This window comes from Bifidobacterium sp. ESL0775 (genome assembly GCF_029395475.1).
Lineage (GTDB): Bacteria > Actinomycetota > Actinomycetes > Actinomycetales > Bifidobacteriaceae > Bifidobacterium.
The window spans coordinates 865,071-922,741 of the sequence record NZ_CP113917.1; the positions used below are offsets into that span (position 1 = coordinate 865,071).

A 57,671-nucleotide genomic window follows, 5' to 3' on the forward strand; every position below is an offset into this window, starting at 1 on the left:
ATAACCATGGATGGCGGCGTCCGTTGGGAATCGTTCTCGGTATATGTATGACATTATCGGCTTTGCCCGCGCTCGCTTCCTGCACGCCGAACAACGCGGCCGTCGGTGACACGAAGTCGGTTTCTGGGCATGTGGGCCACGACAGCGTCGACAAATCCGACATGCTGATCGGCGTGGTCGCCGCCGGTGACGAGGACCTTGACCGGACGATGCTCGACGCCTTCAAAAAGGTGGGCATCAAAGCCATCTACGCTTCCGTTCCGGAAGGTGGGACGCCGCTACCCGGCCAATCCTTCAAGGACATGGCACGGCGGCCCGTCACCGCGTTCGTGGTCGATGGCCTCGATATGAAAAGCGGCCAAACCAATGGTTGGAACCAAGCCTTGCAAACGGCCCGTGACGCCGGGATCCCGGTGATACTGATCAATGCTGTGCAAGGGCCGAAGGATGCCGATCTTTATGCCGAATTATTGCGCATCGTCCCAACGGGCAACGGCAAGGGAAGCACAGGGGATGGCAAAGGGCCGGTGCCGTTCGACCAGGCTGTGCAAGCCGCGATCAACGACAATCCACATGCCAAGACGATGAGCGTGACATTGCCGTGAATGTGCTCACGCGCCCACCGCGAACGTGGGGATACGGTAGAGTGGCACCGCATATACTTTTAACGGTAATGAGCCGTCCAAGAATCCAAGCGCCGGCGGCAGATGAGACATACGAAACGCAGTGAGAAACCGTGCGTCCGCAGGACGGATGCACGGGTAAGGGGCAACCAATGAGCGCAACCGGGATGTTCGGGCAGAACGACGGCGAGACCGCGGCTGGGAAGGCACGTGGCGACGCCGGCAACGGCGGCAACGGCGGGCAGCAAAGCGCTTCCGCGATCCGCCTTCCCCAAATCGCCGAAGTGGGGCTGACCTCCGCCGAGGTCGCCGAGCAGGTCCAGCAAGGCAACGTCAACAAGATCGACACCGAATCATCGCGCTCGATGGGCCAGATCATCCGCGAGAACGTCTTCACGCTCTTCAACGCCATCATTTTCGTGGCCATGGTCCTGGTGCTTCTGACCGGCCAATGGAAGGACGCCGTTTTCGGACTGGTCATCATCATCAATTCCGGTATCGGCGTCTTCACCGAGATCCGGGCGAAGCACACGCTCGACAAACTCTCCATCCTGGTCGCCTCGAAATCCCTGGTGCGGCGCGACGGACGGGACGTCGAGATCGAGCATGAGGACATCGTACTCGGCGATCTGCTTTGGCTCCGTAGCGGCGAGCAGGTGCCGGCCGACGCCACCATCGTGCACACATGGGGCTTGGAGCTCGACGAATCCATGCTCACCGGCGAATCCCGAACCGTCAAGAAAGGCGAGGGCGCCGAGGTCTATTCCGGTTCCAACGCGACTTCCGGTATGGCGCTGGTCCGAGTCGACGCGGTGGGCGAGCACGGCTACGCGGCCAAGCTGACGGCCAAAGCCAAGGTCTACAAGAAGACCGTCTCCGACTTGAGCAAGGGCATCAACACCATCCTCAAGGTGATGACCATCGTCGTCATCCCGCTCTGCATTCTTTTGGTCGCCTCGCAGATTCGCACGGTGGGTGGCTGGCAGGTCGCCTTCACCACCGGCGCGTGGCGTTCGGCCATCGTCTCGGCCGTCGCCGGCGTGGTCGGCATGATCCCCGAGGGCCTGGTCCTCCTGACCTCGCTCAACTTCGCCATCGCCGCGATGCGTCTGGCGCATCAGCACACGCTGGTCCAGGAGCTGGAAAGCGTCGAGACGCTGGCCCGCGTGGATGCGCTCAACCTTGACAAGACCGGCACCATCACCGATGGCGGCATCGTCTTCAACCAGGTCGTCATGCTCGGCGAGGCCGACAACGCAAGCCCGATGGCCGACGCCGATATCGTGGTAGACGCCCCGTCTGGCGAGAACGCCGTGCATGCCAGCGTGACCGTCGGCACTACCGATGACGAGAAGACCGCGGCGGTCCAGGCGCTGTACGATCTCTCCAACGAGGAGAACCCCAACGGCACCGGGGCGGCGGTGCTCAAGGCCCTGAACGCCAAAGGTGTGCGGCCTCAGCCGGTCGACGCCCGTGTGCCGTTCTCCTCGGCCCGCAAATGGAGCGCCATCGTGCGCGGCGGGGACGCATGGTATATGGGTGCCCCGGAAATGCTGTTGAGCGGCTTTGAGGGGGACAGCACCGCGGCCAAGAACATGGTGGCCAAGTACGCCAATCAGGGCATGCGTGTGCTGTTATTGGCCCGTGCCTCGGGGGCGGGGAGCACTCCGGAGGCGGCCAACGCCTTCGCCAACAATCCCGTGCTGATTCCTTCCTCGCAACCGGTCGCGCTGGTGTTGTGCAGCGAGCATATCCGCGACGACGCCGAGGAGACGCTGGCCTGGTTCCGCGAGCAAGGCGTGCGCTGCCGCATCATCTCCGGCGACAGCCCTGCCACAGTCGGCGCCATCGCCAGAACTGTCCGCCTGACTGGCGACCGAGAGCCGGTGGCGATGGACGCGCGCGAGCTGCCCAGTGATGTCAAGAAACTTTCCACCGTGATGGAGAATGTTGATGTGCTAGGCCGCGTCCTGCCCGAGCAGAAGAAGGCCATCGTCGACGCGCTGCACGAAAGCAAGCACGTCGTGGCGATGACCGGCGACGGCGTCAACGACGCGTTGGCCCTCAAGGAAGCTGATCTGGGCATCGCGATGGGCAACGCCGCGCCCGCCACCAAGGCCGTGGCACAGGTCGTTCTGGTCGATTCCAAGTTCTCTCATCTGCCGAGTGTCGTCGCCCGCGGCCGTCAGGTGATGGCCAACATGGAGCGCGTCTCGTCGTTGTTCCTCGTCAAGACCGTCTATTCCGCGCTGATCTCGCTCGGTGTGGTCTGCACGTTCATTCCCTTCCCTTACCTGCCGCGCCACATCACCTACATTGGTGCGCTGACCATCGGCATTCCGGCGTTCATCCTCGCTCTCGCGCCGAACAACCGCCGCTATATTCCGGGCTTCCTGGGGCGCGTGGTGCGTTTCGCCTTGCCGGGCGGCATCGCCGTGGCGCTTTCCGTCCTGCTTACCGCCTGGACCTTGCCGGGCTTCATGAACTGGAACCTTTCCAAGCCGGGCGACCTCTTGAAACTGCGTGACATCTGCGCCATCATCGTCTTCGTTTTGGGCATCCTGGTGATGGCCCGCGTGGCTCAGCCGTTGAAATCCTGGCGTGGAGTTTTGGTCGCCGGATTCGCCGCGGCGGGTCTGATCGGCATGTTCATCCCGATCGTCTCGCACTTCTTCGAACTGACGTTCCCGACCGGCTGGACGCTGGTGGCCACGATCATCGTGCTGTTGCTTTCGGTAGTCGTCTTCGCTGGAATTCAGACCATCGCCGACCTGATCGGCCGCCTCTATTCGAGCATCGCCAACCGCAAGAAGAGCGAGTAGCTTTTAGGTCTCACATAGTGAATTGGGCTTTTCGTTGATTTTCCAAGCGTTTTATCGTGAAATCAAAGCGGAATCGACGTTGGGACGACATTGTTAACGTTTCTGACGTTCGGTTGACCGATAATGAAAAGGGAACATCGTCAAAACGTTCGGAGGATTTCAATGTCATTGCGGGACGAGCAGCTGGATACGTTGCGGGTCGGGGACAAGGATGTCGATTATTACCGGATTGCGGATCTGCCGGGCATCGAGCACCTGCCGTATTCGTTGAAGGTCTTGGTCGAAAACCTGCTGCGCCGCATTGATGGCGTCAACGTTACCGAAGACCAGGTCAATGAGCTGCTCAAATGGGACCCCAACGCCGAGCCCAGCCACGAGATTGAATTCGGGCCTTCGCGCGTGCTGATGCAGGATTTCACCGGCGTTCCCTGCATCGTCGACCTTGCCACCATGCGTGACGCGGTGGCAGATTTGGGCGGCAATCCCGAGGTCATCAACCCACAGGTCGAGGCCGACATGGTCATCGACCACTCCGTGCAGATTGACAACTACGCCGTCGCCGATGCGGTGGCACGCAACATGGACCGTGAATACCAGCGCAATGGCGAACGCTACCGCTTCCTGCGCTGGGGCCAGCAGGCGTTCAAGAACTTCCGCGTCGTTCCGCCGGGGACAGGCATCATCCATCAGGTCAACATCGAATATCTCGCCAAGGTCGTGATGAGCAAGCCAGGGGAGCGTGGACGCGACCTCGCCTATCTCGATTCCTGCGTCGGCACCGATTCCCACACCACCATGGTCGGCGGCTTGGGCGTGCTTGGCTGGGGGGTCGGCGGCATCGAGGCCGAGGCGGCCATGCTCGGCCAGCCCATCTCGATGCTGGTCCCGCGCGTCGTCGGCTTCAAGCTCACCGGTTCCATCCCCGAAGGCGTCACCGCCACCGACGTGGTGCTCACCATCACGCAGATGCTGCGTGAGCACGGCGTGGTCGGCAAGTTCGTGGAATTCTACGGTGACGGCGTGGCTTCCGTGCCGCTGGCCAACCGTGCCACCATCGGCAACATGAGCCCCGAATTCGGCTCGACCTGCGGCATCTTCCCGATCGATCAGGTCACGCTGGATTATCTGCGCCTGACCGGCCGTAGCGACGAGCAGATCGCGCTGGTCGAGGCCTACGCCAAGGCCAACCGCCTCTGGGGAGACACGAGCGACCCCGATTATGTCGAGCCGGAATATTCCGAATACATGGAACTCGACCTCGGCACGGTCGTTCCGTCCATCGCCGGTCCCAAGCGCCCGCAGGATCGCATTCGCTTGGACGAGGCCAAGGCGACCTTCGAAAAGACGCTGCCGGATTACGAGACGCCGAAGACCAATCAGAACCCGGTGCCGGTGCATACCGATTTCCGCGGCGATTTTGAGATCACGAACGGCGACGTCGCCATCGCCTCCATCACCAGCTGCACCAACACTTCCAACCCGTCGGTGATGATTGCCGCTGGACTGCTCGCTCGCGCCGCCCGCGAGCACGGCCTCAAGCCCAAACCGTGGGTCAAGACCTCGCTGGCCCCAGGTTCGCAGGTCGTGGCCGACTATTTGAAGAAGGCCGGCCTGCAGGAGGATCTGGACGCGTTGGGTTATGAGCTGGTCGGCTTCGGTTGCACCACCTGCATCGGCAACTCCGGCCCGCTGTTGCCAGAAATCTCCAAGGCCGTCAACGACAACGACCTGACGGTGGTCTCGGTGCTTTCCGGCAACCGCAATTTCGAAGGGCGCATCAGCCCCGACGTCAAGATGAACTATCTGGCCTCGCCGCCGCTCGTGATCGCCTACGCCATCGCCGGCACCCTCGATTTCGACTTCGAGACTCAGCCGCTCGGCACCGATGCCAAAACCGGACGTGACATCTTCCTGCGCGATATCTGGCCGAGCAACGAGGAAATCGATAAGGTCGTTTCGTCGTCCGTCAACCGCGAGATGTTCGTGCGCGACTATGCCGACGTCTTTGAAGGCGACGAACGCTGGAAGTCGCTCGACGTGCCGAAGGGCGAGCGTTTCGTTTGGGATCCGGATTCGACCTATGTGCGCAAGCAGATTTTCTTTGATGGTATGAGTGCCAAACCGCAACCGGTAGATGACGTTCGTGGCGCGCGCGTCTTGGCATTGCTGGGCGATTCGGTGACCACCGACCACATCTCGCCGGCTGGCGCGTTCCCCGCCTCGAGTCCCGCCGGCAAATACCTGCTGGAACACGGCATCCAGCCTAAGGACTTCAACTCATACGGTTCGCGTCGTGGCAATCACGAAGTGATGGTTCGCGGCACGTTCGGCAATATTCGCCTGCGCAACCAGCTGCTCGCCTCAATGGGCGAGGAGGTTCGCCCCGGCGGATTCACCTACGATTTTGTCACTGGCAAGCCCTCCACGATTTTCGACGCCTCGCTCGATTATCGCAAGGCCGGCACGCCGCTGGTCGTGTTGGCAGGTTCCGAATACGGCACCGGATCCTCGCGCGACTGGGCGGCCAAAGGCACGCTGATGCTCGGCGTCAAAGTCGTCATCGCGCGTAGCTTCGAGCGCATCCATCGTTCCAACCTCATCGGCATGGGCGTGCTGCCCCTGCAGTTCCCCGAAGGCCAATCCGCTGAATCGCTGGGTCTCGATGGCACGGAAACCTACGATTTCCAAGGCATCGAGGCGCTCAATAACGGAACGATCCCAGAGACGGTCCATGTTGTCGCCACCAAGCCCGCGGCCGACGGCAAGCCAGCCAAGACCACGCAATTCGACGCCACGGTCCGTATCGACACCCCCGGCGAGGCCGAGTACTACCGCAACGGCGGCATCCTCCAGTATGTCCTACGTAGGCTGATGAAGTAATACATGAAGTAGCGCATCTGAGTGATGAACGGCGACATATACCCAGTACCAGAAACGTCTGTATAACAAAAATCGGGAATGACGGAAGCAATCCGCCATTCCCGATTTTTATAAGGGAATCGTATTACCGATTTCGCAAGCTACACGTTCTCAATTATCGCTGCTGCCGAAGATCTGCAACAGGTAGAGGAACATGTTGATGAAGTCGAGGTAGAGGTTCAGCGCGCAGAGGATCGAGATGCGGTTGAACATCACGGTGTCGCCGGAGCGTTCGGCCGCGTCGAACATGGCGCGCGTCTGTTGGGCGTCATACATCGTCAGGCCCGCGAAGATGACCAGGCCAATCGCGCCGGTCACCATAAGCGTGGTGTGCGAGGGCGCGAGGAACATCATGATGACCTCGCCGACCAGCAGCACCAGAAGCGCGACCATCAGGATCGGGCCGGCTTTGAGCATGTCCTTCTTGGTCGTCAGGGAAAGCATCGTGAGCACGAAGAAGAACGCGACGCACAGCCCCAGCGCGATGCCGATGGACGGCAGGCTGTAGGCCTCGAAGATTGTGGCGAGCGTGAAGCCGGTCAGCGCCGCGTAAAGATAGAACATCACGCGTGCGGTGCCGACCTTCATCTTGTTGATGCGCCAGCCGAGCACAACGGCGATGGCCACCTGCACCACGGCCAGGCCGATCCAGCCGATCATGCCCGTCGTCATCAGGAAGCTGTCGAGGGCGCCGGTCATCTGCGTGAAGACTGCGACCACCGCGGTCAGCAGCAGACCCAGCGTCATCTCGCCGTAGGCTTTGGTGGTGGAGACGTGGCGCTCGCGTTCGAAGGAATAGGCGGCCTGCCCGTTCATCGTCATCGTCGGCGCGGCCGTCCCGGCACCTGCGCCCGCGTATGCCGGCTGCTGGTACTGCGATTGCTGATATTGCGGCTGTGCGTAAGGCTGACCATACGGCATGTTCTGCTGGCCGTAAGGCTGCCCTTGCGGCTGTCTGTACTGGTTGTATTGCTGTTGCCCGTTATTCTGTCCATACGGCGCCGGCTGCCCGTAAGGCTGCTGCGCGTTGTTGTTTTCCTCTGGTCTGTTCCCGAAAGCCATACCCGCTCCTTTATCGATTTGCGATTGACGTTCGTATATGTTCAAAGTCTATCGTCAGACACTGGCAATTGGCTGAATGCGAACATCGAAGGGGCTGGAAGCGTGGTATGGCGCGGATTGTAAACATCCATTTTCGCGAAGTCGAGCAACGTGACATTCTTCGATTACGATAGGAAACGAACATGAAGGCGTCAGCCTCGTAAGGCGAGGTGGCGCTATATGGCTACACAGCTGGAGGCACAATGATCGACAACAAGGTCCCGGATATCACATTGAACAATGGCATCACCATCCCGCAGCTGGGACTGGGCGTGTTCCAGACCCCGGAGGGCGAGACCACGGCCAACGCGGTCGACGTGGCGTTGCGTTCCGGCTATCGCCACATCGACACCGCGAAGGTCTACGGCAACGAGAAGTCGGTGGGCGAGGGCATGCGGCGTTCCGGCGTGCCGCGCCACGACATCTTCCTCACCACGAAGCTCTGGAACGAGGACATCCGCCAAGGCCGCACGCGCGAGGCCTTCTACGAAAGCCTTGACCGCCTCGGCACCGATTACGCCGACCTGTACCTGATCCACTGGCCGGCCGATGGCTGGCAGCAGGCGTGGAAGGACATGGTCGCGCTCTACAACGACCGCCGCATTCGCGCCATCGGCGTGTGCAACTTGCAGGAACACCATCTGAAGGAGCTGGAGGCGCTGGGGACCGGCGTCAAGCCCGCGGTCGACCAGATCGAGTCCTCGCCGCAGTTCCCGAATCAGGAGCTCGTCGATTTCGTCAAGTCGCAGGGCATCGCCGTTGAGGCCTACAGTCCGCTCGGTGGCACCGGCGGCTCGTTGCTTTCCTCGCCATTGCTCGCCCAGATCGGCGCGAAATATGGCAAGTCGCCGGCCCAGGTCGTCATTCGCTGGCATCTGCAGCGCGGCGTCATCGTCATTCCGAAGTCCACGCACGACGAGCGCATCCGTCAGAACATCGACGTCTTCGACTTCGAGCTGAACGCGGAGGAAATGAAACAGATCGCGGGCCTGGCCACCGGCGTGCGTACTGGCGGCGATCCCGACAACTTCGATTTCTAGATTCGTTGATTGACGGTAAACTCTGATAAAAAATCTTTCGCGGTTTTCTTTCAAATAGAGGAAACCGCGAAAGATTTTCCGATATTTACTTACTGCTAAGCCTTATTTCTTCGGGTCGAAGTTCACCGAGGTCGGTGCCTCCTCCTGCTGGGGCGCACCATTGATGTCGCGGTGGATGTTCTGCATCTGCGTCTCGATGTTCTGCAGGCTGCGCGCGCAATCGAGCAAGGTCTGCGAATGTTCGGTCAGCTTGGCGTCCGGCAGGTTGGACTTATAGCGCAAGGCGTGTTCGAGGCTCGCCCAGTAATCCATGGCGATGGTGCGGAACTGCACCTCGACCGGCGTGTAATGCTCGCCATTGGACAGGAAAACCGGCACGGCGTAGATGACGTGCAGGCTGCGATAGCCGTTCTGCTTCGGGTTCTTGATGTAGTCCTTGACGCGCAGCACCTGGATGTCGGACTGGCTGGAAAGGTAGTTGGCCACGGAGTAGACGTCGTCGCGGTAGTTGCAGATCACGCGGATGCCGGCCACGTCGAAGAGGTTGTCGCGGATCGATTTCGTGCACATCGGCAGGTCACGGCGCTGCAGCTTGCCAAGGATCGAGTTGACGGACTTCAAGCGGCGTTCCATGTGGTGGATGGGGTCGTGGGAGAAGTGGACGTGGAATTCGCTGTCGAGCACCTCGAGCTTGGTGCTGATCTCGTACATCGCGCCCTCATAGACCTGCATCATGTCGATGAATTCGGTGATCTCATCCGCCGGGAAAAGTTTCGGGTCCGGCTCTTCGGTGCCGGTTTGCGCCACCTTTTCAAGCCTTGCCTGAATCTCGGCGGTGTTAATGCGTTCGTGTCGATCAAGTATCACGGCCTCTATCATAACGAGTCCCATCTATCTAAACTGGACGTTTCCTGAGAAAACGACACGAATTCCGTAGGTTATCCCCGTCGTTAGAATCGCCAATGACAGGTTCATTGAAAGGTTTATGGAAGGCGGATATATGGAGACGAACAGCAATGCGGCTCGCGTCGTTTCCATCATCGGCCCCACCGCTTCCGGCAAGACCGGCTTGGGCATCGCGCTGGCGCAAGAACTTGCGAAACGTGGGCAGAAGGCTGAGATCGTCAACGCCGATGCCTACCAGATGTATCGCACCATGGATATCGGGACCGCCAAGGCGAGTGCGCAGGAGCAGGCCGCGGTGCCGCACCATCTGCTCGATATCATCGATCCCGACGAGACGATGACCGTCGCGAGGTTCCAGAAGCTGGCGCGTGAGGAGATCGGCAAGCTGCGGGGCAGGGGAGTGCGGCCGATTCTTGTCGGTGGTTCCGGTTTGTACGCGCGTGCCGCCATCGACGATATTTCCTTCCCTGGCACCGACCCGGAGGTACGCGCGCGACTTGAGCGGCGCGCTGAAACCGAGGGTGCCGGAGCATTGTATGACGAATTGAAGCGCAAGGACCCCGAGGCCGCCGAACGCATGGATCCGCACAACGCCCGTCGCACCATCCGCGCGCTGGAGGTCATCGAGATCACCGGACAGCCGTATTCCGCGAGTCTTCCGCGCTATCGTTACGTCATTCCCTCTGTCCAGATTGGGCTCGATCTGCCGCGAGAGGAGCTTGACCGTCGTATCGACATCCGTACTTCTCAGATGCGCGAGCAAAGTTTTGTCGACGAGGTGCGCCGCATCCGCCCGCGGCTTGGTGTCACGGCCTCCCGCGCCCTGGGCTATTCCCAGATCGAGGCGTATCTGGACGGAAAGATGAACGAGGACGAGGCGTTCGCCGACATCGCGCAGAAGACGAAGCGCCTGGCCCGCAAGCAGATGGGTTGGTTCGGCCGCGACCCGCGCATCCACTGGCTTGCCGCGCTCGATAAGGATCTGGTGGCGAAGGCGTTGGATGTCGTCACGCGGGCCGATGCCGGTGAATACGACGCGGCCGACGCCCGTGCCGACGAGCGCCATGTCACCCACCACTTGGGCGACATCGCAATCAGTGAGGAAAGCGCCAAAACTACTCGGGAATAGCTTTTTCTCACGGATTTCCAGCGCTCAGTGCGCCGGGCCTTGGTCCCAGCCGGAAATGAGGAAGACGCGTGTCGGGTTGGCCGGCCGGATGATGGCGTTGAACATGCGCTCCAACCTGGTGGTATCGGCATGCAACGCGCTCTCGGTCGCCTCCCGATAATTCCCCAACGTGACCGTTCCCCAGTTGAGGTCCCATCCCACCTCGTGCGTGAGTTCGGAGATGAAGATGCGCAGCACCATGCCGTTGCCGTAGGCGAAGGGGTGCAGCGTGTTGAGTTCGTCATACAATCCGGTCAACGCGTGGATGAAAGCCGCGCGGTCCAGATTGAAGAAATGATCCGCATCCTCAAGCTGCGAGAAGATATTGGCTGCGCCGGTTTCGATAAGCGAGGCCGGGAAATACAGGTTTGACAATGGTTTTTGCTTGGTCGGTAAGCCTTGCGTCAGGGAGGATTCGTTTTGCGATCCATGTCCGTCGTCGCGGAGCATCCCGGCATCCGGCATCGCCCCAACGAAAAGCGCGCGATGAATAATCTTGAGCTCTTCAAGCCCACCGACCGCAGGCCAATCGCAATCGATGAGGCGTACGGAACGGGCGAAAATCCGGTCGTCGCGTAGTCGCGTTTCGCCATGCTGTTTGGTGTCCTGCCGGTTCATGCGGTGAGCTTGGCGTTCTGGGGTCGCCACAAAATCCGCAAGCCCCAGCGTCCCGCGCTGGTATCCGTTCGCGGCCTCGACCATCGCATCGCTCGGGGTGATTCCCGAAAGCTCGCAGTTTTTGTATGAGAACGCGACGGCGCTCGCACGTTCCGCAGGGGTCATGACCATGCCTCCATCGTAAGGCTACCGGTGAAGCTGAATGTTTCTGTGTGCGCATTCGATGTTGGCGTGAACGGAGAATTGTGATGCATTGTTCTATTTGTATTGCAAATCATGGTTAAGGGTAATCGCATGAAAATCCCAATGCCATTTGAAAGGGTTGGGCAGGTTACCTGGCCAACGCGCCCAAGGGGCGGGCTTGAAGTAGAATCACTGGTGATATGGCACGTAAGAGACAGACGAACAGCAAGAGCGCAAAGACCCGTAGCGGCAAGGCGAACGGGTCTTCTTCGAGTAGCCAGACCGGAACCACCAAGGTCATGCCGCCCGCCGACGCCTCGTTCTTCGTCCGCCATTCCACGCTGTGCCGCATCGCCGGCTTCTTCGCGCTGGTGATCGTCGCCATCATGTTCTGCGCTTCCGAATGGTTCCACGTCGATGGGTTCCTGGGACACTGGTTGCACTTGGTTGCGGCTGGCCTGTTCGGTGTTATGAGCGTGGTTTTGCCCGTGTTTCTGCTGATTGTGGCCTACCAAGTGCTGCTCGACCCGACCAAACACAAGCGCAACTGGCGATTGATCATTGGTTGCGCGTTGCTGTTCTGGTCGATCTGCTCAATCATCGACGCCATCATCGCCTCGCCGTCGCGTGACTTCAACATGGATGTGCTGCGCGGCGCGGGCGGTCTGCTCGGCTTCGCGTTAGGCTCGCCTTTGGCCTGGGGGCTTTCCAGTGTCTTCGCCGTGGTCATTTTCGTCGTCGTGGCGATATTTTCGCTGTTGCTGATTGTCAAGCTCGACATCACCAAGATCCCCGAGCGGTTGCACGATTGGTCGCAACGGCGCAAGAATGGCGGCGAAGATGATGCCGTCGACCAAAATGCCGATGTGGACGCGCAAAACGAGCAGTTCCCGAATGAGGTTCGTGTCGGCGACGAGACGTTGCAGCTTGCTGAAGGTGTGCCGACGCATGATGGCACTGAGGATGGAAACGAATCCATCGAAGCGCCGCAACCCCGCAAACGTGGCATTGGCGCGTTCTTCTCCCGCTTTTTCGGACATTCCGATGATGATGGCGACGATGGCAAATTGGAACGTTACGCTGGCGATGAGGCCTTCGACAGGGCAGCTGACCTGAATGGCCAGACCGATGAGACCCAGTTGATTGAGGGACATTCGCAGGCCATGGTCAATCCCGTCACCGGTGAGATCCAAGGTGTCGCTGGTACTTCCGATGCCGTTCCGGCGGAAGTTTCTGGTTTCGGCGGCGAAAATAATGGAACCGCTGCGACCCAGTCTGTGCCGATGAATGGCCAGACGGGTGCTTTTGGCGCTCCTAAGGCGGCAAGCTCGACGGGACCATACGGGTCGAGCGTCGGCCCTGACGTTTCGGCAACCGGCCACGCGAGTGACCCGTGGGCCGCGGTTGGCAAGGACGGCAGCGCCACGGAACCCATGGTGCCGCAGGTCAAGGGCATCGCCGGGGGAGCGGCGAACCTGCCCGCTTCTGTCGCCAATCACGACGGCGACGATTCGGTGGCTCGTCACGAGGCCGAGAACGCCGCGGACGAGGAAGACAACAGGCCCTACCATCTGCCGAGCCTCGATATTCTAGTGAAAGGCAAGCCACATCTCGCACGCACGCAGGCCAACGACAACGTCATCAAGGCCCTGACCGCCACCTTCCACCAGTTCCATGTCGACGCCAAGGTCGTCGGTTTCCTGCGCGGCCCGTCGGTCACCCAGTACGAGGTTGAGTTGGGGCCGGGTGTCAAGGTCGAAAAGGTCACCAACCTGCAGCGCAACATCGCCTACGCCGTGGCCTCCACGGACGTGCGCATCCTTTCGCCGATTCCCGGCAAATCCGCCATCGGCATCGAGATTCCGAACATCGACCGCGAGATCGTCCACCTCGGTGATGTATTACGTAGCGACAAGGCCATGAACGACCCGAACCCGATGCTCGCCGGCGTCGGCAAGGACGTCGAGGGCCATTTCGTCACCGCCGACCTCACCAAGATGCCGCATCTTTTGGTCGCGGGCGCCACCGGATCCGGCAAGTCAAGCTTCATCAACTCGATGCTCACCTCATTGATCATGCGCGCCACCCCCGAGCAGGTGCGCCTGATCATGGTCGACCCCAAGCGCGTCGAGCTTTCCGCCTACGCCGGCATCCCGCACCTTCTGACGCCGATCATCACCGACCCCAAGAAGGCCGCGCAGGCGTTGGAATGGGTGGTCAAGGAGATGGATGCCCGCTACGACGACCTCCAGTATTTTGGCTTCCGCCACATCAAGGACTTCAACAAAGCCGTGCTCGCCGGCAAGGTCCACGCCCCGCTCGGCTCCAAGCGCAAGGTCGCTCCATATCCCTATATCGTCGTGGTCGTCGACGAGATGGCCGACCTGATGATGCTGGCCAAGAACGACGTCGAAAGCTCCATCCAGCGCATCACCCAGCTCGCACGTGCGGCCGGTGTCCACCTGGTGCTCGCCACCCAGCGTCCGTCCGTCGACGTCATCACCGGCCTCATCAAGGCGAACATCCCCTCGCGTCTGGCTTTCGCCACGTCGTCGGCCACTGATTCCCGCGTGATCCTCGACACCACCGGCGCCGAATCGCTGATTGGCCAGGGCGATGCCCTGTTCCTGCCGATGGGCTCGGCCAAGCCGATCCGCGTGCAGGGCTCGTGGGTCGGGGAGTCCGAGATCCGCAAGGCCGTCGAATTCGCCCGTACCCAGCGCAAGCCGCACTATCGTGAGGACATCGAGGAGATGGCCAAGAAGGCCGAAGAAAACGAGACCCATCCCGACGAGGAGATCGGCGATGACATGGACACGCTTTTGGAGGCGGCGAAGCTTGTGGTCACCACGCAGTTTGGCTCCACCTCGATGCTGCAACGAAAATTGCGCATCGGTTTCGCCAAGGCCGGCCGTATGATGGATCTCTTGGAATCCCGCGGTGTCGTCGGCCCGTCGGAAGGCTCCAAGGCCCGTGAGGTCTTGGTCCAGCCCCAGGACTTGACCCAGACCCTCGACTTCATTCAAGGCAAGACCGGTGCCGTCGCGCCCTCGCCTGCAAGTGGCTCCACAAGAGAAGAATGAGCTCGGTTGGCAAAGTTGTGGTACGCCGGTTGGCAATAGGCTCATTCTTGGTTGATGTGGTTGGAATCATCAAAAGTTGGCCCGTTTGCCGACCTACGGTATCGCCGACGCGGTAAGGTATGGGTATGCAACAACGAAATGGGGAAAAATCGCTTCTGGACGGCTGGAACAGCCCGCCGAACCTGGTGACATACGCGCGTATCGTCCTGGTTTTCGTGTTTTTGTGGGCCGATATCGCCGCAGGCCCGTGGGGTCAGCGCAACCCGTGGCTGCGTTTCGCCGCCGCAGTGCTTTTCATCGTCGCCGCTTCGACCGATAAGCTCGACGGCTGGATGGCCCGCACCTACAACCAGGTCACCGAACTCGGCAAGCTCATGGACCCCATCGCCGACAAGCTCCTGATCTGCTCGGCGCTCGTCGTCGCCTCGGTTTTTGGCGAGGTGCCGTGGTGGGTCACCGCGTTGTTCCTCATCCGCGAGATCGGCATCACCGTCATGCGCTTCTTTGTCATCGACACCGGCGGCAAGGTCATCGCGGCCGAAAAGGCAGGCAAATACAAGACCCTCACCCAATGCGTTGGCTTGGGCATGCTTTTGATGCCGGTTTGGGCGCTTTCCTCGAAGATCACCAATCCAGGACGTGTCGCTTTCAACGGCGGCGGCCCGGCGTTCTCCCATATCGGGGCGGGGGTTCCGGTTTGGTGGTTCTGCTATTACGCCGTCACCGATCTGCTTATCGGCATCGCGTTGATTCTGTGTCTCTATTCCGGCTATGTCTATGTCCGCAATGTGGTGCGGGCGCGAAAAGCCGCGTGAGCATCTTGTAGAATCTGCCCCAAACCGCTACTGACCGATTGGTAGGGAGGTTTGGGGCGGTTTTGTATGGTCTTGGATTGCGGGTTTGTAGTCGGCGTGTCCAAGGCCGAAAAGTGGGGAAATATGAAGCGATATATCGAAACGCCTGACGGCACGTCGCAAGCGATACAGAATGTTGCCGGCCTGGCCTCAAGTGGCGCGGTCGCGGCCATCCAGCCGCAATGTGATACATTGGCTGCAAATATCCTAGAGGAGGCCAAGGCTCGGGGATGGAAAATCGCGGCGGCCGAATCGCTCACCGCGGGCCTTTTGGCTGATGCCTTCGTTCGTATCCCAGGAGCCTCCGAGGTGTTCCTCGGCTCCGCGGTGACCTACGACATCAACGCCAAAGCCAGTGTCCTCGGGGTTGACGCCGGTCTGTTGCGTGCCGAAGGCGCTGTGCATCCCGAAGTGGCCCGACAGATGGCCGAGCGCACGGCGGATCTCTACGACCAACCACAATACGAAGGTCACGTCCTGGGTTTGTCGACCACTGGAGTCGCCGGCCCTGGCCCGGATGGGGACAAGCCCGCAGGACTGGTCTACATCGGTGTCAGCGTCCCTCCTGGTGCCGATGGCCAAGCACGTGAAACCATCGCGGCGAAGCTCCGGCTTTCCGGCTCAAGGGAGGAGATTCGACATCTTTCGGTGCTGGACGTATTGCAGTTTGTGACGCAGTTCACAGCGCTCAAAGAGGAATAAATATCCCCCTCAACTGTTGATGGAAGTGACAACATGAACAGTACAAGGCAAAGAGGGGTGGCGTAATGGAAACGATGACTCGACCACAGGAGCAGATGGCAATGAACACGCTTGCATCAGGGGCCACGCGCCCAAGCAATGCGCGCAACAGGGACTTGACCCCTGCTCAGCGTCGCGCGGTGGTATTCGCGCAACAACAGGTTTTGAAAGCACGTGCCGCGAAAAAGGCGAAGGACGAGCGCCAGGCGGTGCTCAACAGGATGTGGCAGGAAGAGGATGCCGAGCAGTCCAAGCCCAGGGCCGCCACGCGCAAGCATGACGCCGACGGCGAGACCCGCGACATCTCGTTGCGTGAGGCCATCGGCCACGTGCTGCGCGACCTGCGCACCCGCGACCACAAGACGCTGCGTGAGGTCAGCGAAAAGGCCGGCGTCTCGCTCGGATACCTTTCCGAAGTCGAGCGTGGGCAGAAGGAGGCCAGCTCCGAACTGCTGGCGTCCATCGCCGAATCGCTGGGCTTGAGCACCGCGCAGATGCTGCGCATGGTGGCGGACTACCTCGATTACACCGAGGCGTGATTCGAAGCCTGTAAGCCCTTAAAAGTTGAAAGACCCATTGGCGTTTTGGCCGGTGGGTCTTTTCGTTGCTTTCTCCGTTTGTTTCATCAGTAGTTGTCCGTGTTTTTTGCGAATTCGAATTCATGATGCCGCATATCTGATAACGGTTTTTTAGGTTGATTTTGGGTTTATCGGAAATCGGTTCATGGATTTCGTGACGGATTGGTATTCGTCCGCGCTGATAGACTGCTGGATGTGAAGGAACGTGAATTTTGGCAATTGCTCGAAGAGGTGCTCGGACGGACGTACGGGCGCTCGCTGGCGCACGACCAGGTGTTGACGGCGCTTGACGACATGACCGTCGTCGAGGCGCTCGCGGCCGGCGTCGAGCCGCGCGTCATCTGGAACGTGTTGTGCGACCAGTTGCAGATCCCTGATTCTAAGCGGTGGGGCAAGGACCACAACGCCCCACCGTTGCCGGCGAAGTGAGCGCTTTCGGTAATTGACAATTTCCTGTTGATGGATTGCTTCGGCGAGTCATTCGAACAAATGTTCGTATGTGGTTCTATGATTATTTTTGGAACATAAAACGACCTTATGGGGTTTGGGGCCTAAAAGCCCGGAAAACCACGGCGTGTCGAAAAGGCAAGCGTTCGACCACATAACCCCGTTTGGCTTGCGCAAGTAGCGGATTGCTCCGTACTCTGGTAGTGCAGGAGCAACGTAAAGGAGAACGATGGCACAGCAATCAAAAACGACGAAAGGCGCCAAGGCCAAGAACGCCCAGACCGAGTCTGGTGGCGAGCATGGCATCGATCCACGCAAGCAGGCGGCGCTCGACACCGCGCTGAAGCAGGTCGAGAAGGACTTCGGCAAGGGCTCGGCCATGCGGCTTGGCGACAAGCCGGTGCAGAACGTCGAGGTCATCCCCACGGGTTCCTTGGCGCTCGATATGGCGTTGGGCATCGGGGGCCTGCCGCGCGGCAGGATCGTGGAGATCTATGGCCCCGAGTCCTCCGGCAAGACCACGCTGGCTCTGCATGCTGTGGCCAACGCGCAGAAGGCCGGCGGTGTGGCGGCGTACATCGACGCCGAGCACGCGCTCGATCCGGTCTATGCCAAAAAGCTTGGCGTTGATACGGACCAGCTGATCATCTCCCAGCCGGACAACGGCGAGCAGGCGCTTGAGATCGCCGACATGCTGGTGCGCAGTGGCGCGCTGGACGTCGTGGTCATCGATTCGGTGGCGGCCCTGGTGCCCAAGGCCGAGATCGAAGGCGAGATGGGCGACAGCCATGTGGGCCTGCAGGCCCGGTTGATGAGCCAGGCGCTGCGCAAGATGACCGGCGCGTTGGCGCAGTCCAACACCACCGCCATCTTCATCAACCAGTTGCGTGAGAAGATCGGCGTCTTCTTCGGCAGTCCGGAGACGACGACCGGTGGCAAGGCGTTGAAGTTCTATGCCTCCGTGCGCCTTGACATCCGCCGCATCCAGACGTTGAAGAACGGCGACGAGGCCATCGGCAATCGCACCAAGGTCAAGGTCGTCAAGAACAAGATGGCTCCGCCCTTCAAGTTCGCCGAGTTCGACATCCTCTACGGGGAGGGCATCTCCAAGGAGGGCTCCGTGCTCGACATGGCGTTGCAGTGCGATGTCGTCAAGAAGTCCGGCTCCTGGTTCACCTATGAGGGCGACCAGCTGGGGCAGGGGCGTGAGAACGTGCGTCAGTTCCTGAAGGACAATCCGGCGCTGACCGACGAGATCGAACGCAAGGTCAAGGTGAAGTACGGCCTGATTCCTGATGATTCCAAGCCCGCTGATGGTGATGGCGAGGATGCGGATAACGGTGGCGACGCTGACGCTACGGCTGGTGCCAATGGTGGTGGCGCCTCCGGTTCCATTCCTGAATCGGCGCCAAAAGCCTGAGAACGCATTGGGCTAAAGACATGATCAGTGTCGAGGAGTTCCTTGAGGGTCGTCATATTCCGGCTGTGGAGCCGGATCATGACGACCCTCGGCCGCATGATGCGCAGGCCTCCCATGGTCGTGCCGGCCAAAGGCGCGTCGGTGAGCGCCCGAGCGCAAGCGACGTCCGCCGGACTCGCGGCACTGCATCTGGCTCACAAGCCGACGACGCAGGGTCACGAGAAGAGACCGGTGGCAGGCGCAAGCCTGCCAAAAGGCCGAACAGGGCCCATACGCATGCCGTGCCGATCACCAGCAACTACACCAGCGGGTTCGGTGGCAGTCTTGACGCCGAGGATGCCGGAGCAAGCAAACGCGGTCGTAAGCGGTATGGTCGTGGCAAAACGACCGGCCGCTACCATAGATATCGCACAGGTGCGCCGGTGAGACGTGTGCCAGACGATCCGGCCGATGTCGAGGCGTGCCGCGAGGCCGCGCTGACCTTGCTGGACGCGGCGGCCCGCTCTTCCGGTGCGTTGGTCAAACGTTTGGTCGACAAGGGCTACGACCCGGTCGTTTCCGAAGACGTCGTGGCGCGCCTGGTCGAAGTGCATTTGATTGATGACGAGGAATACGCGCGTTCCATCGTGCGCAGTTGCGCCAACCGGATGCTTGGATTCCGAGGTGCCACGATGGAGCTCAAACGCAAAGGCGTCGATGATGGTTTGGCACAGAGTGTGGCTGCGCAAGCGCGCGAGCAGGGCGTGTTCGAGGACGCAGCGTGGCAGTTGGGACGCAAGGTGGCCGCCAAAACGGAGGGTTTGGAACTTGAAGTGCGTCGCCGTCGGTTCTGGAGTGCCGGTGGTCGCAAAGGCCATGATCCTGAGACCTTGCGTCGTGTGGCCCACGAGCTGTTTGACAACAGGGAAGTTGACTGATTGCTGCCGCTTGGCACATGCGTAATCCCGTATATGTTTCTGATAGTTGTTGTTTGATGTTGTGGGGACACAGCGGTTTTATACAGTCAGGCAAGTCTGTAATCTATCCATTTTGTCATACATATGTAGGATTTGAAACAGAAATGACATTCTAAGTGCGTCAAATTGATACCGGAAAAGTCGTTATCGAATACTGCCCTGTATCCATAACCGAAAAGTGAGGTGAGACCTCGTATACCCCGGGTTCTGTCGCGTGTTGCCACGCGGATGGCCATCCATCTCGACCTGACGTCGCCGCCAGGCTCCAGCAGCCTACCCGAAGGCCGGGCGAGCAACCCGTGCCGGGATACAATCCCGACGTGCCTTCTGCTTGGCCTTGCTCCCGATGAGGCTTGCCAGCGGCCAGCTGTTGCCAGTGGCCCGGTGGTCTCTTACACCGCCGTTTCACCCTTACCCGGTTGCCCGGGCGGTCTGCTTTCTGTTGCGCTAGCTCTCAGGTCACCCTGGGCGGACGTTATCCGCCATCGTGCTCTATGGAGCCCGGAAGTTCCTCAGCCGGCTCGGTAAACCGAACGCGGCCGCGGCCATCAAGAGGTCTCACAAAGACTTGATTATAGCAAACAGCGCAACGTCGCGAAGTGAGCAAGCGAACGGCGTATTTTTCTGGTAATACCCAGCTTTCTCCAAGGCGAGCCGCTAGACTGGAACTAGCAGCACAGCAGTGATGTAGCTGCTGGCACATCAGGTGGAGTTGCTCCGCCGAACCTAACAGGAGGTCGACCATGGATATTGTCGTCACCGGACGTCACATGCAAGTCAATCAGAAGTTCCGTGATGTCGTGGACACCAAGATGAATCGTGTCACGGCCATCGCGCCGGACACCGCGCGCGCCCAGATCGTCGTATCGCGTGAGGGCAACCCACGCCAGGCCGACACCGCCAAGCGAGTCGAGATCACCATCGAGGCCGGCGCCACCGTGGTCCGCGCCGAAGCCTCAAGCTCCGACGAATACAGCGCCCTTGATATCGCGCTGGACAAGCTGACGCTTCGTCTGCGCCGCGTGCGCGACCGCCGCAAGAGCCATCGCCCGACCCGCAAGGAGCAGAAGACCGTCGACATGGGCGTGGTACCTGTTGACGAGCCGGTCAATACCGAGCCCACCGCCCTGCAGCAGCCTGAAGAGGTGGAGCATCCGCTGTCCACCGATCTCGGCCCCGGAGAGAGCGTCGAGGTGCAGGTTGGGGACACCCCGATCGTCATCCGCCGCAAGCTGCACATCGCCGAGCCGATGACCATCGACGAGGCGCTCTATGAGATGGAGCTCATCGGCCACGACTTCTTCCTGTTCGTCAACAGCGAGACCCATCGTCCGTCCGTCGTCTATCGTCGCCACGGCTGGAGCTATGGCGTCTTCGAGATCGACACCGCCGAAAACGTCAAGAAGGCGCAGAAGGCCGCCAAGAGCAAGAAGTAAATAAGAGTGGCGTCACATCGCGTATGTCTTGGTACAAGACCATGCGGCTGATGCCAGCGAATTTTACATCGACCCATCGGAGCGAACCCGGTGGGTCGACTCATGCAGAGCCAAAAACATGTGTTTTATATCGCAATGAACGGGGCAATGCGGAAAATCTGCGCCGTCGCGTAAGATAGACCCCAGTCTGTGCCAAGCCTCGGTTGGCTTGGTCTTGCTCGTTTATGGGAAACGAACTAGGGAGCGAAATTGGTAGATATCGTCGACAAGGCCCTACGTATGGGCGAAGGCCACCAGCTCAAGAAGCTGGAGAACGTGGCCAAAGCGACCAACGCGCATGAAGATGAGATCGCGGCGCTGAGCGACGAGGAGCTCGCCGGGCAAACGGCCAAGTTCAAGGAACGCCTTGACAATGGCGAGGATCTGGACAAGCTCATGCCCGAAGCTTTCGCCACTGTGCGCGAGGTCTCCAAGCGCACGCTCGGCCAACGCCACTTCGACGTGCAGCTCATGGGCGGCGCGGCCCTGCACTGGGGCAACATCGCCGAGATGAAAACCGGTGAAGGCAAGACCTTGGTCGCCACCCTTCCCGCCTATCTGAACGCCTTGGAAGGCAAGGGCGTCCACATCGTCACCGTCAACGACTACCTCGCCAGCTACCAGAGCGAGCTAATGGGCCGTATCTTCCGTTTCCTCAAGATGAACGTCGGCTGCATCATCACCGACCAGAAGCCGGTGGAACGTCGCAAGCAGTACGAGGCGGACATCACCTACGGCACCAACAACGAGTTCGGTTTCGATTACCTGCGCGACAACATGGCGTGGGAGAAGAACGAGCTGGTGCAGCGTGGCCATCACTACGCCATCGTCGATGAGGTCGACTCCATTCTTATTGATGAGGCCCGTACGCCTCTGATTATTTCCGGTCCCGCCGAAGGTGGCGTGACCCGCTGGTACCGCCAGTTTGCCAAGCTCGTCACCAAGCTGACGCGCGACGAGGATTACGAGGTCGACGAGAAGAAGAAGGTCGTCGGCATCCTTGACCCGGGCATCACCAAAGTCGAGGACTTCCTGGGGATTGATAACCTTTACGAGCCCAGCAACACCGCGCTGATCGGCTACCTCAACAACGCCATCAAGGCCAAGGAACTCTTCCTGCGCGACAAGGACTACGTCGTCACCGGCGGCGAGGTGCTCATCGTCGACGAGCACACCGGCCGTGTGCTCCCCGGGCGTCGTTACAACGAAGGCCTCCACCAGGCCATCGAGGCCAAGGAAGGCGTCGAGGTCAAGGCCGAGAACCAGACCTTCGCCACCATCACCTTGCAGAACTACTTCCGTATGTATGACAAGCTCGCGGGCATGACCGGTACGGCGGAGACCGAAGCCGCCGAGTTCATGAACACCTACAAGCTGGGCGTGCTGCCGATTCCGACCAACAAGCCGATGATCCGCGTCGACAACGACGATTTGATCTACCGCACCAAGAAGGAAAAGCTCACCGCCATCATCAAGGATGTCGCCAAGCGCTACAAGAAGGGCCAGCCGGTCCTGCTCGGCACTGCTTCCGTCGAGTCCTCCGAGGTCGTCTCCTCGCTGCTTGATGTGGCTGGCATCCCGCATCAGGTCCTGAACGCGAAGCACCACGAGAAGGAGGCGGCGGTCGTCGCCGTCGCCGGTCGCAAGAACGCCATCACCGTCGCCACCAACATGGCCGGCCGTGGTACCGACATCATGCTCGGCGGCAACGTCGAGTTCCTCGCCGACCAGAAGCTCAAGAGCGAAGGCTATTCCGCCGACGACACTCCCGAAGAGTATGAGAAGCGTTGGCCCGGCACCCTGGCCGAGATGAGGGAACAGGCCAAGGACGAGCACGACGAGGTCACCAAGCTCGGCGGCCTGTATGTGCTCGGCACCGAACGCCACGAATCCCGCCGTATCGACAACCAGTTGCGCGGCCGTTCCGGCCGCCAGGGTGATCCGGGCGAGTCCCGCTTCTACCTGAGCCTTGAAGACGACCTCATGCGCCTGTTCAACACCCAGCTGGTTGCCCGAGTCATGGCCAAGGGGTTGCCCGAGGGCGAGCCCATCGAGTCCAAGAGCGTTTCCAAGGGCGTGCGTACCGCGCAGAAGTCCGTGGAATCCCGCAACTTCGAAATGCGTAAGAACGTCCTCAAATACGACGACGTGATGAACAAACAGCGTCAGGTCATCTACTCCGAGCGTCAGGCCGTGTTGCGCGGTGTCGATATCCACGAGGATATTCTGCGCTTCATCGACGAGACGATCTTGAGCTACATCAAGGGCGCCAACAACGGCAGTGACAAGCCCGAGGAATGGGATTGGGACGGCCTGTTCAGCGCGCTGAAGACGGTCTATCCGATCGCCGTTGACGAGGACGACGCCAAGAAAAAGGCGGAAGGCCTCAAGGGCGAGAAGGCCGTGGATGCAGTCAAGGAGCTCATCGTCGCCGACGCCAAGAAGCAGTACGACGGCTTCGAGGACAAGATCGGCGCCGACGGGTTGCGCCAGCTTGAGCGTCGTGTCGTGCTGGCCGTGCTTGACAAGAAATGGCGTGAGCACCTCTACGAGATGGATTACCTCAAGGACGGCATCGGCCTGCGTGGCATGGGTCAGCGCGATCCGTTGGTCGAGTACCAGCGCGAGGGCTTCCAGATGTACAACAAGATGATCGACGCCATCAAGGAGGAGAGCATCCAGCTGCTCTTCCACGTCGACATCGAGCAGGTCGCCAAGACCGAGGACGCCGAAGCCGAGACCGACCAGGCCGAAGAAGCCGAATCCTCCGCCGAGGACGAGGCCATCGACAAGGCTGCGCAGGCCGCCGGAGTGGGGTCCGTGGACGATGGCGAGGACGAGGAGTCCAAGGCCACGGTCGTGTCCGCTCCAGCCGACCCTGACTCTACCGACGAGGATGCGGAGGAGGCCGACATCGCCGAAACCGAAGAGAGCGACGAAGGCAACCCCGAGCCCAGCATCGTGGGTCCGGAGCCGATGAGCCACGCCGAGGGCAAAGTCCCTGCCAACAAGCGTCCGAAGGCCGAGGAGCTCAAGAGCCCATGGGCCGACGGCAGGACGTTCCCTGGCACCAAGAAGAACGCTCCGTGCCCCTGCGGTTCGGGTCGCAAGTACAAGATGTGCCACGGACAGAACGAGAAGAAGTAGGCTCGCGATGATTATTCGCTAGCCAAAGGTTATCGGATATCAAAACGGTGGTCGACATGCAATGTGTCGACCACCGTTTTGTTTGGTTGTTGGAATTATGCGGGTCATTGTCATACACGACGATGAAAAATGCCTTGTGCTCCCGATTCAGCCATTTTCCGATGTTCTGATATTCCATGCATTCATGGAATCGGAAGCGAAATAATCGGGAATCAGATGAGTGGATAATCCGAAGGTTCAGACCCGAGACCCGTCGTCGAAATAATCCGTCCGTGTCTGCGAATGGCCTTTGTGCAGGCTCAGCAGCCCCACGCCGCCGATCAGGGCGCATAGGCCGAAGACGAGCCCCAGGATGCTGGCGAACCTTGGGAAGAACACCGCCGCGATCAGGCCCGCGATGCCGGCGATGAGCAACGCCCAGAACACGACCTTCACGGGGTCGAGATGGCCGAGGTCGGGGTTCGGCGGCGTGAAATCGTCGAGCCGGTCCATCACATCGTCGGTGTCGAGCCAGCTGGAGCCCTCGAAATCGCGTGGGCCATGCTGTTTTGAAGACGAGGATGAGAACCCATCCGCGAAGGAATCCGCCGTGATGTCCTCGACCGAAAGCAACGCCTTCTTCTCCTCGCGTTTCGCGCGTTTCTCGAAGCGCTTGGCGTTGCGCGAGCTGCTGATGTCGTCGAGGTCATCGGCGTGCTCGGCCTCGAACTGTTTCCACAAGGCCTCGTCGTCGGTCTCGTCACCCGTGCTTTCCGCCGAGGGGTCACTCGAAGCGCCGTCGGTGTTGTCGCTTGGATGTTCTTGATTGCTGCGGTTGCCATCCGATGGCTTCTGATGCCCATCGTGGTTCTTCTGATTCTGTGGCTGGCCTGGCTTCCCATTGTTCGGCGTGGACTCGCCATCCGTCGATGCGGCATGGGAATCGGCGTCGCGCCGCTGGTCGTCAGCGTTGTTGCTATCCTTGAGGCTAGTCATACCGTCCACTCTAACCCAGCGGTCGGCCAATTGAGATGTAATACGCACGGCCGTGAGATGTCCGTGATTCAAGGAGGGAAGAGCTCGTGCTCTATTGGTTCTTTGTCCGTGGACTTGGCCCGCTTGCGCGCTGGCGCATGCATCCGCAGGGCGTCGGCGTCGGTAACATCCCCAAAACCGGCGGTGGCATCATCGCCGCGAACCATCTGGCCGTCATCGACGACGCGCTCATCCCGCTCACGAGCCCGCGTATGGTCCATTTCATGGGCAAGGCCGAGTATTTCGAGGGCAAGGGCATCAAGGGCAGGTTCATCAAGTGGTGGTTCACCTCGGTGGGGGTGTTCCCGGTCGACCGTTCAGGCGGCTCGAAATCACTGGGGGCGCTCGCACACGCGCGTGAGATCATCGAGGACGGCCATCTCTTCGGCATCCACGTCGAGGGCACGCGCAGCCCCGATGGCAGGCTGTATCGCGGCCATACGGGCGTGGCCAAGCTCGCGCTGGAGACTGGTTGCGACATCATTCCCACGGCCGTCGTCGGCAGCAGACAGATCCAGATGCCCGGCCAGGTGATTCCGAGTTCCGGGCACACCAAAGTGATCTACGGCAGGCCGATCTCGGTTAAAAAGGTCGATCCGGATACCATCACCCACGAGGAGCTGCGCGAGTTGACCGACCATGTCGTCTCCGAGATTGCCAAGATCAGCGGGCAGGAATATGTCGACGAATACGCTCAGACTGTCAAGGCGAGGATGAAAAAGGAAGCGCAGGCCAAGCAAATCGCCAAATAGCCGGTCAAATTAGTGTTCCGAAGTATAGACGATAAGCAGGTTTCAGCAAGCTGGAGTGGTGTTTTCGTCACATTTTGTATGACAACCAGTTTGTATTGAATGTGCCCGTGGCAACGTATCGTCCATCAGGGAATAGAGAAAAGCACAACCACCGAACGGTCATTCCAGGGAATTACTATCGCTAGATTCCAGTGTTTTTCACACCACGGTGAGTGTGACGACGGTGGGGTTGCCGTCATCGCCGCGCACGCGCACTTGCTGGCCGGGGTCGGGGGACTGGAGGCGGACCTGATGGGTGAAATCGCCCAAAGGCGCCGAGATCTTGACTTTGAGTCCCAATGCCTCCAACGTCTTTTGGGCGTCGTTCTCGTTCTTGCCACGCACATCCGGCATGGTCACCGTCTCCGGTCCTTTGGAGACCACGACGTCCACCTGGTCGCCCCAATGCAGCTGTGTGCCGGCCTTGACCGAAGTCGAGATGATGGAGCCCGCGGGCACCGAATCGCTGAATTGCTCGCTGTAGTTGGGCTTGAGCTTGGCGTCATCGAACGCGGCCTGCGCGTCGTCCTTGGAGCGTCCCGTCACGTCGGGCATGCTCACGGGCATCGGCCCTTTGGAAAGCACCAGCGTCACCTTACTGTTGTGCGTGATGGTGGTGCCGGGCTTGGGGGAAACGGATTTCGCCGCGCCCTCGGGGAGGTCCTCACTGTACTCGTCCTTGCTTTCCTCGTGGACGATATTCGTGAAACCGGCCTGCGAGAGCGCCTCCAACGGCTTCTTGCCATCGGCGCTCGACGGGTCGAGGATGTCCTTGGGTATGGTGACGTGTCGGACGCCCTTGGAGACGACCACCTTGAGTTTCGCGTCGGTGCGCTTGCTCACCCGGCCGCCCACGTCGCCGGGGTCGGTGGAGATGACCTTGCCCTTGGCCACTTTGTCGCTGAACTGTTCGGAGGTCTCGTAAGGGACACCGGCCACTTTGAGCGTGCTCTCATACGGTTTCCACTTCACATCGGTGATGCGGCAGGCGCTGTTGGAGGCGCAGTTGAGGTCTTCTGGCTTGGGCACGCTGTAGTAGCTGCCGGGACCCAGGAAATACCACCACGCCACGCCGCCTGCGCCAAGCACGGCCAGAAGGGCCAGGATGATGGTTGTGATGATGACCGGTTTGCGTAGTTTCGAGGGCTTGCCGGATTTGGTTGTGCCTTTCGCCGTGTCTTTTCCGGTGGTGGAGGCCTCCGCTTGGGCCTCGACCGGGGCGTCCATCAGGCCGATGGACATGGTCGGATTGTTCGCCGCCGCCGTGCCGTCGTTGGCCAAGGTGCGAGCGTCGAGGGCCTGTGTGGCGGCGTTGGGCGCGGATTGGCGTTCGTAGGTGCCGGGCGGCATGGTCTGCGTCGCCGTGTATGGCGATGGGGATGTGGAGGGTGCCGTGTCCGATGGACTCGGGGGAGCCTGGGGAATGTCCGAAACGCCATACGTGGCGGTCGGTGACTGGATATTGGATCCGTTTGACGTCGAAGGTGCCGTCGTTGGAACGGAGGCAGGGGCTGGCGGTGCCGGAATTTCGGACTGATAGCCAGTAGGGTTGTCGGCGGGCTTGGTGTCGGGAACGGGGGAGGCTGTGGCGGTTGCGGCGTTTGTGGTGATAGGGGCCGGTGCCGCGGTGCCGACAAGCGGGGAAGTGGTGCCCTCGCCGTTGGCTTGTGTTCCGTCGCCTGACGGGATGTAGCGGTATTGCCATCCTTCGGTGCTGATACGCGAGCTGAGCGTCTTCAGCTCCTGCAGGGCCGCTCCGGCATCGGTTGGCCGTGCCTCGACGGTACGGGCCGTCAGATGGCCGATAAACGCCGAAATAGAGGGATCTATGCCGGGGCAGACGGTCTGGAGCGCGGGAACGTCCTCGTGGACATGCTTGAAGACCATTGTCACGGGGTTGTCGGAAGTGAACGGCACGCGCCCGGCCAGCATCTCCCAGGCCATGATGCCCACGGAATACAGGTCGCCCTGCGGGGTGGCGAGGTTGTTTTCGATCATCTCCGGGGCCAGATACGCGGCCGTGCCCAAGAGCATGCCGGTGGTGGAAAGCGTCGCCTCGCTCATCGCCTTGGCCAAGCCGAAATCGGTGATCTGCACGCGTCCGCGGTCGTTCAGCAAAATATTTTCCGGTTTGATGTCGCGGTGGACCACGCCGGCGCGGTGGGCGCTCGCCAGTCCGTCAAGCGTCTGGGAGATGATGCGCACCGTCTCATGGACGCTGAAGGTGCCACGTTCGTTCATCTCGTGGCGCAGGTTGACGCCGTGCACGTATTCCATCACCAGGTAGTCGCGTCCGCCGGCCGTGCCTGAATCGTAGACCTGCACGATATGCGGGTTGCTGATGGCCGCGGCGCTGCGGGCCTCGCGGTGGAAGCGGGCGACGAACTGGTCGCGGTGCGGGCCTTGCGCCAGTTGCGTGTGCATCACCTTGATCGCCACGACGCGTTCGAGCCGTTCGTCCTTCGCCTTGTAGACCGTGGCCATGCCGCCGTCGGCGATCGGTCCGAGGACGCGGTAGCGCCCGTCGATCAGATCGCTTTGTGGCTCGTTATCGGCTTCGCTCATGGCTTGGTTGCTGTTCCTTGGCTATTGATGGGTACGAATGTCTCAATATTACATGCGGCAAGGTACGGAAGGGTTTCGGTCGAAGATGAGTTATGATGGATTATTTTTTAATTATTCATGATAGGTTGTATGCAAGTGCGGCTCGCTCTCGTGAAGTGACGTGGTCACCTCAGATCAGAGGGAATGAAACGTACGCAGGCTGAGGTGAGTATTTCACGGCCTTGTGTTGTCATGGCAAGGTTGTCCATCGCTGATTCCGCTTGATGCCAAAGGTCTTTGATACGACGATGTGAAAGCTCGATGGCACCGGTTGTCTCGAAAAGACCGAGCGCTTTGCGCACATCGTCATCGCTTCTGGTGGGTTGGGCATACATCCTGATAAGCGCGCCACGGTCCTTCTCATCGGCCAGGCGCAAGGCGTCGGCGAGCAGCACGGTGTGCTTGGCCTCGCGTACGTCGCCGCCGATTGGTTTGCCGCTGTTTTTGCCGGTCACGTCGATGAGGTCGTCGGCCAACTGGAACGCCACTCCCAACGGCAGCCCGATGTCCCACGCGTTCCGGTGCGCGTCTTCGGGAGGCATTCCCGCCGCGCAAAGCCCAAGCTCAAGAGGGGCGATGGTGGTGTAGCTGGCGGTCTTCCATTTGAAGACATCGAGCGAGGCGTCGATCAGCTCGTCGGGCTCATCGAGGCTGATGGTCTCCGCGCCCAAATCCAACGTCTGGCCGATTTCGACGGCCCGTTGCATTTGAAGGAAGGTGCGCAGATTGGCATCGGCGTGGTGCAACGCCGGGCTTTCCAGGGTGTGTGCGGCGATGTCGGCTGAGGCGGTGGCGAGCATGTTGCCGAGCATCAGCGCCAGTCCGGTTCCGAAGTTCCGGGGTGCGTTTGCCCGAGACAAAGCGACATGGGCACTTTCCCGGCCCCGGCGCTCCGGCGAATCGTCGATGATGTCGTCGTGGATCAGGGCGCTGGTCTGGTAGATCTCGATGGCGCAGGCGAGGTCCAGCATGGCTTGAGGAACACCCTCAGGATTGCCGGCGGTTTGGGTGGGGTTGCCCGAATCGGTTGTTTTGGGGGATGTCGAGGTGTCATACGAATCGAACGCGGCCAAGGAAAGCAAAGCGCGAAGCCGTTTGCCGCCCTGGTTGGCCGTCATGCCCTCGTCCATCACCGCTTGCAAGGTCGGCTTGAGGCTTGCCGCCACATCGTCCGCGTCATGGCCTTGCATCCAGCCCTCGGTCAGTTCGCCGATGCGTCGGTCGACAACGTGGTTATCCACTCTTGCTTGCATAAGCCCCAAGATTATCCACATCGCCATACTTGGCTATCCACATCGGTATATCTCCCCATGGAACGGCGGATTTCCAACGCTAAGAAGCGTTCGACCACAGTGGCCGGAAATCACGCGGAAATCGCGGAAAATGTGCCATAGTGAATCGAACGGGAAGTTTCCACCTTGACCAGCGGCCAAGGACAAACCAAGCACAACAGGAGGAACGATATGGCACAGCGATCATCGAGCGACATCATGGATGAATCAGAGGAAAGGAGCTCGGCATCGAAGCCGACAACCCGGAAAACAAGTGGGAATAGCGGCAAAAGAAGAGGATCAGGGAAACGCCATGCCAGTGGAACCGGGAATGGTGGAGGGCCGGGAAGGGGCGGCAAGGCGGGCAAGCGCTCTCCGCGTCGAGCCCCCATTGGCACACACCGATGCCCTCCGGCCGGCCTGAGGGAAGAGAATCCGGCTTCCGGCCCATCGGATCGGCGGTGCATTCCGTCCGACCTTGACGGTTGTTTCGCCGCCGTCGCCGATGAGGCTTGGACGCAACAGGACGATGACGAGCTGGAGGCCCTGGCCCGCCGGTTGCAACATCGCAAGATGGAGGAGGGTATCGCCAAGGCCAACCGCGATTGGCTCGATGCGCCTTTCGACGAATGGAACGGCAATCTTGAAAGTCATGTGCACCACATGTCGGAAGAACACGCGGCCGAGCTTTGCGTGGCCATGGCAGACATGCTCTCCGCACGCGACGCCCTGATCATGTCGCTGGTGGGCGGTGCACGGACGGTGGTCGACACCAAGGCGATGCTCGATCTGGCCTCGAGCCCGCATGACCCGGCCAATGTCATCCGGCTCTACCGCCTGCTCGATCGCGCCTTCAACGACGCCGACTGCTCACCCGACCCGGAGCGCTGCGCGTGTGGCATCGACATGCTTGACGGCATGGCCAGCCAGGTTTGTGGGCGCTTCGAAGTGCAACCGTTGACCGTGGCGGCGTATGGCTCATGGTGGCTGGGCAGCGATGACGCCCTCGACTATGCCACGCGTGCGCTTGAGGTCGATGGGCAGTGCACATTGGCGCGTATCATCTGCTCCGCCCTGGCCCAAGGATTGAGGCCCGCCTGGCGTTTGAAATGCTGATGGAGGAAGGCGTTGACGGCATTTTGACGGGGTTCGGTTTGAGGCTTTGTTGGCGAATGGGTCATTTTGATATTTTTTGACGAAAGGATTTGCGGTTATCGGGAATAATCGTCCTGATGAGATGGTTGACTCTTATAGTCACAAAATTTGTAATATGGCGTATTTGCGTGTTTTTTAGATGCGTGGAGCAATCGGATTCACTTGAGGAGGACAAGTTTGGCCAAGAAGGAAAAGGCAGCAACCGCACAGGCTAAGCAGAGCGAGGATAGCGAAGTCACTCGTAAGTCGAAGTCAAGTCGTTCGTCTTCTTCACCGGCGCCAGCCAAAAAGTCTGCCAAAACGACGAAGGCCAAGAAGGCCGCCACGTCAACAAGCGCTGCCAAGAAAACGACGAAGAAAAGCGCCGCGGGCTCCACCGAAGCTGTTAAGAAAGCTAAGACGACCAAAAGCACCAAGGCTACCACAGCTTCTGAGACCACCAAAGCTGCCAAGGAAACCAAGGCTGCCAAGGAAACCAAAGTCTCCAAAGACACCAAAACTTCCAAGGCAGTCAAATCCGCTCCCAAGGATTCCAGCAAGAAGTCCAAGCCGGTCAAGCAATCCGAAGAAATGGACGACGAGCAGACTGAGCAGGCCGAGGACATCGTCGACGACGATGAGCTCCAGGAAGACGACATGGAGGATGTCGGCGAGGTCGACGAGAACGAGGATTTCGACGATTTGTCGGACGATTCCTCGACATTGCCCGATGACGACGAGGATGATGAGGACTCCTCTTCCGATGAGGACGTCGAGGATGATGAGGATGACGACACCGACGCCTCCCATCATGACTCCGAGGAGCTGCCAAAGGCCAAGGGCGCGTTTATCGTCAGCAACAATGACGACGACGATGACAATCTGACCCCCTCCGGCAACCCCAAGCGCCGTGTGGTCGCCGCGGGCGCCACCGCCGACCCCGTCAAGGATTACCTGAAGCAAATCGGCCGCGTGAGCCTGCTGAACGCCGAGCAGGAAGTCGACCTCTCCGAGCGCATCGAGGCCGGGCTTTACGCCCAGCACCTGCTCGACACCCAGTCCGATGGCATGGACTTCAAGCGCAAGCGCGAGCTCAAATGGGCCGCGAACGACGGCAAGAAGGCCAAGGACCACCTGTTGGAGGCCAACCTTCGTCTGGTCGTCTCGCTGGCCAAGCGTTACACCGGCCGCGGCATGCTCTTCCTCGATTTGATTCAGGAAGGCAATCTGGGCTTGATCCGCGCCGTCGAGAAGTTCGACTGGAAGAAGGGCTTCAAGTTCTCCACATACGCCACCTGGTGGATTCGCCAGGCCATCACCCGCGCCATGGCCGACCAGGCCCGCACGATTCGCGTGCCCGTCCACATGGTCGAGGTCATCAACAAGCTTTCGCGCGTGCAGCGTCAGATGCTGCAGGACCTGGGCCGCGAGCCCACGCCCGACGAGCTGGCCCGTGAGCTCGACATGCCGGTCGAGAAGGTGCAGGAGGTGCAGAAGTACGGCCGCGAGCCGATCTCGCTGCACACACCTCTTGGCGAAGACGGCGATTCCGAGTTCGGTGATCTGATTGAGGATACCGACGCGATCGCCCCTTCCGAGGCTGTTGCCTTCTCGCTGTTGCAGGAGCAGTTCAAGCAGGTGCTCGAGACGCTTTCGCCACGTGAGGCCGGCGTCATCAAGATGCGTTACGGCCTTGAGGACGGTCAGCCCAAGACCTTGGACGACATCGGCCGCGTCTATGGGGTCACCCGTGAGCGCATCCGCCAGATTGAGTCCAAGACCATGTCGAAGCTGCGCCACCCGTCTCGTTCACAGACGCTGCGCGATTTCCTCGACCAGTGATCGCTTTGGATGCCCGCCGTTTCGTACGGCGGGTTTTCCATATTGTATGGACGGAGAAATGCTGGGAATTCAACGTTTCGTAGTTGTTTTCCGATAGGTGTGAAACGGTGTTGGCGAGGCTGTTGGGTATCCTGATAATTCGTGGCCAAGAGCCTGACAGACAAAATTTGAGGTAGGTATAGAAGCGAATGGTTGAGGAATACAGTGCCAAGAACCTGTCCGTGCTGGAAGGGCTTGACGCCGTGCGCAAACGCCCCGGCATGTATATCGGCACCACCGATAGCCAGGGACTCATGCACTGCCTGTGGGAGATCATCGACAACTCCGTCGACGAGGCGCTCGCTGGCGCCTGCGACAAGATCGTGGTCACCCTGCATACCGACGGTTCCATCGAAGTGGCCGACAACGGCCGTGGCATTCCCGTCGACGTCGAAAAGAAGACCAAGCTCACCGGTGTCGAGGTCGTGCTGACCAAGCTGCACGCCGGCGCGAAATTCGGCAATTCCTCGTATGGCGCTTCCGGTGGCCTGCACGGCGTCGGCTCCTCTGTCGTCAACGCCTTGAGCTCACGCCTCGATGTCGAGGTCGACCGCAACGGCAAGACCTACCACATGGCGTTCCATCAAGGCCATCCCGGGGTTTATGACGATCCGGACGCCGAACACCGCTCGCCGGACAACAAATTCAAGAAGACCCGCAAAGGCAAGCCGACCGACCTTGAGGTCATCGGCAAGGTGTCGCGCAAGACCACCGGCACCCGCATCCGTTACTGGGCCGACCCCGAGATCTTCAACGACACCGCCCGTTTCAGCTACGAGCAGCTCATCGACCGTGTGCGCCAGACCAGCTTCCTTGTGCCGGGCTTGAAGATCGTGGTCATCGACGAGAACATCCCCGAGACCGGTGACGCCGCCGTCGATGACATGTTCGAGGTCGACGCGCCCCAGCCCGAGGAATCTTCCACCGGTGATGGTTCGGACGGCGTGGATGCCGCTAAGACTGCTAAGACCCCTACGTTGGCCTCCGCTTTCGATGATGACGATGATTCAGCGGTTCCATTCGATGACTCCGCGGTTTCGTTCGGTGACTCCGAAAAAGATGGGGCGAATGACGATGAGGAATTATTGGAAGATGATGATCAAGCCAACACGGCTGATGATGACTCCGAAACCGCAGAAGATGACGATGCTCATTCCTTGGACGAAACCCAAGACAGCCATGAAGGCGAAAGCGGCACCGAAGCCAATGCTTCCCTGAACGTTGAAACGGACGGGGCTCTGGAACGACCGCACAAGCGCGTCGAGGAATTCCTGCACACCGGTGGCGTTAAGGACTTCGTCGATTTCCTTTCCCACGGCGAACCGGTCTCGACGGTCTGGAGCATCGCCGGCGACGCCACCTACACCGAGGAAACGCAGGCGGTCGACACGAACGGCGACCTGCACGCTGAGAAGATCAAGCGCGACTGCTCGGTCAACATCGCCTTGCGCTGGGTCAATGGCTACGACACCACCATCCGCAGTTTCGTCAACGTGGTGGAGACGCCCGGCGGCGGCATGCACGTCGACGGCTTCCTGCAAAGCATCACCAAGCAGGTCCGCAAGGCCGTCGAAGCCAATGCCCGCAAGCTCAAAGTCAACTTGAAAGACACCAAAAACAAGGTCGAGCGCGACGACATCCTCGCCGGCCTTGTCGCCGTGGTCACCGTGCGCATCGCCGAACCGCAGTTCCAGGGCCAGACCAAGGACGTGCTCGGTACGGCCCCCGTCCGCCCGATAGTCGCCAGAATGACCGACAAACAGTTCGGCGAGATGATCAACGGGACACGGCGTGGCTTCAAGGAGCAATCCGGACGGGTGCTTGAAAAGATCGTCGGCGAGATGCACGCCCGCATTCAGGCACGCAAGACCAAAGAGGTCACCCGCCGCAAGAACGCGCTCGAATCCGCCTCCATGCCCGCCAAGCTCTCCGACTGCCAACCGGGCAACGACGACGTGGCCGAACTGTTCATCGTCGAGGGCGATTCCGCACTTGGCACCGCCAAGGCCGCCCGCAACTCCGGCTTCCAGGCGCTCCTGCCGATTCGTGGCAAGATTTTGAACGTGCAGAAGGCCAGCATGACCCAGATCCTCGCCAACAAGGAGTGCTCGGCCATCATTCAGGTCATCGGCGCCGGCTCCGGCGCGAACTTCGACGTCACCCAGACCCGCTACGACAAGGTCATCATGATGACCGATGCCGATGTCGACGGCGCACATATTCGTATCTTATTGCTGACGCTCTTCTACCGCTTCATGCGCCCGCTCATCTCGCACGGCCACGTCTACGCCGCCGTGCCGCCGCTGCACCGCATCGCCTTGGCCGGCAAACACAAGGGCGAGTTCATCTACACCTATTCCGACGACGAACTGGCCGGCAAGCTCGCCGACCTCGACAAGAAAGGCATCGCCTACAACCCCGACGTGCAGCGCTACAAGGGTCTTGGAGAGATGGATGCCGATCAGCTGGCCGACACCACCATGGATCCGCGCACCCGCATGCTCCGTCGCATTTCGATGGAGGAAGCTGAGGACGCCAGCGGTATCTTCACTCTCCTCATGGGCGATGAGGTACCGCCGCGTCGTCAGTTCATCGTCGATAACGCCGACGATTTCGACCGCACCAAGATCGACACCTGATTCCTTGATGGTGGTTTGCGTAGGCTTCTCGACCCTGCGCGTGATCAGAAGCCAAGGGCTTCCACTCCGTTCAGTCAAGTTTTTGCCTTTGTTTTCATTCGTCGTGGCGTGTGTGGCGGTGTGACTTCCCGTCTGCTTTCATATTATGAGATTCGTTTCGTCGGCCCATTAAGGTTCGTCGTTACCTGTGTGCGATAATGAAAACGTTGTCTTTTTGGTTTTCGACATCGCGATAACTGATATCGAAAACCGCGTCATGACCCGAAGGAGTCATCGTGACCAATCTGTTGCTGGCCGTCATCTACATGGCGTTCATCTCGTTGGGCCTTCCCGATTCGTTGCTCGGAGCCGTCTGGCCGAGCATGCGTCCGCAGATGGGCGTGCCGCTTTCCTGGGTCGGCGGCATCTCGATGATCATCTCGGCGGGCACCGTCGTCTCGTCGCTGCTTTCCGACCGGATGACCCTGCGTTTCGGCACCGGCAAACTGACCGCCGCGTCGGTGGGCATGACCGCTCTGGCGTTGTTCGGCTTTTCGGTCGCGCCGAACTACTGGGTGCTGGCGCTTATCGCCATCCCCTACGGCCTCGGGGCCGGCGGCGTGGATGCCGCGCTCAACAACTACGTCGCGATTCATTACGCGAGCCGCCACATGAGCTGGTTGCACTGCATGTGGGGCATCGGCGCCTCGGTCGGCCCCTACATCATGGGTTTCGCGCTTTCCAACGGTCAGGGTTGGCCGTGGGGCTACCGCTACATCGCCATCATCCAGGTGGCGCTCACCGCGATCATCGTGCTTTCCTTGCCGTTGTGGAAGGAACGCAATGTGGCGGGTGACGCCAAGGCGGACGATGACAAGGCCGTTGTGACCGCTGACTCCGCCGTGTCTTCCGATTCAAATGGCAATACCGCAACTTATGCTTCGGATAACCAAGAAAACGGCGCTGTTTCCGTCTCCACTTCCGCGGGTGTTAGTGACGGCGAACCCGCTCACGTCAAGCCGTTGGGGCTTCGTGGAGTCTTGGCGATCCCTGGTGCCAAAGAGATTCTGCTGATGTTCTTCTGCTATTCCGCGATGGAGACCACTTCGGGGCTCTGGGCCTCGAGCTACATGGTCGACCACGACGGCATCAGCAAAGTCGTCGCGGCGAGCCTGGCCAGCCTGTTCTATCTGGGCATCACCGTCGGCCGCGGGTTGAGCGGGTTCTTGACAATCCGCTTTGACGATCCGACGATGATCCGCATCGGCCAGTTCGTGCTGTTTTTGGGCATCGTCATCATGATGCTGCCATTGCCCGGCCACGCCGCCACGGTGGCCGGACTGCTGCTGATCGGACTGGGCTGCGCGCCGATCTACCCGTGCGTCATTCACTCCACACCCGATTATTTCGGTGTCGAGCGCTCACAGGCGATCGTGGGTGTGCAGATGGCCTGCGCCTACACCGGCTCGATGCTGATGCCGCCGGTGTTCGGGCTGATTGCGCAACACATCTCCATCGCGCTGTATCCGTGGTATCTGCTGGTGTTCCTGGTCATCATGGTCGTCATGCACGAAACGTTGCGCCGCAAGGTGCGTCTGAAGAGGATTTGACGGTCTGCACGTCCTGAGGCGTTGCGATAATCGAACATATGTACGAATGTCTGGATCTGTTCTCGTCGCCCACCAAGGCGTGGTTCAGACATGCGTTTTCGGCGCCGACGGACGCCCAGCAGGAGGCGTGGCCGCATATCAAAGCCGGGGAGAACGTCTTGGTGGTCGCGCCCACTGGTTCCGGCAAGACCTTGGCCGCGTTTCTTTCGGCCATTGATGGGCTGATCGTAGAGCAATCGGCTCAGCGCAATGAATCCGTAGCTAAGGCCGAGTCTTGTAAAACCGGTGGCAGGCCAATGCCGGTTGATGAACCCGATGAACCTGATGAACCAACTCATGGATTGGTGGCTGGTTCCAAGGTTGACAAGCCAAGAAAAGCAGCCAAGTCAAACAAGGCCGGCAAGCTGGGCAGGAACGCCAAATCCGGTGTCAAGGTTCTCTATATCTCGCCGTTGAAGGCGTTGGGGGCTGACGTCGAGCGCAACCTGCGGGTGCCGTTGGAAGGCATAGCCGCAGAATGTATTACACAAGGTGTGAAACCGCCTGACGTCGACGTGGCGATTCGTTCGGGGGACACTACGGCCAAGGAACGCCGCCGCATCGCCACGCATCCGCCGGATATTTTGATTACCACACCAGAGTCGTTGTATCTGCTCTTGACTTCGAAGGCCCGGCGCATCCTCAAAGGCGTTGAGACCGTCATCGTCGACGAGGTGCATGCGCTCGCCGCCACCAAGCGTGGGGCGCATCTGGCCTTGAGTTTGGAACGTCTCGATTTGCTGACCGGCCGAAAGGTGCAGCGCATCGGGCTTTCGGCGACGGTCAATCCGCCGAAGGAAGCCGCGTTTTTCCTGGGTGGAGACCAGCCGGTCACAATCGTCGACGCCACCGACCCGGTGCACATGGATCTGAAGATCGTCGAGCCTGTCGCGGATATGGGGGCGTTGGGCACCGCCTCTGATGACGAGGGCGGATTCCATGTCGGCGGGGCCGGCGTAGGAAAAGGGAAATCGGAACGCAATGCCGAACATCATGATTCTCGCCATATCAGCGGTGTCAGTCCAGCCATGCGAGCGTTGGCGAAAGCTCAAAAGAATCCTGTAGACCGTAATGCGAATATTGACGATACGCCTGGTAATTCGAATGCATCGACCAAACATGGCGACTATTCCTCACCGAATGTTTCCGCTTCGCACTCCATTTGGCCGGCGGTCGAACGCAGCATCCTCGATGAGATTCTGAGCCATCACAGCACGCTGGTGTTCGTCAATTCCCGTGGGCTGGCCGAACGATTGACGGCGCGCATCAACGATTTGTACGCCGAAACCGAATGTGGTGTCGACGTCGACAATCGATCCTATGGTGACGGCAAACACTACGATTCCGTTGTCGGCTCTTCGACATCGTTAGTCGGCTCGCACCCGAAAAGCGAGACCATCGCCATGGCGCACCACGGTTCCGTTTCCAAGGAACGACGCAAGGTCATCGAGGATGACCTGAAGCATGGTCGTCTGCGTTGTGTAGTCGCCACCAGCAGCCTCGAGCTCGGCATCGATATGGGCGCGGTCGACATGGTCATCCAGGTCGCGCCGCCCCTTTCCGTCTCATCCGGCCTGCAACGTGTCGGCAGGGCCGACCATCGCGTCGGTGGCGTCTCGCATGCGCTGTTCTACCCGCTGACCCGTCAGGAGCTGATCACTTCCACGGCGACCGTGGAGAGTATGAGGCGCAGCGAGATCGAACCGTTGGCTGTTCGCCATAATCCGCTCGACATTCTCGCCCAGCAGACGGTCGCCACGGCGGCTATGGATGATCTCAAAACCGACGATTGGTATGCTGCCGTGCGTCGCACCGCTCCGTTCGCCACGCTTTCGCGCGATATGTTCGACAATGTCATCGGCATGTTGACCGGTGCCTACAATTCCGAGGAATTCTCGGCTTTCCGGCCACCTCTGCAACTGAACACGGAACAAGGCCTCATCTCCGCCCGTCCCGGAGCTCAGCGTTTGGCCGTCACCAGCGGCGGCACCATTCCCGACCGTGGCACCTACACCGTCGTCCTTCCAGAAGCGGATGCCGGATCGGGCCGCAAGAAGGTGGGGGAGCTCGACGAGGAGATGGTCTACGAGTCCCGAGTAGGCGATGTCATTACGCTCGGCACCTCGACGTGGCAGATCGACGAGATCACCAACGACCGCGTGGTGGTCACGCCAGCTCCGGGGCGCACCGCGCGACTGCCGTTCTGGCATGGCGAAGGACCGGGGCGTGACGCCGGTTTCGGAGCCTTGCTTGGCTCGTTCGTCCGCGAAATCGGCAATGGCCTGATACCAGCGTCGTCGCCGGTTATGGATATATCACAATCTGATAATGACAACGACAAGCCACATTTTGATACCAGTGCTTCTGCTGTTGTCGATGAATCTAATTCTCCTGATGATTCCGCTAACAACAGGCCATCTTCTGCCGGTGTTTCGTCGGATGTCGCCGACTTGCCGGATTCCGCCGCTTCAAAGCGTATTGACAGCACGAACTGGAGCGGCAATGCCGAACCGCATTTTGATACCACCACCGAGCAACGCTTGTGCGACAACGGTTTGGACGATAATGGCAGAGCCAATCTTGCCCGCTTGTTGGCCGAGCAGAAAGCTGCCACAGGCGCACTGCCTACTGACAAGACCATCGTCATCGAGCGTTGTCAGGATGAGGAAGGTGACTGGCGGATCATCCTGCATTCGCCGTATGGCCGGCGTGTCCACGAGCCTTGGGCGCTCGCCATCACCAACCGACTCAAGCGCAAGTATGGTTTCGACGGGCAGACCTACGCCACCGATGATAGCATCGTCGTGCGGCTGCCCGAGCAGGACAGCCATGTCAGCGCCGCCGAGCTCTTCCAGTTCGATGCCGACGAATTGTTGCGCGATGTGGAGGAGGAGGTCGGTGACTCGGTGCTTTTTGCCACCCGGTTCCGAGAGTGCGCTGCTCGCTCGCTGTACATGCCGAGGATGAACCCCGGCAAGCGCGTGCCGTTGTGGCAGCAGCGTCTTCGTGCTTCGGAGCTCTTGGCGGCGGCAAAAACCCAGCACAATTTCCCGCTGGTCTTGGAGACCGCCCGCGAATGCCTGCAGGATGTCTATGACCTGCCTGCGTTGAAGCGCCTCATGACCGACATCGATGACGGCAACATCGAAATCAAGGACGTCGAGACGCAAAGTCCGTCGCCATTCGCGCAGAACCTGCTCTTCGGCTTCGTGGGCTCGGTGATGTACGAGTACGACTCGCCCCAGGCCGAGCGTCGCGCCTCGCTGTTGGCGATGGACCCGGAAGTGTTGGAGGAGCTGCTGGGCAGCGAACATATCGCTGACGCCCTCGACCCGAAAGCCATCAAACAGGTCGAGGACGAGCTGAGCCACAGGCAGTTCTGGAACGAGCTGGAACCTGATGACGTCGCCGGCAGAATGGTGCGGTTTGCCAAAACGCATGGGCCGTTCACCGCGGACCAGGCCGTGAAGGAGCTCGGTTTGGATGCCGCCACGGTGGTTCACGAGCTCGATGATTTGAAGGCCTGCGGCGCGCTGATGACCGGAACGTTTATCAAGGATTTGCCGAGCCCACAATATCTGCACCGCGAGGTGTTCCGTCGCATTCGTTCGCGTTCGCAGACGCTGACGCGCAAATCTCTGAAACCGGTGGGTTCCGAAGTGTACCAGTCATGGCTACTGGTGCGGCAGGGAATCGGCGCGAAAGCCGGCAATGCGGTTTTCCGACACAGCTCGTCCAAACAGGGCTATTGGGCCGGTGAAGAAAATGCCGAGGAAAACGAACCAATCGAGGAGGCTTCAGAAGGCTCTCAAGTTGCTTGGCCACGGTTTGTCGGAACGGATGGTCTGCTGCGTGTCATCGAGCAGCTTGAAGGGATGCCGTTGCCAGCCGCGATGTGGGAGTCGTCGGTGTTCCCCGTCAGAGTGCCGGACTTCACCCCATCGATGCTTGACGAGCTGCTTTCGGCCGGTGAGGTTGTCTGGGTTGGTTCCAAGGATGGCAATACTGATAGCGAAAATCCCAACCTATCGTTGAAACCCGGAAAAATAGCGTTCTATCTCTCGGATTCACCATTGCTTGCACGTATCGGCGACCCTGATTCAGTCTCTGGTCATTCTGATTTTGAGGCAGCTGCGCAGCCGATGGCGACAGGAACGGATGGTAGAAGGGACGGCAACAGTCAACTGGCGGAAATCCGGTATCCCAAGACTTCCGTGGCTGATGCTCAACCCGGTGATCATTCCATCCAACCCGATTTGTTGACGTTGGAGGAGGGTGATTCACCTGATAACGGCATGATGTCGCTGCTGTCTCTCGGCGGCTCCTATCGCGGCGAGCAGCTTGAGGCGCGGTGGCGTGCCAATGGTGGCCAAAAACCTCAGGAGGTCGTGGATCCGTTGACCGGCGAAGTCCGCGTGTCTTCACTGGGTGATTCGGGCTTTGAACGGGAACTTTGGTCATTGGTGTGGCTTGGCAAAGTGGCCAATTCCTCGTTCGCCCCAGTTCGCGCCTTGTTGAAAAATGGCAATGGTGCACGACCTGCCAGCCGTTCGTATGCAAGGGCGTCAATGAGCCGTCATCGGCTCTACGGTCGCGCACGGGTCGAGCGACGCCCGCAGTTGCCGGGAACATTGGCGGGTTTGTGGTCGGCCGTGCCCAAACCCCAAGACGTGGGGCCGGAACAACGCGCCATCGCGCAGGTCGAGGTGTTGCTCGACCGTTATGGCATCATCGCGCCGCCGTTGATGGATATGGACCCGGGAAACTTGAGTTTTTCGGACATCTACCCGGTCCTGAAGCAGATGGAGGCCACCGGCACGTTGGTTCGCGGCATGTTCGTTCGCGGCTTGTCGGCGGTTCAATTCGCGCAGCGCGCCACCATCGACCAACTCCGCCAATGGCGTACGCAGGACGCCCCGCTCGCAGTGGCGCTCGATGCCGCCGACCCGGCCAGTCTTGCCGGCGGTGCGGTGGCGTGGCCGTCGATGAGCGCATTGGCGGATGCTGTTGAAGATGACGAGAACAGTATCACGCCACCAGATTTGAAGAACAGCCGGGAACCGGGCCATAAGCGCGGAAAACCGGTGCAACCCATGCGCAAGGTCGGTTCCTTCGTCATCTTCATCGAAGGCAAGCCGATACTCTACGCCATCCCGTCCAGCCATCACCTGTTGTGCTTTGACGCCACCGATTTCGAGCTGCAACGCGCCGTCACCAAGCTGGCCGACACCTTGCGCGAGCGGTATGAATCGGGCCGGCGAAACGGAAACAAGCACGGCAGCGTCACCTTCCGCGATGTCAACGGCGAGCCTTTGGCCGCTTTAAGCTATTACGCGCAGCTGTTGCGCGCTGCCGGTTTCACCCCGTCCCCGCAAGGCATGAAACTATACAGATAGCTGGTTTCTACCAGTGTTTTTCATAAAAGGCAATGCAAATAATTAAAAAAGTCGACAGCGGATTTGTGTTTCTGAAAATTAGTGATAATATCTTAGATAATAAACGATTAGCAAAGGAACGCTATGAATAAGAGACCAACACTCAAGGATGTCGGCAAGGCGGCTGACGTTTCTGTATATGTTGCGTCGAAAGCGCTGAGGGGAGCGGACGGTGTAGCGGAATCGACAAGACGCAAAGTGGTCAAGGCCGCTTCACAAATAGGGTATGTCCGCAATGGGGTGGCCGCCGGTCTGAGAACTCAAAGCGGCCATACGGTCGGGATATTGACCGCAAGCGGACGCAACCAGTACTATTCCATGCTCACCCATGTGGTTGCGGGGGCTTTGCGTGAATATGGCTATTATGCGATGACCAGCGATGTTCTGGAGGATAAGGCCAATGTGGACAGCACGGAGGAGGAATCGGTGAGGCTTCTCTTGGAGCAGAGGCCCGCCGCGGTCATTGCGGCTTACCCAATGAGCGCGAAATCGCTGGGGATCATCGAATCGTTCCAGGTTCCCGTCGTCTTCGTCGATCAGCCTTCCGCGGCCAATGTCAGATGGCCGTTTGTTGGCAGCGATAATTATCAGGCGGGCCGTCTCGCCGGCGAGTATTTGGGGAAGTTGAATCACAAAAACATCGTCGTGCTCACCTACCCCAAGATGTGGTCCACCTGCCTCGAACGTATCAGGGGGTTCGAGGAAAAAGCCAGGAAATGGTCCATGAAAGTCACCGTTGTGGAGTCCGACAACACCCCGGAGGAAGCCGCCAGGAAGTTGGGGGACATCCTCGATAACGCCACCGAGGAGGATAGGCCCGATGCGGTTTTCGCGTTGAACATTCTTATGGTGATGGGGACCTACAAGGCGTTGAATGACAGGGGAGTGCGAATTGGCAAAGATCTTTCGGTGATTTCCGTCGATGACTTCGATTGGGCCCCGATGCTCACCCCGCCATTGACGGTCATTTCCCAGAACATGGACGAGATCGGCCGTCAGGCCGCCAGGTTCGTGCTGGATGAGATCACCGGAGACTCGATGACAGGGCAAAAACTCTCGATTCCCGTCCGTCTCATTGAAAGGAGGTCATGCAGAAAGCGGTAAAGCAAAGTTGCTGAATATCGTAGGTAAAGTTTCAAATCACCGTACTGCTTATTATTTGTAAGTACGGAATCATTTAAATCGACAAAAAATATAATAACGTTTATTTTTTACATTTTGATAAACGTTTAGCAAAACTAAGAGGTTTTATATGCCATACGCAATTGGACTGAACAGCGGATCTTCGTTCGACGGAGTCGATGCCGTCCTCATCGAGATAAATCAAGCCGAGGATGGCAGCGTTCTGCCTCCCAAGTACATCGACGGGCTTTCGATCGATTGGCCGGAGGAGATTCAGAAGCAGGTTCTCGCCGCGTTCGATGACACGCTGGGTATCTTCAAGCTGACCCGTCTGAACTATATATGCGGGGCTGTGTTCGCGCAGGCCGCGATGGAGCTGATGGCGAAGCACAATCTCAAGGGCGAGGACCTTGATGTCATCGGCTATGATGGGCAGACCATTTACCAGGAGCCGCCGGAGCATGAGCAGATGGCCAAATACCCGGAAGGCGAGCCTTTCTATAAGATGTGGACGGAATACGGCTATCCTTGCGGCCTGCAGATCGGTGAGCCGGGCGTCGTCGCCGTGTTGACCGACGCCCCGGTGGTCACGCAGTTCAGAAGCGTCGACCATGCGCTGCAAGGCACTGGCGCGCCGCTTATGCAGTACTTCGACTATGTGATGTTCCGCCATACCGAGCCGACGGCGACATTGAATATCGGCGGCATTTCGAACTGCCATGTGGCTTGCGCCGACAGGTCCAGGATGAAGGCCTTCGATTGCGGCCCCGGCAACGTGATGATCGACGCCGCGATGCGCAAGTTCTACGGCAAGGGCTATGACAAGGACGGCGAGGTCGCCGCAAAAGGCACGATCAACCAGACCATGCTCGACGAATTGCTGCAGCACCCGTTCTTCAAGCGCGACATTCCGCGTTGCGCGTGGAGGCTGGATTTCGGCGCCGAATACACGGAATCGATGCTCGAGAAGTATTCGAACCTCTCGCATGAGGACATCCTCGCGACCCTGACCGCATTCACGGCGGAAGCCATCACCCGTGCCTTCAAGCAGTTCATCGTCCCGACGGGCCTGCCGGTCAAGCGCCTCATCGCCAGCGGTGGCGGCGTGAGGAACAAGACCATGATGAAGATGATCGCCGAGCGCCTTCCCGAAGGCGTGAAGTTGGAGTCCTCCGACGTCATCGGTGTGCCTCCGCAGTACAAGGAGGCGATCAAGTTCGCGACCATCGCCTTCTCGACCAAGAGAAGCATTGGCGATAATATCCCGGACGCCTGCGGTGCCAAGAAATTCGGCATCCTCGGCAAGCTGGTATTGCCTCCTCATCAGGCGAAGCTTACCCAGAAGCAGAATAAGCTGGTCGACTAATCAATAAGGGTGCATGGGATCACCTCGGGTTTTCAAAGGCTTTCAGGTGGTCCCTACCATACATTCAAACGTTTGGAGTTTAGATGACAGAACAAGATGTGGGATCACAGTACTTGTTGCAAGTCGATGGAGTTTCCAAAAGGTTTCCTGGGGTATTGGCGCTGGACAATGTCTCGCTTAACGTGCGCTATGGGGAGATCCATGCGCTGATGGGTGAGAACGGCGCGGGGAAATCGACTTTGATGAAGATCATTGGAGGCGTCTATCAACGTGATGGCGGAAAGGTGCTATTGGAAGGCAAGCCTTACGCTCCCGAAAATCCTTCCGCGGCGCAGCTTCAAGGGGTCAGCCTCATCCATCAGGAGCTGAATCTCGTTCCGGATTTGACCATCGCACAGAATATCTTTCTGGGCCGTGAGCCTATGTCCAAAGTGAAAGGCTTCATGCATGACGAAGAAGCCATTTCACGTTCCCAGGAATTGCTGGACAGGGTAGGGGTTTCCTTTAATCCCAAGACATACGTCCGCGATCTGTCGGTCGCCGGCCAGCAAATGGTGGAGATAGCCAAGGCGCTTTCGTTCGAGTCAAAGCTGTTGGTGATGGATGAGCCTACGGCCGCGTTGAGCGAAAAGGAAGTCGATACGCTCTTCGCTTTGATGCGCGAATTCATATCGCCCACCACCGCGATCATCTACATCTCCCACCGCATGGAGGAGCTGATGAGGATCTCGGATCGGATCACGGTGTTCCGCGATGGGCAATTCGTCCAGGAGGTCGAGACGGCCAAGACGAATAAGGACGAGATCGTCAAGCTCATGGTGGGGCGCAAGATCACGCCATACTCTCGCGACGCCAGGCAGAACGTGTCGGCCCAGCCGGTCCTGGAGGCCAGGCATGTCAGCACGAACCTTGTCAAAGATGTGTCTTTCGATGTGAAGGCTGGCGAGATCCTTGGCATTGGTGGCCTCGAAGGCGCCGGAAGGACCGAGCTCGCGCGTTGTGTGATCGGGGCCGACCAGCGTAAAAGCGGTGATATCTTCCTTGAGGGCAAGCCCATAAAGGTCGAGAAGCCTTTTGACGCCGTGAACGCCGGAATAGCCTATTTGTCCGAGGACCGTAAACAGTTCGGCCTGGTGCTGGATGAATCGGTCAATGACAATATCATGCTTCCCTCACTTCGCGATTTCACCAAGGCCGGTCTCGTCCGGGACGCGCCGATGCGCAAGACGGCCGCGAAATTCGTCAGCTCGTTGAGCATCAAGACGCCATCGAACGAGCAGTTGGTGAAGAATCTCTCGGGTGGCAACCAGCAGAAAGTGGTTGTCGCGAAATGGCTCGCCAAAAACTGCAAGGTCCTGATCTTCGATGAGCCTACCCGAGGCATCGATGTCGGCGCCAAACAGGAGATCTACACATTGCTCGACCAATTGGCGAAGGAAGGTCATGCGATTGTGGTCATCTCTTCCGAGATGGAGGAATTGTTGCGTCTTTCTGACCGCATCCTGGTGATGTGCAATGGTGCATTGACCGGGGAGCTTTCACGCAGCGAGGCCACGCAGGAGAAAATCATGCAACTCGCCACGCAATTCGATAAGACAAAGTAGAAGTAAGGGAACAGATCATGGAAATTTCCAAGAAATCAAAATCAATAAAAAATAATCGTTTAGCAAAACATTTGCCATCCTCGGTGGTGCAGCAGCTTTTCATCCTCGCCACATGGATCGCGTTGCTCATCATCTTCTCTCTCGCTGACCCGCACTTCATGAAGATGGGCAACATCGTGGCCCTGCTGCTTGCCTCCGCCGTCACCGGCATCCAAGCTCTCGGCGTGACATTCGCGATTTCCACGGGCGGCATCGATATCACCCCCGGTCTTGGTATGGCGATGACCGGCGTCATCACCGCGATGATGATGGTGACGTTCCACTTGCCGATTTGGGTCGCTGTGCTGATTGGCATTCTTTCCGGAGCCGTGCTTGGTTGGGTCAACGGCCTGCTCATCGCCGGATTCGGCATGCAGCCGATGATCGCGACTTTGGCCATGATGCTGGTATGCCAAGGCGTGGCGCTTATCCTGTCCGGATCGAAGCCCGTTTATACCACTGACCAGGCTGGATTCGACCAGATAGCCCGTGGAACCCAGATTTTGGGGATTCCGAATGCGGTGTGGATCTTCCTGCTTGTGGCCGTGCTCTCCTGGATCATCCTCAACAAGACCCGTCTGGGACGTTATGCGTTGGCCATGGGCTCCAACGAAGAGGCGACCCGTATGTCCGGTGTCAATGTGAGGCGCTGGAAGTGGGGAGTCTACGTTCTCACCGGTTGCTTCACCGGGCTCTCTGGTGTGGTGATGGCCTCCCGTCTGAGTGCCGCGCAGCCGGCCACAGGGCAAGGTTATGAGATGTACGCGATCGCTGCTGCCGTCATCGGCGGCGCCTCCCTGACCGGTGGCCGCGCCTCAATCGTGGGCACGGTGCTGGGCGCGCTCATCATCACCACGATCAACAACGGCCTTCAGATCCTTTCTGTACCCGATCCGTGGCAGAAGGTGTTCCTGGGCGTCGTGGTGATCGTCGCGGTTCTTGTCGATGTGTATCGGCAGCACAATCAGCAGAAAGCCAAATAGGAAAGGAGAAAAGAAGTAGATAGGAAATGACTGTTGGGCGATGAGCCTGACAGAAACAATGAACAATAAGAATGAGGAAATTTCAATGAAGAAAAAAGTTATAGCAGGTTTAGCTGTGTTGGCAATGACGCTTGTCCCTCTTTCCGCTTGCGGTAATGGCGGCGGCAGCTCTGCAAACGGCAAACACAAATACGAGATATCCATGGTCGCCAAGGGATTCAGCCAGAGCTACTGGGTCTCGGTGCACCAGGGTGCCGATGCCGCTGCGAAAAAGTATGGGGCCACTGTCAACTTCAACGGTCCTGACAATGACAGCCAGGTCGATAAGCAGGCGGATATGGTGCAGAACGCGGTGAACAAGTCTCCGGACGCCATCGCCATCGCGCCGCTTGATGAGGCTTCGCTGACCGCGGCTTTGAAGAGCGCGAAAAGCGCCAACATCCCGCTGTTCGCCTTCGATACCGCATTCGTCAAGAACGACAGCCTGATCACGTCGTCCGTCAAGACCAGCAACACCGAAGTCGGCAGGCTCGCGGCTGAGAACATGTGCAAGCTGCTGAACAGCAAGGGCAAATATGCGGTGATCGCCCACAGCCAGACCGATGCCACCTCGACGGAACGCAGGGACGGCTTCCTCAACTACATGAAGAAGAACGCGCCTGATATGAAGATGGTGGGTTCCGTTCAGTATACGAGTGCGGATCAGTCCAAAGCCCAGGACATCGCGAGCGCGATCCTGCAAGCCAATCCGGACATTGATGGAATCTTCGCGACGAACGAGATCAATGTCGTCGGTGCCGCGACCCCTGTGGAGGCGGCTCATAAGACGGGCAGCAAGGTGGTCCTGGTCGGCGTGGATTCCGGTAAGGCTCAGCAGCAGTACATCCGCAACAAGGTGGTCGCCGGCTCGGTCTCGCAGAATCCGTATCAGATCGGTTACAAGACGATTGAGAATGCCGTCAAGCGCCTGGATGGCAAGAAGGTACCGAAGACCGTTGATTCTGGATGCTTCTGGTACAACGCCGATAATATCGATGACAAGAAAGTTCAGCAGGCTATGTACAACTGATGAACGGCCTTGATTGATATTACGCAATCAATGCAAAAGTGGGGACGATATCTATACGGATTCGTCCCCACTTTTTTCGACCGCACCTGTTTTTGATGGTGCTGTTTTTTTATGCCACGTATTCGATTGGCGCGGGGAGATCCACGCCCGAGGCGTCACGGCGCATGTCCGGTTTGGGCAGTTCGACGGGCTGGCCGCCGGAGGTGCTGGCGTAGAGCGGATAGGTGTCGATGGCAGCTCTGGTCAGGGTGTTCTGGCCCTTGAGGAAGCGCTGCGAACGCACGCCGCCGGTGCCGCGTCCCTTGGTCGGATACATTTCCAGCGGGGTCACCTTGGCCGCTCCGGTTTCGGTGCCGGGCAGGGCCGCGTCGTCTCCGGCGACGGTGAGCACGACGGCTCCGGAGGCCGAGTACAGGCCGTTTTCACCTTCGTCGTATGTCCAGGCGATCTTGCCGGCCGGCACCACGTTGAAGGCCACGACGTGCTGTCCTTCGGCCAATCTGATGCCGTTCATGCCGCCTGCGGTGCGGCCTTGCGGGCGCACAACGTTGGCCTCGAAGGTGAGCAGCGAGGAATCCGAGGAGATGAAGACGATGCGGTCGTCGTCGGCTGCGGGTGCGGCGAATACGACGGCATCCCCATCCTTCAAGTCGATGACCGGCCAGGAATCCATGGTGCTGGGGGACTCACGGTTCCAGCGCTTGACGATGCCGTTGCGGGTGCCGATGGCCAGCGGGATATTGGTGGTATCAGTGCCGTTCGCATTGTCGTCGCTCGAATCCGCAGATTCGTTCTTGTCGGAAACGTCGCCCATAGCGATAGCCGCCACGACGTGTTCGCCGGAGACGGGCTCTGTGCTGGTGGTCATGCCGAGCAATTCGTCGGCGTTGACACCGCCGGAAACGTTCAGGTTCTCACTGGCCGGCAGCGATGGCAGATCGGCGACGTGGGCCAGAACCAAGCGTCCGGCAGAGGTGATCAGCCCGTAGCTGGAAAGCGTTGTGCTGGCGAAGATGGAGACGATCTGGTCGTCGTGTGCGCGCTTCCCGTTCGCTTCTCGCGTCTGCCAAAGGTCAACGGCGCTCGGCGAGGTGCGGGCGATGAGCCCGGTCGCGCTCAGCATTACCGCGCAGGGCTCGTCGTCAAGCCGCAGTGCCGCTGTCGCTTCCTCGACATTGCCTGCCTTCTTGGCCTTCTTTGCGGCTTCGACGTCCTGTGCCGCTTGCGAAACCGTGTTCTCCACGCGGATCGCGGCCAGAGCGGAGGAATCCGGGTTGGTGTTGGCGCTGTCAGCCACAGAACCGGAAGAAGCCAGCGAACGCACTGGTGTCAGGCTGCCGTCCTCGTGACGTTCGAGCAGCACCGTGCGCCGCGGGTCGCCCCACTTTTCCACTGCCTCGTCCATCTCGGAGACGATGACTTCGTCAAGCCGTTCGCCGGAGGCGAGGATCTCATTGAGCTCGTTGATCTGCCGCTTCAAGTCGTCCTGCTCGGCCTCGAGCTCGATACGGCTCATTTTGGTGAGCCTGCGTAGACGCAGGTCGAGGATGTATTGCGCCTGGATCTCGTCCAGGTCGAAGACGGCCATGAGCCGGGTCTTGGCGGCGTCGGCGTTGTCGGAAGTGCGGATGACCTGGATGACCTCGTCGATGTCGACCATCGCCAGTAGCATGCCCTCGACCAGATGCAGCCGCTCCTGCGCCTTGCGCAGACGGTATTCGCTGCGCCGGTGGATGACATTGCGCCGGTGCTCCACCCAGACCTCAAGCATCTCCTTCAAGCCCATGGTGTGGGGCCGTCCGTGGACGAGCGCCACGTTGTTCATGGTGAAGTTGTCTTCCAGCGGCGTGTTCTTGAAGAGCTGGGCGAGCACGGCGTTGGGGTCGAAGCCGGTTTTGATCTCGATGACGATGCGCGTGCCGTTGTGGCGGTCGGTCAGGTCGATGGCACCGGAAACGCCTTCGATGTGGTGATTCTTCACGCCTTCCGAAATGCGTTCGAGCACGCGTTCGGGGCCGACCATGAACGGCAGTTCGGTGACGACGATGGCCTTCTTGCGGGCGGTCACGTTCTCGATATGCGTGGCGGAACGGGTGGTCAGCGTGCCGCGTCCGGTCTCGTAGGCCTCGCGTATGCCGTCGCGGCCGATGATGATGCCGCCGCCCGGCCAGTCCGGCCCCGGCACGTAGTCCATCAGTTCGTCAAGTGTGGCGTCGGGGTGCTTCATCAGGTATTTCGCCGCGGCGACCACTTCGCCGAGGTTATGCGTGGCCATGTTGGTGGCCATGCCCACCGCGATGCCGGAAGCGCCGTTGACGAGCAGGTTCGGAATGGCGGCCGGCAGCACGTCCGGTTCTTTCAATTTGTTGTCGTAGTTGGGGGAGAAGTCGACCGTATCTTCGTCGATGTCTGCGTTCATTCCCAACGCCGTGGGCGCAAGCCTTGCCTCGGTGTAACGTGAGGCCGCGGGCCCGTCGTCCAGCGAGCCGAAATTGCCGTGCCCGTCCACCAGCGGCAGGCGCATCGCAAACGGCTGGGCGAGGCGCACCATGGCCTCGTAGATGGAGGAATCGCCGTGCGGGTGCAGTTTGCCCATCACCTCGCCGACGGCGCGGGCGGACTTCATATACGGCTTGTCAGGGGTCAGGTTCATCTGGCCCATTTGGTAGATGATGCGTCGCTGCACCGGCTTAAGGCCGTCGCGCGCGTCGGGGAGCGCTCGCGCGTAAATCACCGAATAGGCGTACTCAAGGAACGATTTGCTCATTTCCTCGTCGAGTGGGGTTTCGACGATGTTCTCCTTGACCGTGTGCGGGTCGTATGCCGGTTTGGCCGTTTTGCGACGTTGAGCCATACTGAAAAGCACTCCTCTTTTAAATGACAATCCGTCTTATCATACCGTTTCCCCTCGTCGGCATTGGCTCATCGGATAGGTCAAAACTTATAGGCGGGGAATAAACGAATGCTCGGAGAGAAAACAGTGAATGGCGAAGGGAGGCTGGGAGAATGAAGCCTTGGCTGATTCGGCGTTTTTCGGTGCGCGGTGATTGAATGGGGGCATGAGTGTTGAAGCCGAACCGATGGATGAACTGCTGAAATTCCGCCAAATCGACGCGTATGGCAGCTCCCGGCATATCTCCGCGGTGCTTCCCGCTTTGAGCGCGTCCATCGGCCATCCCATGCCGACACCGGTCCATCCCGATCCTGAAGCCGCAAGGGTGGCTCTGGGTTTTCCGCAAGCCGACTCGGCGGTCATCGTCCTGGTGGACGGTCTGGGATTCTGGAACATGGCCATGCGTGCCGGCCACGCCCCTTATCTGCGCGGCCTGATGAATCAGGAACGTAATATAAAACCGATCGCGACCTGTATCCCCAGCACCACGCCGATCGTCATGGGCGCATTCGGCACCGGCACCTGCCCGGGCATGACGGGCATGACCGGCTTCACCCAGCGCAACGAGGAAACGGGGGGATTGGGCCAGCTCATCAGCTTCGCCGGCGCTCCCGATCCTGAGGAACTCCAGCGGCAGCCTACGATTTTCGAGCGTCTCGAACGGGCTGGTGTGCGTGTCACCAGCGTTGGCTTGCCTAAATTCGCCCATTCCGGTCTCACCAAGGCTGCTTTACGAGGTGGTGAGTACGAAGGCTCACGTCACGAGGAATTGCGCGTGCGAGCCGCCATCAAAGCCGCCGCCAAGCCAGGGCTTACGTATTACTATGTGGAGGACGTCGACAAGACCGGCCACCACCATGGTCCGTTCGGCGAGGAGTGGGCCGCTGCCTTGGAGAGCACAGACGAGCAGCTGCGGACGTTGCGGCGTGGGTTGAAACCCGGCACGCTGATGGTGATTGTCGCCGACCATGGAATGGTGGAGGTCGATCCGGCCAATCGGGTTGACATCGCGAATAGGCCCAACCTGATCCGTGACGTCGCCTTGGTCGCCGGAGAGCCCCGCATGGTGATGCTTTACGCCGAACCGGAAGCGGATGTTAACGCCATGGCGGCGCGCTGGCGTGACGAATTAGGTGATGTTGCACAGATCTATAGCCGTGACGAGGCCATCGAACGCGGACTCTACGGCGACGTTGAAGCGCGTGTCAGGCCGTTGATCGGCGATGTGGTCGTCTGCGCCAAAGGCAATGTCACCGTCGTCGATTCCCGCACCCAAAGCGAGGGGTCGATGGGTTTGCTCGGCGTTCACGGCTCATTGACGCGTTTGGAACGGGAGATTCCCTGTCTGATCGATGTGGCCTGATGAGATGACCGGCACTGGTCCGGATCGGCGCTTTAAAAGTCGCGATGGGTTTGTCGGCGAATAAAAAACCGTGCCTTGATCAAAAGGCACGGTTTCAGGATTAATTTGCTGATCTCACTCTCCGAAGAGGATCTCGTCCCAGCTGGGCACCGCTGAGCGGCCCGACTTGCGTTTGCCATGCTTGCGTTCGTCATGGTCGGTCGTGCTTTCCTGTGATTTCTCGTTGGAAGAGGCATCGGAGCGATTGTTGTGTGTGGTTTGCTCGGCCTTGTCATTGAGCGGGGTGAAAAGCTGGGGCTGCGCGGCAGGCGCGCGGTTGGGCAATGGCAATGAGAACGCGTCCACCGGTGCCATCGTCTGTGTCGCGGCATCGGAAGGCCGTGACGTGGCGGATGCCGGTTGCTGTCGCGTGGCGGGCGCGGGATACGGCAATGAGGCCGATCCGCTGCCGGCGGCACTTTCCTGGGCCTGCGTTGCGGTTAAATCGCGCTTCTCGGGCTGCGCTTCCCGCTTTGCTGCGCCGCCTGCTGGCTGGACGTGCTGAGGCTGCTCCTGCATCGAAGCCACCGTGTTGGCGATACGCGCCGAACGCACCGAGTCACCTGGCAATTGGCGATTGCCGCCAAGTTCCGTGGCGGCCGCCTCGTCATTGCCATTTGCGGGCAGATTCGGCTGAACCGAGGTCTGCTCGGTTTGAACATTCTGCGCCGTGTTTTGGCGGGCAGAGGTATTGCTCGAAGTGGCATTCGAGGATCCGGCGTCACTACTCGCAGTGGATGCCTGACCCGTCTTGGTCTCGCCCAAGAGGATCTGCGCGACGGCGTTGCGGCATTCGACGGTATTGTCATGCATGTTCCAGGTCCATTCGGCCCGCACGCGATTGCGCTGGGTGCTGAAAGTGGCGGTGATTCGCCAAGGTTCGCGCCCCCGGCGTGTCGCGCCCCACGTCACTGACTCCATGCCGATTCGGGCCGCCGCCAGCGTGCGCGCGATGAGCTCCTCGACGGAACGCACCTTGCTTCCTTTGGGCGCCGAAACCGAAAGGAACTGCTCGATGGCGTATTGTTTTTCGGTCTCGACGGGCGCTGAGAAACGACGCACAAGCGCCTGGCTGAGCCCGTATTTCTCCGCGACCTTGTCGGGTTGCGCGCCGGCACGGATAAGCGCCTGAATGCTTGAAATAGGTAGGGTTTGCGCAAGCCCCGGGTTCTCCGCCTCGCCGGTCTCGCTGATGATTTGGCGCGCCTCGAGTATGGCGTGCTCCAGCGTGTCATCAACCGCTATGCGGAACTTAAGCCCCCTAGCGCGGAACACCAGCTCGCCGTCCTCGTCGACATGGTCGAACTGTGCCTCCTGAACTGAACTCACTGGCATACAAGCACCACTTTCCTGAAATGACAAAACCTCGAGAATTTCACTTTATTCCATTATGTCCCTCGTGTCGTACTTTACGAATTTGCTAAATCGTGTATCCTTTAGCCCGTAAAAACATTTGTGACGTGGATGCCATCGGTATAACATACCGTGAACCAATAAGAAAGGACGACCAATGGCCCAGGATTATGATTCCCCCCGTAACAAGGACGAGGACGAGGAATCCCTTCAGGCGCTGAGCAAGAGCAATCGGGATTCGGCCGAGGACATCGACGATGACGAGAACGCCATCGCCGAGGACTACGAGCTGCCCGGCGCGGACCTGAGTAACGAGGATTCGTCGGTCACCGTGATCCCCATGCAGGGCGACGAGTTCATCTGCTCGGAGTGCTTCCTCGTCAAGCACCGCAGCCAGCTCGACCACATGGGTCCCGACGGCCCGGTGTGCAAGGAGTGCGCCGCCTGATGGCTTATTCCGAAAGCTACAACGAACCCGAAAACGTCGAAGTGCTCCTGAAGTCCGATGCCGACGGGAACGTGCCGGCTCTGCGTTACGCGCACGCAGGTGACGCAGGCGCGGACCTGACGACCACGGAGGATATCGAGCTCAAGCCCTTCGAACGCGCCTTGGTGCCCACGGGGGTTTGCATCGCACTGCCCAACGGGTATGTCGGGCTGGTGCATCCACGTTCCGGCTTGGCGATCAAGTCAGGCGTCACGGTATTGAACGCGCCCGGCACCATCGACGCCGGATACCGCGGCGAGATCAAGGTGCCGCTGATCAACCTCGATCCGGAGCATACGGTGGCGCTCCACGCCGGCGACCGCATCGCGCAGCTCATCATCCAGCGTTACGTCGAGGCCCGGTTCGTGCCCGCGACGGAACTGCCAGGCAGCGACCGGGCGGAGCGTGGGTTCGGTTCCACGGGAATGGCGAGCGAATAGCACAAGCCGTCTTCCAATCGGATAGAATGAACGCAGAGATGTGAGGGGAGCGGACATGGTCGATACGGTTTCGGACAACAATTCGGCGAGGATGCTGGGCTGCGAGATCAGCACCGACCCGCTCGACCCGCTGCAGCCCATCGTGCGCGCCTGCCGTGCGCACCATCCCGATGCCGACTTGGGCATCCTTGAACGCGCCTACCGCAGGGCCGTCTGGCAGCACCGCAACCAGCGCCGTCGTTCCGGTGAGCCTTATATCATTCATCCCTTGGCAGTGGCCCAGATTCTGGCCGATCTTGGCATGGGCTCGCTTGTCGTCGCCGCTGGCCTTTTGCATGACACCGTTGAGGACACGGATTACACGCTTGATGATTGCCGTGCGGAATTCGGCGACACCGTCACCGGCCTGGTCGATGGCGTCACGAAGCTCACCAACATGGAGGTCGGCGATTCGGCGCAGGCCGAGACCATCCGCAAGATGGTGGTGGCCATGAGCCGCGACGTGCGCGTGCTCGTCGTCAAACTGGCCGACCGCCTCCACAATGCCCGCACATGGCGCTATGTCAAGCCCTCCAACGCCCAGCGCAAGGCCCGCGAGACCCTCGATGTCTACGCGCCCTTGGCCAACAGGCTCGGCATGAACGCCATCAAGACGGAACTCGAGGAACTGAGCTTCAAGGTCCTCTATCCCAAGATCTACAACGAGATCGTCGTGCTCGTCAACCGCCGCGCCGGCCAGCGCGACGTCTATCTGAAACAGATTATCAGCGAGATCAACGAGGACCTCGCCGATCAGCACATCAAGGCCACCGTCACCGGCCGGCCGAAGGACTACTTCTCGATTTACCAGAAGATGATCGTGCGTGGCCACGATTTCTCTAACATCTACGACTTGGTCGGCGTGCGCATCATCGTCGACACCATCCAGGACTGCTACGCGGCCCTCGGCGCCGTCCACGCCCGCTGGAGCCCGATCCCCGGCAGGTTCAAGGACTACATCGCCATGCCGAAGATGAACATGTACCAGAGCCTGCACACCACGGTGGTCGGTCCTGGCGGCAAGCCCGTCGAGATCCAGATTCGCACCTGGGACATGCACCGCCGCAGCGAATTCGGCATCGCCGCCCACTGGAAGTACAAGGAGAACGGGCAGGCCGGACGAAAGCTTAGCGAGCCGGACAAGGGCGACCGCAAGCGCGAAAGCGAAGAGAACCAGGACTTAAGCGAGGCCGACAACCTCAAGTGGATCCAGCAGCTGGCCGACTGGACCAGCGAGACCCCGGATTCCGATGAATTCCTCGGGTCGCTCAAAGAGGATCTGGGCAGCGCCGAAGTCTACGTGTTCACGCCGAAGGGCAAGATCATCTCGTTGCCGGCCCACGCCACGCCGGTCGATTTCGCCTACGCCGTGCACACCGAGGTCGGCCACCGCACCATGGGCGCGCGTGTCAATGGCCGCCTCGTCCCGCTCGACACGGTGCTCGAAAGCGGTGATACGGTTGAGATTCTTACGTCCAAGTCCGAGACCGCCGGACCGTCCCGCGACTGGTTGAGCTTCGTCAAGAGCCCGAAGGCGCGCAACAAGATCCGCCAGTGGTTCAGCAAGGAACGCCGCAGCGAGGCCATCGATGAGGGCAAGGACGAACTCACCCGTGCCATGCGCAAGCGCAACCTTCCGGTCTCCAACCTTTTGACCCCTCAGGCGCTGGTCGGTGTGGCCGACGAGCTCAATTTCGACAACGCCGACGCCGTGTTCGCCGCCATCGGAGATGGCCAGGTCTCCACGCAGAACGTCATCTCCCGGCTGGTCAAGGACGCCGGACAGGACGAGGTCGAGGAGGACGTCGAGCAGGAGGCGTTGCCGCTCAAGCACGCCGAACGCCGCCGTGACACCAACAAGCTCGGCATCTCGGTCAAGGGCGTGGAAGGCGTGTGGGTCAAGCTCGCCCGCTGCTGTACCCCGGTCCCCGGCGACAAGATCGTTGGTTTCGTCACCAAGAACGAAGGCGTCTCGGTGCACCGCGCCGACTGCCAGAACATGCTGAACCTCGAGAAGCAGCATCCCGATCGCGTGGTCGAGGTCGCCTGGACCAGCGCCAAGGGCCTGTTCATGGTCAAAATCCAGGTCGAGGCGCTTGACCGGCCGCACCTGTTGACCGATGTCACCCAAGTGCTCTCCGACCATGGCGTCAACATCATCAACGCCAGCGTCGCCACCGGCTCCGACCGTGTGGCCACCAGCCAGTTCTCCTTCGAAATGGCCGACCCGCAGCACATGAACACGCTCCTGAGTGCGGTGCGTAAGATCGATGGCGTCTTCGACGTCTACCGCCTGACCGGCGCCAAGGACTCCGCCGTCCCGCACATGCGCAAGATGTAATGCGTTAGTGGTTTGTGGCTGTTAGGCGCGACGAAAAGCATGAAAAGGTGAGCTT

37 protein-coding genes and 1 other RNA gene are annotated in these 57,671 nt (G+C 59.8%); 29 read left to right on the plus strand and 9 right to left on the minus strand.

Translation table 11 applies throughout. The features are described from left to right. The first annotated feature begins 47 nt into the window (after window positions 1-47). The 3 genes from OZX73_RS02985 to acnA all read left to right on the plus strand — a co-directional run bounded on the left by OZX73_RS02985 (window position 48) and on the right by acnA (window position 6,325). Window positions 48-605 carry a hypothetical protein gene (locus tag OZX73_RS02985; protein WP_277150533.1) on the plus strand — a complete coding sequence of 186 codons (558 nt, stop codon included), beginning with the start codon at window positions 48-50 and terminating at the stop codon, window positions 603-605. A gap of 170 nt (window positions 606-775) precedes the next feature. Next, the gene (locus OZX73_RS02990; RefSeq protein WP_277150534.1) at window positions 776-3,445 is read left to right on the plus strand and encodes an HAD-IC family P-type ATPase; all 2,670 of its coding nucleotides are present in this window, start codon (window positions 776-778) and stop codon (window positions 3,443-3,445) included. A 162-nt stretch (window positions 3,446-3,607) separates the two neighbouring features. After that, a complete protein-coding gene (gene acnA, locus OZX73_RS02995) occupies window positions 3,608-6,325 on the plus strand; it encodes an aconitate hydratase AcnA (protein ID WP_277150535.1) in 2,718 nt (905 codons plus the stop codon). A 150-nt stretch (window positions 6,326-6,475) separates the two neighbouring features. Here the strand turns inward: acnA and OZX73_RS03000 are convergent, their stop codons facing one another. After that, window positions 6,476-7,285 (minus strand): Bax inhibitor-1/YccA family protein, encoded by an 810-nt coding sequence (locus OZX73_RS03000; RefSeq protein WP_348519470.1) that lies wholly within the window; start codon window positions 7,283-7,285, stop codon window positions 6,476-6,478. 383 nt (window positions 7,286-7,668) lie between these two features. Here OZX73_RS03000 and OZX73_RS03005 point away from each other — a divergent pair, with 383 nt between their 5' ends. After that, window positions 7,669-8,505 (plus strand): aldo/keto reductase, encoded by an 837-nt coding sequence (locus OZX73_RS03005; protein ID WP_277150537.1) that lies wholly within the window; start codon window positions 7,669-7,671, stop codon window positions 8,503-8,505. A 102-nt stretch (window positions 8,506-8,607) separates the two neighbouring features. Here OZX73_RS03005 and OZX73_RS03010 read toward each other — a convergent pair whose 3' ends face one another. Next, window positions 8,608-9,384, minus strand: a complete 777-nt coding sequence (locus OZX73_RS03010) for a GTP pyrophosphokinase family protein (protein ID WP_277150539.1) — start codon at window positions 9,382-9,384, stop codon at window positions 8,608-8,610. A 121-nt stretch (window positions 9,385-9,505) separates the two neighbouring features. Between OZX73_RS03010 and miaA the strand changes: the two genes are divergently transcribed. After that, window positions 9,506-10,540 (plus strand): tRNA (adenosine(37)-N6)-dimethylallyltransferase MiaA, encoded by a 1,035-nt coding sequence (miaA, locus tag OZX73_RS03015; RefSeq protein ID WP_277150541.1) that lies wholly within the window; start codon window positions 9,506-9,508, stop codon window positions 10,538-10,540. Window positions 10,541-10,564: 24 nt separating this feature from the next. On the opposite strand, the gene OZX73_RS03020 is transcribed toward miaA, so the two are convergent. Then, window positions 10,565-11,362, minus strand: coding sequence for a Fic family protein (locus OZX73_RS03020; RefSeq protein ID WP_277150543.1), 798 nt, complete (start codon window positions 11,360-11,362; stop codon window positions 10,565-10,567). Window positions 11,363-11,580: 218 nt separating this feature from the next. Between OZX73_RS03020 and OZX73_RS03025 the strand changes: the two genes are divergently transcribed. The 7 genes from OZX73_RS03025 (at window position 11,581) to OZX73_RS03055 (ending at window position 19,420) form a co-directional block, all read left to right on the plus strand. Beyond that, a complete protein-coding gene (locus OZX73_RS03025; RefSeq protein ID WP_277150545.1) occupies window positions 11,581-14,463 on the plus strand; it encodes a DNA translocase FtsK in 2,883 nt (960 codons plus the stop codon). A gap of 125 nt (window positions 14,464-14,588) precedes the next feature. After that, window positions 14,589-15,278 (plus strand): CDP-diacylglycerol--glycerol-3-phosphate 3-phosphatidyltransferase, encoded by a 690-nt coding sequence (gene pgsA, locus OZX73_RS03030; protein WP_277150547.1) that lies wholly within the window; start codon window positions 14,589-14,591, stop codon window positions 15,276-15,278. 210 nt (window positions 15,279-15,488) lie between these two features. Continuing rightward, on the plus strand, window positions 15,489-16,019 hold the full coding sequence (locus OZX73_RS03035) for a nicotinamide-nucleotide amidohydrolase family protein (RefSeq protein ID WP_277150905.1): 531 nt from the start codon (window positions 15,489-15,491) through the stop codon (window positions 16,017-16,019). A 65-nt stretch (window positions 16,020-16,084) separates the two neighbouring features. Then, the gene (locus OZX73_RS03040; RefSeq protein ID WP_277150549.1) at window positions 16,085-16,597 is read left to right on the plus strand and encodes a helix-turn-helix transcriptional regulator; all 513 of its coding nucleotides are present in this window, start codon (window positions 16,085-16,087) and stop codon (window positions 16,595-16,597) included. 234 nt (window positions 16,598-16,831) lie between these two features. Beyond that, window positions 16,832-17,065: a DUF3046 domain-containing protein gene (locus OZX73_RS03045; RefSeq protein WP_277150552.1), complete on the plus strand. Its 234-nt coding sequence runs from the start codon at window positions 16,832-16,834 to the stop codon at window positions 17,063-17,065. 247 nt (window positions 17,066-17,312) lie between these two features. Continuing rightward, on the plus strand, window positions 17,313-18,503 hold the full coding sequence (gene recA, locus OZX73_RS03050) for a recombinase RecA (RefSeq protein WP_277150554.1): 1,191 nt from the start codon (window positions 17,313-17,315) through the stop codon (window positions 18,501-18,503). A gap of 422 nt (window positions 18,504-18,925) precedes the next feature. Then, window positions 18,926-19,420, plus strand: a complete 495-nt coding sequence (locus tag OZX73_RS03055) for a regulatory protein RecX (RefSeq protein WP_348519471.1) — start codon at window positions 18,926-18,928, stop codon at window positions 19,418-19,420. 219 nt (window positions 19,421-19,639) lie between these two features. On the opposite strand, the gene rnpB is transcribed toward OZX73_RS03055, so the two are convergent. Then, an RNA gene (gene rnpB / locus OZX73_RS03060) (RNase P RNA component class A) lies at window positions 19,640-20,020 on the minus strand. Window positions 20,021-20,202: 182 nt separating this feature from the next. On the opposite strand from rnpB, the gene raiA reads away from it, so the two are divergent. Next, window positions 20,203-20,895 carry a ribosome-associated translation inhibitor RaiA gene (gene raiA / locus OZX73_RS03065; protein ID WP_277150556.1) on the plus strand — a complete coding sequence of 231 codons (693 nt, stop codon included), beginning with the start codon at window positions 20,203-20,205 and terminating at the stop codon, window positions 20,893-20,895. A 249-nt stretch (window positions 20,896-21,144) separates the two neighbouring features. After that, window positions 21,145-24,081, plus strand: coding sequence for a preprotein translocase subunit SecA (gene secA, locus OZX73_RS03070; protein ID WP_277150557.1), 2,937 nt, complete (start codon window positions 21,145-21,147; stop codon window positions 24,079-24,081). Window positions 24,082-24,318: 237 nt separating this feature from the next. On the opposite strand, the gene OZX73_RS03075 is transcribed toward secA, so the two are convergent. After that, the gene (locus OZX73_RS03075) at window positions 24,319-25,056 is read right to left on the minus strand and encodes a hypothetical protein (RefSeq protein WP_348519463.1); all 738 of its coding nucleotides are present in this window, start codon (window positions 25,054-25,056) and stop codon (window positions 24,319-24,321) included. A gap of 86 nt (window positions 25,057-25,142) precedes the next feature. On the opposite strand from OZX73_RS03075, the gene OZX73_RS03080 reads away from it, so the two are divergent. Beyond that, window positions 25,143-25,847 (plus strand): lysophospholipid acyltransferase family protein, encoded by a 705-nt coding sequence (locus OZX73_RS03080; RefSeq protein ID WP_277150558.1) that lies wholly within the window; start codon window positions 25,143-25,145, stop codon window positions 25,845-25,847. A gap of 198 nt (window positions 25,848-26,045) precedes the next feature. Here the strand turns inward: OZX73_RS03080 and OZX73_RS03085 are convergent, their stop codons facing one another. Continuing rightward, window positions 26,046-28,451, minus strand: coding sequence for a Stk1 family PASTA domain-containing Ser/Thr kinase (locus OZX73_RS03085; RefSeq protein ID WP_277150559.1), 2,406 nt, complete (start codon window positions 28,449-28,451; stop codon window positions 26,046-26,048). Between the two features lie 164 nt (window positions 28,452-28,615). After that, window positions 28,616-29,743: a polyprenyl synthetase family protein gene (locus tag OZX73_RS03090; RefSeq protein WP_277150560.1), complete on the minus strand. Its 1,128-nt coding sequence runs from the start codon at window positions 29,741-29,743 to the stop codon at window positions 28,616-28,618. Between the two features lie 210 nt (window positions 29,744-29,953). On the opposite strand from OZX73_RS03090, the gene OZX73_RS03095 reads away from it, so the two are divergent. The 10 genes from OZX73_RS03095 to OZX73_RS03140 all read left to right on the plus strand — a co-directional run bounded on the left by OZX73_RS03095 (window position 29,954) and on the right by OZX73_RS03140 (window position 48,661). After that, the gene (locus tag OZX73_RS03095) at window positions 29,954-30,877 is read left to right on the plus strand and encodes a hypothetical protein (protein WP_277150561.1); all 924 of its coding nucleotides are present in this window, start codon (window positions 29,954-29,956) and stop codon (window positions 30,875-30,877) included. Window positions 30,878-31,093: 216 nt separating this feature from the next. Beyond that, complete coding sequence (locus tag OZX73_RS03100; RefSeq protein WP_277150562.1) at window positions 31,094-32,737, plus strand: RNA polymerase sigma factor; 1,644 nt, start codon at window positions 31,094-31,096, stop codon at window positions 32,735-32,737. Between the two features lie 188 nt (window positions 32,738-32,925). After that, window positions 32,926-35,415 carry a DNA topoisomerase IV subunit B gene (locus OZX73_RS03105; RefSeq protein WP_277150563.1) on the plus strand — a complete coding sequence of 830 codons (2,490 nt, stop codon included), beginning with the start codon at window positions 32,926-32,928 and terminating at the stop codon, window positions 35,413-35,415. 275 nt (window positions 35,416-35,690) lie between these two features. Then, window positions 35,691-37,004, plus strand: coding sequence for an MFS transporter (locus OZX73_RS03110; RefSeq protein WP_277150566.1), 1,314 nt, complete (start codon window positions 35,691-35,693; stop codon window positions 37,002-37,004). A gap of 38 nt (window positions 37,005-37,042) precedes the next feature. Further along, entirely contained in the window at window positions 37,043-42,439 is a 5,397-nt protein-coding gene (locus OZX73_RS03115; protein WP_277150568.1) for a DEAD/DEAH box helicase, read from the plus strand. Window positions 42,440-42,562: 123 nt separating this feature from the next. Continuing rightward, a complete protein-coding gene (locus OZX73_RS03120) occupies window positions 42,563-43,582 on the plus strand; it encodes a LacI family DNA-binding transcriptional regulator (protein ID WP_277150572.1) in 1,020 nt (339 codons plus the stop codon). Between the two features lie 148 nt (window positions 43,583-43,730). Further along, entirely contained in the window at window positions 43,731-44,966 is a 1,236-nt protein-coding gene (locus tag OZX73_RS03125; protein ID WP_277150574.1) for an anhydro-N-acetylmuramic acid kinase, read from the plus strand. 83 nt (window positions 44,967-45,049) lie between these two features. Beyond that, window positions 45,050-46,570, plus strand: a complete 1,521-nt coding sequence (locus OZX73_RS03130) for a sugar ABC transporter ATP-binding protein (RefSeq protein WP_277150575.1) — start codon at window positions 45,050-45,052, stop codon at window positions 46,568-46,570. 17 nt (window positions 46,571-46,587) lie between these two features. Then, the gene (locus OZX73_RS03135; protein ID WP_277150577.1) at window positions 46,588-47,592 is read left to right on the plus strand and encodes an ABC transporter permease; all 1,005 of its coding nucleotides are present in this window, start codon (window positions 46,588-46,590) and stop codon (window positions 47,590-47,592) included. Between the two features lie 124 nt (window positions 47,593-47,716). Beyond that, entirely contained in the window at window positions 47,717-48,661 is a 945-nt protein-coding gene (locus OZX73_RS03140; RefSeq protein WP_277150580.1) for an ABC transporter substrate-binding protein, read from the plus strand. A gap of 109 nt (window positions 48,662-48,770) precedes the next feature. Here OZX73_RS03140 and OZX73_RS03145 read toward each other — a convergent pair whose 3' ends face one another. Continuing rightward, entirely contained in the window at window positions 48,771-51,515 is a 2,745-nt protein-coding gene (locus OZX73_RS03145; RefSeq protein ID WP_277150582.1) for a DNA topoisomerase IV subunit A, read from the minus strand. Window positions 51,516-51,720: 205 nt separating this feature from the next. On the opposite strand from OZX73_RS03145, the gene OZX73_RS03150 reads away from it, so the two are divergent. Then, complete coding sequence (locus OZX73_RS03150) at window positions 51,721-52,917, plus strand: nucleotide pyrophosphatase/phosphodiesterase family protein (RefSeq protein ID WP_277150584.1); 1,197 nt, start codon at window positions 51,721-51,723, stop codon at window positions 52,915-52,917. Window positions 52,918-53,031: 114 nt separating this feature from the next. Here OZX73_RS03150 and sepH read toward each other — a convergent pair whose 3' ends face one another. Beyond that, window positions 53,032-54,291, minus strand: coding sequence for a septation protein SepH (gene sepH, locus OZX73_RS03155; RefSeq protein WP_277150586.1), 1,260 nt, complete (start codon window positions 54,289-54,291; stop codon window positions 53,032-53,034). Window positions 54,292-54,466: 175 nt separating this feature from the next. Between sepH and OZX73_RS03160 the strand changes: the two genes are divergently transcribed. Genes OZX73_RS03160 through OZX73_RS03170 form a run of 3 tightly spaced genes read left to right on the plus strand, consistent with a single transcriptional unit; the run spans window position 54,467 to window position 57,616 of the window. Beyond that, on the plus strand, window positions 54,467-54,757 hold the full coding sequence (locus OZX73_RS03160; protein ID WP_277150588.1) for a DUF4193 domain-containing protein: 291 nt from the start codon (window positions 54,467-54,469) through the stop codon (window positions 54,755-54,757). Next, window positions 54,757-55,236: a dUTP diphosphatase gene (gene dut, locus OZX73_RS03165; RefSeq protein WP_277150589.1), complete on the plus strand. Its 480-nt coding sequence runs from the start codon at window positions 54,757-54,759 to the stop codon at window positions 55,234-55,236. Before OZX73_RS03160 ends, dut begins: the two co-directional genes overlap by 1 nt. A gap of 55 nt (window positions 55,237-55,291) precedes the next feature. Further along, window positions 55,292-57,616 carry a bifunctional (p)ppGpp synthetase/guanosine-3',5'-bis(diphosphate) 3'-pyrophosphohydrolase gene (locus tag OZX73_RS03170; RefSeq protein WP_277150907.1) on the plus strand — a complete coding sequence of 775 codons (2,325 nt, stop codon included), beginning with the start codon at window positions 55,292-55,294 and terminating at the stop codon, window positions 57,614-57,616. Window positions 57,617-57,671: the final 55 nt, after the last annotated feature.

What these genes read in the sequence shown, in the direction of transcription:
- OZX73_RS02985 (WP_277150533.1), top strand. Translation starts at nt 48, where the DNA reads ATGACATTATCGGCTTTGCCCGCGCTCGCTTCCTGCACGCCGAACAAC.
- OZX73_RS02990 (WP_277150534.1), top strand. Translation starts at nt 776, where the DNA reads ATGAGCGCAACCGGGATGTTCGGGCAGAACGACGGCGAGACCGCGGCT.
- acnA (WP_277150535.1), top strand. Translation starts at nt 3,608, where the DNA reads ATGTCATTGCGGGACGAGCAGCTGGATACGTTGCGGGTCGGGGACAAG.
- OZX73_RS03000 (WP_348519470.1), bottom strand. Translation starts at nt 7,285, where the DNA reads ATGCCGTATGGTCAGCCTTACGCACAGCCGCAATATCAGCAATCGCAG.
- OZX73_RS03005 (WP_277150537.1), top strand. Translation starts at nt 7,669, where the DNA reads ATGATCGACAACAAGGTCCCGGATATCACATTGAACAATGGCATCACC.
- OZX73_RS03010 (WP_277150539.1), bottom strand. Translation starts at nt 9,384, where the DNA reads ATGATAGAGGCCGTGATACTTGATCGACACGAACGCATTAACACCGCC.
- miaA (WP_277150541.1), top strand. Translation starts at nt 9,506, where the DNA reads ATGGAGACGAACAGCAATGCGGCTCGCGTCGTTTCCATCATCGGCCCC.
- OZX73_RS03020 (WP_277150543.1), bottom strand. Translation starts at nt 11,362, where the DNA reads ATGACCCCTGCGGAACGTGCGAGCGCCGTCGCGTTCTCATACAAAAAC.
- OZX73_RS03025 (WP_277150545.1), top strand. Translation starts at nt 11,581, where the DNA reads ATGGCACGTAAGAGACAGACGAACAGCAAGAGCGCAAAGACCCGTAGC.
- pgsA (WP_277150547.1), top strand. Translation starts at nt 14,589, where the DNA reads ATGCAACAACGAAATGGGGAAAAATCGCTTCTGGACGGCTGGAACAGC.
- OZX73_RS03040 (WP_277150549.1), top strand. Translation starts at nt 16,085, where the DNA reads ATGGAAACGATGACTCGACCACAGGAGCAGATGGCAATGAACACGCTT.
- recA (WP_277150554.1), top strand. Translation starts at nt 17,313, where the DNA reads ATGGCACAGCAATCAAAAACGACGAAAGGCGCCAAGGCCAAGAACGCC.
- raiA (WP_277150556.1), top strand. Translation starts at nt 20,203, where the DNA reads ATGGATATTGTCGTCACCGGACGTCACATGCAAGTCAATCAGAAGTTC.
- OZX73_RS03075 (WP_348519463.1), bottom strand. Translation starts at nt 25,056, where the DNA reads ATGACTAGCCTCAAGGATAGCAACAACGCTGACGACCAGCGGCGCGAC.
- OZX73_RS03085 (WP_277150559.1), bottom strand. Translation starts at nt 28,451, where the DNA reads ATGAGCGAAGCCGATAACGAGCCACAAAGCGATCTGATCGACGGGCGC.
- OZX73_RS03090 (WP_277150560.1), bottom strand. Translation starts at nt 29,743, where the DNA reads ATGCAAGCAAGAGTGGATAACCACGTTGTCGACCGACGCATCGGCGAA.
- OZX73_RS03095 (WP_277150561.1), top strand. Translation starts at nt 29,954, where the DNA reads ATGGCACAGCGATCATCGAGCGACATCATGGATGAATCAGAGGAAAGG.
- OZX73_RS03105 (WP_277150563.1), top strand. Translation starts at nt 32,926, where the DNA reads ATGGTTGAGGAATACAGTGCCAAGAACCTGTCCGTGCTGGAAGGGCTT.
- OZX73_RS03115 (WP_277150568.1), top strand. Translation starts at nt 37,043, where the DNA reads ATGTACGAATGTCTGGATCTGTTCTCGTCGCCCACCAAGGCGTGGTTC.
- OZX73_RS03120 (WP_277150572.1), top strand. Translation starts at nt 42,563, where the DNA reads ATGAATAAGAGACCAACACTCAAGGATGTCGGCAAGGCGGCTGACGTT.
- OZX73_RS03125 (WP_277150574.1), top strand. Translation starts at nt 43,731, where the DNA reads ATGCCATACGCAATTGGACTGAACAGCGGATCTTCGTTCGACGGAGTC.
- OZX73_RS03130 (WP_277150575.1), top strand. Translation starts at nt 45,050, where the DNA reads ATGACAGAACAAGATGTGGGATCACAGTACTTGTTGCAAGTCGATGGA.
- OZX73_RS03135 (WP_277150577.1), top strand. Translation starts at nt 46,588, where the DNA reads ATGGAAATTTCCAAGAAATCAAAATCAATAAAAAATAATCGTTTAGCA.
- OZX73_RS03140 (WP_277150580.1), top strand. Translation starts at nt 47,717, where the DNA reads ATGACGCTTGTCCCTCTTTCCGCTTGCGGTAATGGCGGCGGCAGCTCT.
- OZX73_RS03145 (WP_277150582.1), bottom strand. Translation starts at nt 51,515, where the DNA reads ATGGCTCAACGTCGCAAAACGGCCAAACCGGCATACGACCCGCACACG.
- OZX73_RS03150 (WP_277150584.1), top strand. Translation starts at nt 51,721, where the DNA reads ATGAGTGTTGAAGCCGAACCGATGGATGAACTGCTGAAATTCCGCCAA.
- sepH (WP_277150586.1), bottom strand. Translation starts at nt 54,291, where the DNA reads ATGCCAGTGAGTTCAGTTCAGGAGGCACAGTTCGACCATGTCGACGAG.
- OZX73_RS03160 (WP_277150588.1), top strand. Translation starts at nt 54,467, where the DNA reads ATGGCCCAGGATTATGATTCCCCCCGTAACAAGGACGAGGACGAGGAA.
- dut (WP_277150589.1), top strand. Translation starts at nt 54,757, where the DNA reads ATGGCTTATTCCGAAAGCTACAACGAACCCGAAAACGTCGAAGTGCTC.
- OZX73_RS03170 (WP_277150907.1), top strand. Translation starts at nt 55,292, where the DNA reads ATGGTCGATACGGTTTCGGACAACAATTCGGCGAGGATGCTGGGCTGC.